The sequence below is a fragment of the Modestobacter sp. L9-4 genome, assembly GCF_019112525.1.
Classification (GTDB): domain Bacteria; phylum Actinomycetota; class Actinomycetes; order Mycobacteriales; family Geodermatophilaceae; genus Modestobacter.
In genome coordinates this window covers 739,441-794,974 of sequence record NZ_CP077800.1, presented here as the reverse complement: position 1 = coordinate 794,974, position 55,534 = coordinate 739,441, and the positions used below count along the sequence as shown (strand labels likewise).

Sequence of the window (55,534 nt, the reverse complement as noted above, 5' to 3'; positions counted from 1 at the left end):
CGGCGGCGGAGGCGTCGGCGACCGGGCCGCCGGCCAGTGCGCGGCGCAGCGCGCGGGCCAGCCGGGTGTCGCCGCCGACGGCCGCGGCCGCCCGCCGCAGCCAGCGCACCTCGGCGTCGACGAGGAAGCGCCCGGAGTCCAGGAACGGGTTCCAGCCGACCGGCACCTGCAGGCCGGGGATGCCGGCGGCGCGGGCAGCGAGCGCGTGCACGGCGCCCTGCACCTGGTGCAGCTCGGCGAGCAGGTCGGCGACGTCGGCGGGGCGCAGCGCGGCGCCGGGCTGCAGCACCGGGGCCAGCTGGTCGCGCACCGAGGCCAGCTTGCCGCGCCGGGCCAGCCAGCCGGTGTCGGCGGCGGCGCCGGCCTGCTCGCGCAGCTCGGCCAGCGGCAGCGCCAGCGCCTCGGGGGTGACCACCTCCCACGCCGGGTGCGGTGCGGCGACCAGGGCGGCGATCCGGGCGAGGACGTCGTCGGTGGCCGCTGCCCAGCGGGCCGAGCGCACCTCGTCCAGGACGTCGAGCCCGAGCCGGGGGCCGGTGAGCAGGTGGACCAGGGTGTCGAGGTCCTCCGCGGTGCCTGCCGCGCGCACCGCGCCGGCCGGCCCGCCCTCACCGGGCAGCTCGCGGACCGCGGCGTCGACGGCGGCGGCCGCCTGCTGGACGGCGGTGATGTCCAGCTCGATGGTGTCGATGAAGCCCCAGGCGTGCGTGGCGGACGGGCGGGCCAGCCCGGCGATGTCGGGCAGCAGCGCCAGCGCGCGGCGCACCGCGGTGACCACGTCGGCGTCGGCCCGGGCGGCGAAGGAGGCGGTGACCGGCAGCGGCGGGGTGGCGGCGTCGGCGGCGAGCGCGTCGGCGTGCGCCGAGTACAACGACGTCCCGGCGGGGTTGGGCGCGTGCAGCAGCTCGGCGTAGTGCTCCAGGGCGCGGGTGGCCGACCGCAGCTCCTCGGCGTCGCCGGCCAGCCCGGCCTCGTCGACGGAGACGGCGTGCTCCAGCGCGGTGCGCACCTGCGCGCGGACGACGGCCGGCCGGCTGCCCTTGTCGTGCAGGTCGAGGGCAAAGGGCCCCATGCCCACCGCGTCCAGCCGGCGGGCCACGACGTCCAGGGCGGCGCGCTTCTCGGCGACGAACAGCACCCGCTTGCCGTCGGCGACGGCCCGGGTGAGCAGGTTGGCGATGGTCTGGGACTTGCCGGTGCCGGGCGCGCCCTCGAGCACGAACGTGCGACCGGCCAGGCCCTCGGCCACCGCGCGCAGCTGCGAGGCGTCGGCCGGCAGCGGGCAGCGGGCGGCCAGCGCGTCGAGGTCGACCGCGCCGGCGGTGTCGGGCGCCGGGTCGGCGAAGGGGGTGTCGGGACGGTCGACCAGGTGCGCCACCACCGGGCCGGTGGCCAGTTGCGGCCAGTGCCGGTCCAGGTCGTGCCACATCCGGGACGTCGCGGACGGCAGGACGGCCAGGTCCGCGGTGGCCGCCACCCGCCAGGGCAGCCCGGCGTCCGTGAGCGCCTGCCGCATCGCCGCGAGCACGGTGGCCAGGTCCAGGCCGCGGCCGTCGCCGGGCGCCAGGCCCGGCACGGACAGCCCGTGCACCTGGGCGAGCTTCTCCAGCAGGCTCGGGTTGGCGGTCGCCGCACCGGACTCGTCCAGGGTGAGCCGGTGCGCTCCACCTGCCGTGGGGGTGCTCAGCTCGACCGGGACGAGCAGCAGCGGGGAGCGCAGCGGGCGGCCGTCGGCCTCCCAGTGCAGGCTGCCCAGCGCCAGGTGCAGGTGGTTGGCGCCGGTCTCCTCGAGCCCGGTGCGCGCGCGGTGGGCCAGGGCCCGCAGCCGCGGCAGGTAGGCCGCCCGCGGGACGTCGACGTGCACCGCCCGCTCGCGGGTGAGCAGCCGGGCCAGCGTCTCGGTGGGCAGCTCGGCGGCGGAGCGGAGGCCGCGCTCGCGGTCGTCGTCGGTGAGCTGGTCACCGGGCAGCAGGGTGAGGGTGGACCCGGTGGCCACCAGGTCCTCGAGCACGGGCAGGACGTCGCCGGGGACGGTGAGCGGGATGCCGGCCCGCTCGGTGTGGTTGATCAGCCGGTTGCGCACGCTGAGGTCCAGCAGCGCGGCCTTCCACTGCTGGACGCGGGGCGGCGGGGGCGGTGCGGCCGGGGCGACGGGGGGCTCGGGGACGACCTCGGCGGCCGGCTCGACCGGCTCGGGCGCGGGCTCGGGTGCCGGTGCGGGGTCCACCTCGGGCGTCCGGACCGGTGAGGGCAGCGGCAGCACGCCCTCCTCCCGGGCCCGGGTGACGTCGGTGACGCCGAGGACGCGGGCCCGGTCACCGGTCAGCCAGGCCCGGTAGGCCGGCCCGTGCAGGTCGGCACGGGTGTTGCCGCGGTCGGTGAGCAGCCGGGTCTCGACCAGGCCGACCGCCCCCGCGTCGACCTCGGCCACCAGCGCGGTGACGTCGTCGGTGGCCGCGTGCTCGGCGCTGCGGTCCTCGCGCCAGTAGCCGAGGAACGCGTGCCCCTCCACGACCCACAGCAGGGGCCGCAGGCCGGCCCGCTCGCAGGCGGCCGCCAGCGTCACGACCGTGTCCAGGCCGGTGCCCGCCTGGCCGTCGAGGACCTCGCCGGGGGTGCGCACGTGCTGACCGGCGTCGACCCGGCCCACCGGCGGCTCCTCGGCCCGGATGCTGCGGCGGCGCATCGCCCAGGTGATCGCCTCGACCACCTCGTCGACCCGCTCGGGGCCCTCGGCGTAGCCGGGCATGCTCGGGCTGTCGGTGCCCTCCTGCAGCAGCTGGGCGGCCTCGGCGAGCAGCGCGGTGACCGCCGGGTCCTCGGGCTGCACGTGCGCGGCCAGCAGCGACAGGGCCAGCGGCAGGGGAGTGGGCGCCCACTGCGCGGCGGGGAGCACGTGCACCGGGACGCGGCGCTCGGCCAGCAGCAGGCCGCCGGCCACCAGCTGGACGCGGACCCAGGCCAGCGAGGGGGCGGTGACCGCGAGCATCACCGCCGGGTCCAGGGTCAGCGCGACGTCCTCGACCACGGTGGTCACGCCGGCCAGCAGGTCGACCTGCTGTTCGGCGGGGCTGCCGATCGGACCCTCGGCGTCCTGCACGGCCAGCCGGAGGGTGGCGCCGAGGACGGTCGTGGCGCTGGTCAGCTCCAGCCGGGGAACCACCGGGGCGCCGCTGGCGGCGAGGGCGGCGGTGAGCGCGGGGGTGACCGTGAGCTCCAGGCCGACGGTCGCCGACGACGGGGGCACCTGGCCCTCGGTGCTCGGCTGACGGTCCGCGACGTTCCCCATGCGTTCTGTCTACCCGGTCGGACGGAACGTTCCCCTCTCGACCGGCGATCTGGTGGGACGGATGTGGCGGGCGTGTCGCGTGAGGTGGACGGATCCGGGCCGGAGCGGCGGGCGGTTGGTGGTCCGGGGAGGGGCGGTCGGCCCGGTCAGAGCCGCGCGAGGGTGCTGCAGTGATCGCAGAGGACGTCGCTCACGTCGGGCTGCGGCGGCCAGGCGACCTCCTCGTCGCGGGCGACGTAGGCGCCGCAGAGGGCACGGCGGCCGCGGGGGCCGCTGCCCAGCGTGGCGTGCGCGGGGCCGATGAGCCGGGCGGTCTGTCCGGCGGGATCACTCAGCGACCCGACCATGACCACGGCGCGGGCCGTGCGGTAGGTGAAGCCCATGCACCGACGGTGCGGGACGTGGCCCGCCGTCGTCGGCGCAACACGCTCGGGACGCCGGGCCCCTGACCTCAACGGCCCCACCGGACACGGCTGTCCCGCCCGTCCCGGAGGGAGCAAGCGGGACGGGGGCGCACACGGCTGCACCGCCGCCGTCGACCTTCCCCCTGGTCGACGACGACGGTGCAGGTCCGTGGGGTGATCAGGCGGCGAAGCCGGCCCGGTCGACCTTGCGGTGGAAGCGCTCGCCGAGCTTGCCGCCGAGGACGGCGCCGACCAGCGTGACGACCAGGACGGCGACCAGGGCGATGATCCCGGCGGTGGTCGCGGTGCCCTCGTCGACGGGGATGCGGGGGAGGTTCAGCTGCGAGAGGACGTTGTACTTGGCGCCGGCCACGGCACCGACGATCGCCAGGACGACGACCACGAGCAGGCCGATCAGCCACACCGCGACGCCCTGACGCAGGCCGTCGAAGCGGGACATCCGGCCGGCGACGTAGCCGCCGGCGAGGTAGGCGAGGAACAGCACGACCAGCAGCGCGATGCCGCCGCCGATGCCGATGCCGCTGGCGTTGGAGGTGGCCTCCTCGGCGGAGGGAACGCCGTTGGTGAGGCCGATGGCCACGCCGGCGGCGGAGATGATCGCGATCAGCAGGACGGCCAGGCCGTTGGCGGACAGCCAGCCGAAGAAGGCCGCGCCCCACTTGATGCCGCCGAACCGCTCGTGCTGGGCGTCGACGGCGTCGCGGGCGGCGCCCTTGCTTGCGCGGGCGCCGTTGCCGGCCTTGGCCGCCGCGTTGTTGCGGAAGCTCGTCGTCCGGTCGGTCGTCGAGGTGACGGCGTCGTTCGGGTCGTGCGAGGCGGTGCTCATGGTGTCCTCCAACGGGGTGGTCGTCACGATCGGCGGGCGAGCAGCCGCCCGCCGATCGCGACGAGTTCGGGGTGCGGTCGGACGGCGGGTGGGCCGGCCGGCGGCGGGATGGGCGGGAGTCGGTGGGGGCCCGGTGGCTGCGGGGTCGCGCGCGGGGCCCGGGCCTCGTTCGTGATGGTCACGAGGGCTCCTCGGGGAGGCGCAGCGGGTGCTGGCAGCGGGCGGGCCCGCAGGTGGTGCTGGGTGCGACGTGCTGGGGACGTGCTCGGTGGTGCGGACCGGCCGTGCCGGCGGGGGCCGGGTCAGCCGGCCGCCGGGCACGAGGCTCCGGCGGCCGGCTGAGCGGCGGGGTGGGTCACCGCAGGGGCGACCCGGGGAGATCAGCGGTGGTCGTTGCGACCCAGCGCGTCCTTGGCCTTGTCGGCCAGGCTGCGGTCACCGTCGGCGTCGGCGGTGCGGTTGCCGGCGGTGCGGTTGCCGGTGACGCCGTCACCCTCGACCTCGATCTGCTCCTTGCGGACCGTGTCGGTGACCTGCTGCTGCTCGGTCACGGTGTCGACGTCCAGGCGGACGCGCTCGACCGGCACGGCCTCCTTGGCGACCACGGCGCGCTCGGCGTGCAGGACGACCTCGTGCTCCTCCTCGGAGATCGCGGGACCGTCGAGGGCGTCGCCACGGTTGGCGTCGGTGATGGGCTCACGCTCGATCCGGACCTCCTCGTGGGAGACCGGGACGGTCGTGGAGACCTGCTCGGTGACGATGTACTTGCGCAGGCGGGCGCGGCCGGCCTCGACGGTCTGGGTGCCGACGCGGAGCTGCTCCTCGGAGCGGGTCATCGCGTCGTCGGTCGTCGGGCCGGAGGTGTCGTGGCCGACGGTGCCGTGGCGGTTCGTGTCGGTGCCGGCGGCGACGGTGGTGTCGGTGTCGTAGCCCGCGGTGCGCGTGGTGTCGGTGTCGTAGCCGGCGGTCTGCGTGCCGCCGACGCCCACGCCGTAGTAGCGGTAGAGCTCGGCCTCCTCCTCAGGGCTCAGGTGGCCCTGGTCGGCGTCCACGCGGGGGGCGTCCTTGACCTTGGCCTTCTGATAGGGGACGCGGAGCGTGCCGCCGGAGACGCTGGCGTCGGTCAGCGGGACGAAGGTCTCCGAGGTGCCGAAGAGGCCGGTGCTCACGGTGGCCCACTCCGGGCTGCCGGTCTGGTCGTCCAGGTAGACCTGGCCGACCTTGCCGAGCTTGTCGCCGTCGGCGTCGACCGCGTTGCTGCCGATGATGGTGTTGATGTCCTGCTGGGTGATCACAGTGCTCCTCCAGGGGGGATCTGGGTGGTCTGCGGACGGCGCCGATCACGCTCGCCGTCCTGCGGACAGCACTGTGCCCGGTCGTTTACGGCGTAAACGACTGGCACCGGGAATTCATGGTCAGACCAGGTCGGCGACGTCCCCGTCGGAGTTCTTGGCCTCGTGCAGCACGCGCTCCAGCCGGTCGAGCAGGTTCTCCAGCGCCTCCTCGAACTCCGCGGCCGACTTGTCCCGCGACAGGAGCGCCTCGGTGCGCAGCAGCGCGGGGAACTGGGTCAGGTCGGTGTTCGCCTGTGCCTCGGGGTCGCCCTCGGGCTGGTCGAGCAGGCTCACCTGGGCACCGATCTGGGTGACCTCGAGCAGCAGGTGGCCGAGCAGGAAGCTGGAGTAGGCCCGGTAGGCGGCGACCGCGGCCTGGTCGGAGAACCCGGCCCCGGTCAGCGTGCCGAGGAAGGACTCGACCATGCGCAGGCTGCGCAGCGGCGGGCGCACCCAGGGCGCGGCCGGCGGGCGGCTGGCGACCAGCGGGAAGACCGAGGGGTGGGCGAGGGCGATCCGGCGGACGCCGTGGGCCAGCCGCATCAGGTAGTCCTGCCAGCCGTTGTGGTCCTCGACGTAGATGTCGTCGCCGTCGTCCTTGTCGAAGAGGGTCTCCACCACGCGGTCGACGACGCCGTCGAGCAGGTCCTCCCGGCCGGGGACGTAGCGGTAGAGCGCCATCGCCTCGACGCCGAGCGCGGCGCCGAGCCGGCGCATCGTGAGGGCGGACAGGCCGTGCTCGTCGATGAACGCGATCGCGGCGGTGAGGATGCGGTCGCGGTCCAGCCCGGCGGGACGGGTCATCTCGCCGGCCGCCCCGGTGCCCTCCTGGACCGCGACCAGGTCCGGGTCGCGGTGGTCGTCGCTCGTCGTCTTGGCCACGGTGGCCCTCCTCTGCGTCGACACCACACTGTCCTCGCCCCACCGGGTCGAGGCCGACCTGCCCGCCCGTCCTACCCCGCTCGGGTGCCCCGCGCCCGTCGGGACGTGACGGCCCTCACTGCTAGCCATGTGCTTGCTCTTGTTAGCACGGCGGTCCGCCGGGGCATGGGACAGGTGCCCGGTCGCACCCCACCCTTGGAGTCCCCATGGCCGTCACCACCACCGTCCAGACCGCCGCGCTGATCACCCAGCTGCGCGCGCTGCTGCAGCTCACCCAGACCGAGCAGCAGATCGCCCGCATCCGGACGGGGCAGGCGCGCACCGACGCCGTCCGCCGCGAGCTCACCGAGAACGCCGAGCACGCCGGGGAGCGCAGCGCCGCCATCGCCGAGCAGTTGCGCGACCTCGGCGGGATGACCGACGTCGTCACCCCCGCGCTCGGCCGGCTCACCGCCCTGGTCAAGGGCACCCTGGAGCAGGCCGAGCCGATCGACGAGGCGCTGCTGCAGGACCTGCAGCTGGAGCACCAGCTGCTCGACCGGGCCACCTACCTCAAGGTGCTCGCCCAGGCCGCGGACCGGCCGCAGGTGCACGCGCTCGCCGAGCGGCTGATCGAGGCGCACTCGGCCACCGTCGAGTGGCTCACCGTCGTGCTGGCCGAGGAGGCCCTCGGGGGCCCGGCGGCGCTGCGGGCCACGCCGCTGCAGCGGGTCGCCGGTGGGGCGACCCGGCTGGCCAACCTGCCGGTGCGCTTCGCGGCCAACACGGTCAACCGGGCGCTGGACTCCGCCCAGCACGCCGGGGGCCAGGCGCAGGGCGCGGTCACCGGGGTCGTCGGCGACGTCACCGGCCGGGCCGGCGCGCTGGGCGACGCCGTCCGGGAGACCCTCACCGTCGGTCGGGTCGCCTCGCTGCGCCGAGCCGAGCGGATCGCCCGGCGGGAGGGCGACACCACCGTCGCCGACACCGTCGCCGCCACCCGCCGCGAGCTGGGCGACGTCAGCGCCGACGAGCTGCCGATCGCCGGCTACGACTCGATGACCACCGCGCAGATCGCCCGCGCGGTGCGCACCCTCACCGACCCGCAGCAGGTGCGCACGATCGTCCGCTACGAGGAGACGCACAAGGCCCGGGCGAGCGTCGTCAGCGCCGTGCAGACCCGGCTCGCGGCCCTGGCCAAGGAGGCCGTGGGCATCGAGGACTGACGCTCGCGGAGCCGGGTCGGAACACGCTGTCCCGGCCCGGCTCCGCAGCGCCAGCACCCCGCCCACCTTCGAGATGAAAGTCACGACCACGTCACACCCCGTGTGGTTGCGCGCAATACTGGCGTCATGACGACGATTCCAGAGGTCGCCACCACCCCTGAGGTGATGGAGCGCGAGTTCTCCCTCATGACGGCGGTGACCCGGTTGGACTTCCTCAGCCGGCGGGACAACGTGGTCGTGGACGCGCCGAACGACAGCGCGGACGACGACGACGACTGGGCCAGCTTCAAGGCCGGCACGCACAACACCCAGCTCGACGCCGAGGAGGCGCTGGAGCTGCTCGCCCTGGGCGAGGTCGTGGCCCGCAAGGCGCACGACAACCGCCAGCTCGGCATCGTCGCGGCCCTGCGCGGCGGCGCCGACTGGGCGCGGATCGGCCGTGCGCTGGCCGTCTCGCCGCGGGCGGCCTGGGAGAAGCACGTCTCCTGGCTGGACGCGCAGGCAGCGGCCCGCCGCAGCGGCGCCCCCGACGCGCTCACCCCCGACGAGGTCGCCGCGGCCCGCAGCCGCGCCGGGCGCCGCCCCGCCTGAACGAGGACCCCGCTGCCCCCCACCGCTCGCCGCGGGGCCGCGGGTGGCTCAGCGGTGGAGGACGGCGAAGGTCGCCACCGCGTGCACCAGGGTGCGGCCGTCCTGCTCGACGTCGGCCTCGCACACCGTCAGGTGCTCGCCCTGGGTGACCACCCGGCCGGTGACCTCCAGTCGGCCGGGGGAGCCCGGGTGGAGGTAGGTGACGGTCAGCTGGCTGGTCGCCGGGACGTCGTGCTCGCCGGTGCTGCTGCGCACCGCCGCACCCATGGCCGTGTCGACGAGGGTCGCCAGCACCCCGCCGTGCACGGTGCCCGCCGGGTTGAGGTGGGCCTCGGTCGCGTCCAGCTGCAGCCGCGCGGTCCCGTCCTCGGCCGTCGTCCCGTGCACGCCGAGGGAGTCCGCGAAGGTCATGCCCCGGCCGCTACCCGCCCCGGCCCGGTGCACACCGGCTGCGCGCGGTCAGGGGCGGGGGAGGAGCAGCGCCCGGTCGGGGTAGCACCAGGCCCAGTGCTCGCGGGGCTCGGCCGAGGCGACCACCGGGTGCTCGGTGGCGGTCGCGTGCGCGGTGGCGTGCCGGTGCGGTGAGGAGTCGCAGCAGCCCACGTGGCCACACGTCAGGCAGCGCCGCAGGTGCACCCACCGCCCGCCGGTGGCCAGGCAGTCCTCGCAGGCCTCCGCCGGCCCGGGCGCGGGCGGCAGCCGGTCCGCGTGCGTGCAGCGGGAGCCGGCCTCCACCTGCCAGCCGGTCACGTCACCGCGACCGGTACCGCGGCAGGCGCACGCAGAACGTCGTCCCCTCCGGTCCGGTCGTGTAGCTGAGCGAGCCGCCGTGCCGCCGCTCGACGATCCGCCGGGCGTTCTCCAGGCCCAGTCCGCTGCCCGCCCCCGCGGGCTTGGTGGTGACGAACGGGTCGAACAGCCGGCTGCGCACCTCCTCGGGCACCCCCGGACCGTCGTCGGAGACCTCGACGAACACCGCGTCGTCGTCGGCCCGGGTGCGCAGGGTCAGCACGCCGGAGGCCACACCGTCGTGGGTCATCGCGTCGGCGGCGTTGTCGATCAGGTTGGTCCAGACCTGGTTGAGCTCGGCGGGGTAGCCGGGCACCGCGGGCAGGGCGGCGGTGTACTCGCGCTGCACCCGGATGCCGGTCAGCTTGCGGGCCAGCATCACCAGCGTGCTCTCCAGCCCGGGCTTGACGTCGAGGTCCTGGTGCTGGGCCTGGTCCAGGTGCGAGTACTGCTTCACCGCGCCGACCAGCGAGGAGATCCGGGTCGCGGCCTCCTCGATCTCGCTCATCAGCGTCTCGGTCTCCAGCGTGTAGCGCAGCCAGCCGAACGCCGCCGCCCACTCCAGCCCCGAGTCGACCTGCTCGACGACGTCGTCGACCCAGTGCGCGTCCATCCCCGCGGCGGCGAACACCGGTGCCAGGTCGTAGGCCTGGGACTCCTCGACGCCGACCTCGGCGAGCCGCTCGGCGATCGCGTCCTCCAGGTCGCTCTCCTCCAGGGCGGTGAGGTCCGGGCGGGGCTTCAGCGAGCGCTCGACCGCGGCGTCCTGGGTGCGCACCAGCCGGGACACCAGCTCCGGGGACAGCCCGCTGTCGGCCAGCAGCGCGAGCTTGTGCCGCATGGCGCTGGTCCGGCCGCGCAGCTGCTCGGTGGCCCGCACCGCCGCGGCGGCCGGGTTGTTCAGCTCGTGCGCCAGGTTCGCCGACAGGTGGCCCAGCTGGACCAGGTGCTCCCGCTGGCGCAGCGCGGACTCCGTCGCCCGCACGCCCTCGTAGAGGCCGTCGAGCAGGTGCACCGCCATCGGGCACTGCTCCTTCACCAGGGTGGTGAAGTCCTCGGCGGCGAGCCGCAGGAACCGGCTGGGCCGGGTGGTGCGCATCGTCGTCGGGTACTCCTCCGGGGCCCCGGTGGCGTACGCCCGGGTCGCGCCGGAGTAGGCGCCGCGGTAGCTGGTGTCGTTGATGACGACGTCCTCGCCGTCGGCGTGCTTGGTCAGCAGCAGCCCGCCCTCGAGCAGCACGTAGAGCGCGTCGGCCGGCTGCCCCTCGGAGAAGACGACGACGTCGGCGTCGAAGACCCGGACGTCGGCGCGCTCGGCGGTCCACGCCAGCTCGGCCTCGCCGAGGGACTCGAAGAGGAACAGCGTGCGCAGCTCCGCGGTGCTGATCTGCGGGGTGGTCGCGGTCATCCGATGGCCTCCAGGTAGCGGTGCACGAGCGTGACGGCCATGGCGCCCTCGCCGACGGCGGAGGCGACGCGCTTCACCGACTCGGCGCGGACGTCGCCGGCGACGAAGACGCCGGGGACCGAGCACTCCAGGTGGTACGGCGCGCGGCTCAGCGGCCAGTCGCGCGGTGGGCGGCCCTCGGCGTCCAGCAGCGACGGGCCGGTCTGCAGGAAGCCGCGGGAGTCACGGACGAAGGCCTCACCGAGCCAGCCCGTGGGCGGCTGGGCGCCGATGAAGACGAACAGCCGGGACGCCGGCACGGTCGTGGTCTGCCCGTTCGCGCTGTTGGCCAGGACCAGCTGCTCGACGTGGTCGCTGCCCTCGACGGCCACGACCTGCGTGCAGGTGAGCACCTCGATGGCGGAGTTGGCCAGGATCCGGGCGACCAGGTACTCGGACATGCTGGCCCGGATGTCGGTGCCGCGGCACAGCAGCACGACCCGGCTGGCGAACTTGGCGAAGTGCAGCGCCGCCTGCCCGGCGGAGTTGGCCGCGCCGACGACGTAGACCTCCTCGCCCTGGCAGTCGGCGGCCTCGTGGGCGGCGGCGCCGTAGTAGACGCCGCGGCCGGCGAACTCCTCCGCGCCGCGGGCGGGCAGCCGGGTCCAGGAGACGCCGGTGGCCAGGACGACGGCGTGCGCGGTGACCTGGCTGCCGTCGGCGAAGCTCAGCGCCCGGCCGTCGCCGTTGGGGGTGATCGCGGTGACCTCGCTGGCGGTGAGCACCTCGACGCCGAAGCGCACCGCCTGGTCACGGGCGCGCTGGGCGAGCTCGGCGCCGGAGACGCCGTTGGGGAAGCCCAGGTAGTTCTCGATCCGGCTGGACTGCCCGGCCTGCCCACCGGTCGCGGTGCGCTCGACCAGCAGCGTGCGCAGCCCCTCGCTGGCCGCGTACACCGCGGACCCCAGCCCGGCCGGGCCGGCGCCGACGACCACGACGTCGTAGAACGGGCTGCCGGCGGTGGTGGACAGCCCGCACTGCACGGCCACCTCGCGCAGCGACGGGCGGCTGAGCACGGTGCCGTCGGACAGGACGGTGGCCGGCAGCGCGTCGTCGTCCAGGCCGGCGGCGGTGCGGATCGCCGCGGCGTCCTCGCCCTGCAAGTGCCGGTAGGGCACCTGGTTGCGGGCGAGGAACTCCTTGAGCTCCTGCGTCTCCGGCGACCACTGGTGCCCGAGCAGGGTCAGCCCCTCGAAGGGCGCGCGGGTGGTGCGCGACCAGTCCTCGAGCAGCTCGTCGAGGACCGGGTAGAGCAGCTCCTCCGGCGGGTCCCAGGGCTTGAGCAGGTAGTGGTCGAGGTCGACGTCGTTGATCGCCTTGATGGCGGCGTCGGTGTCGGCGTAGGCGGTCAGCAGCACCCGCTTGGCGCTGGGCGCGAGGTCCATCGCCTGCTCGAGGAACTCGACCCCGGTCATGCCGGGCATGCGGTGGTCGGCCAGGAGCAGGGCGGTGAGCTCGCCGCGGGCGGTGAGCTCGCGCAGCGCGGCCAGGGCGTCCGCGCCGCTCTCGGCGCGCACGACCCGGTACCGGTCGCCGTAGTGGCGGCGGAGGTCGCGGGCGACGGCGCGGCTGACCGTGCGGTCGTCGTCGACGGTGAGCAGGACGGGTCGAGCGGGCACGGCACCTCCGGTCTGGGCTCTGGGACGGGTCACCCGGTGGGGCCGTTCCAGGAGCACCTCCATCCAACCCCGTCCACCCCTCCACCGGAACCCGTCGGATGACTGCGGCTGGCCCACGGCGGTCCGAGGCGGCAGGGTGGGGGAGTCCCGCCCCGCTACCTGAGGAGACCCCATGACCGCGCCGACCGAGCAGCTGGACTGGTGGCGGCAAGGGGAGGAGCACCTCGGGACGGCGCTGGGCCGGCTCACCGACGAGGAGCTCGCCGGGCCCTCGCTGCTGCCGGGGTGGACCCGCGCGCACGTGCTCGCCCACCTGGTGCGCACCGCCGACGCGACGGCCGACCTGCTGACCGGGGCGCGCACCGGGGTCCGGACCCCGGTCCCCGGCTCGGACGAGGCGCGGGACGCCGAGGCCGCGACGGCCGCCCTCCCGCCGGGCGAGCTGCGCGCCGCCGTGCTCGCGGCGACCCAGCGGCTGGCCGCTGCGGTGCGCGAGCTGCCGGACCAGGCGTGGTCGGCGCAGGTGAGCACCCGGCCGGGCCACGACCTGCCGGCCGCCGACCTGCCGTGGCTGCGGGCCCGGGAGGTGTGGGTGCACTCGGTCGACCTGGACGCCGGCATCGGGTTCGCCGACGTCCCGGACGACGTGCTGGCCGCGGTGGTCGACGACGTCTTCCGGCGGTGGGACGCCCGCGACGTCGTCCCCGACGTGGCGCTGTTCGCCGGCGACCGCGAGTGGGGCACCGGCGCGCTGGCCGTGGCCGGCACCCTGCCGGCGGTCACCGCCTGGATCACCGGCCGCGGCGACGGCGCCGACCTGCAGGCCGACGGCCCGCTGCCCTCCCTGGCGCCCTGGGCCTGAGGCCGGGTCCGCCGGTCAGGCGGGGGTGATCCGGCGGGGCATGCTCAGCGCGGCGAGCACGCCCAGGCCGAGCACGCCCGCACTGACGGCGAACGCCACCTGGAACGAGAACGTGTCGGTGAGCCAGCCGGCGGCCAGTGGGCCGGCCACGGCTCCGAGGTCGGCGACCATCTGGAACACCGCGACCGTCTTCCCGCCCCGTCCCGGGCTGACGTCGCCGACGACCGCGGCCGGCACGCTGGCCAGCAGCGAGGCGCCCAGCCCGAACGTGGCCATGGCCAGCAGGAACGCCCCGGTCGCCGGCGGCAGCACCAGCACGGCCATCGACGCGGTCGCCAGCCCCGTGCCCAGCACCAGCGAGGGACGCCGTCCCCAGGAGTCCGACAGCCGGCCGGCGCGCAGCAGGCCGAGGGCCTGGGCGATCGAGCCGGCGAGCAGGCCCGCGCCGGCCCAGGCGACCGTCTTGCCCAGCTCCTCGGTCACGTACAGCGGCACCAGCGAGTTGCGCACCCCGAACAGCACCCAGCCCACGCCGAGGTTGGCCACCAGCGCGGCGAGGTAGGCCCGCGAGCGCAGTGCCGCGCGCAGGCCACCGCCGTCCGTGCCCGGCGGTGGCACCGCCGCGGTCGAGGGCTCGGCGCCGCCGCCCTGGTCGACGCCCGGGGTCACCGGCGGGTCGACCGGCGGCAGCGCGGCGGGCCGGAGCAGCACCAGCGCGACGCTGCCGGCGACGAGCAGGAACCCGGCGTAGACGAAGAACGGCACCCGTGGGGAGATCTCGGCGAGGAAGCCACCGGCGGCCGGTCCGGCGATGCCGCCGAGGATGAAACCGCCCTGGTAGGTCGCCGCGGCCCGCCCGCGCTGGCCCGACGGGGAGGTGCGCAGCAGCAGCGACAGCGCCGCCACGGTGAACATGGCGCTGCCGATGCCGCCCGCGGCCCGCAGGCTGACGAACAGCGGGAACGTGCCGGCCAGCCCCGCGAGCCCGGTGGTGACGGCGACGATCGCGAGCCCGGCGGCGAGCACCACCCGCTCGCCGATGCGCTCGACCAGCGCCCCACCGGCGAAGGCGGAGACGAACCGGAAGAACGCGAACGCGCTGATGGCGAACCCGACGGCCGTCGTCCCGACGCCGTAGTCGCGGACGAAGAGCGGGATGGCCGGGGCCACGACGCCGAAGCCGAGCGCGACGACGAAGGCCACGATCGCCAGCACGCCGACCTCGCGGGGGAGGGGATCGGCCTTGCTGCTGCGTCTGGCCACGGGGGCCGATCCTGGCACGGGCCCCCGACGGGTCAGGGGTGCAGCACCAGCCGCCCGGTCACCTCGCCTGCGCGCAGCCGGTCCAGGGCCTCGTTGACCTGGGACAACGGCATCGTCGCCGCGACCGGCGGGGTCAGCTGCCCGCTCGCGGCCAGGGAGACGGCGGCCTCCAGCTCGGCGAGGGTGTTGCCGACGCTGGCGATCACCCGCTGCTCGGCGACCACCATGCCCAGCGGGCTGACGGTGAGGGAGTCTGCGCTGTAGCCGACCAGCACGAGCCGCCCGCGGCGGCCGAGCACGCCGGTGGCCAGCTCCAGCGTCGCGGTCACGCCGGCCAGCTCGACGACGACGTCGGCGCCCTGCCCGCCTGACAGCCGGGTCACCGCCTCGGCGGCGTCGGCGGGGGAGACCGCGGCGGTGGCGCCGGAGCGCAGCGCGGCCTCGCGGCGGGCGGCGTCCCGGCTGACCGCGATCACCGTGGCCCCGCGCCGGCGTGCGTCCTGGACGACGGCCAGCCCGACGCCGCCGCTGCCGAGCACCACGACGACCTCGCCGGGTTCGACCGCGGCCTCGGTGAGCGCGTGCACCGCCGTCGTCCCGGCGCAGCACAGCGGTGCGGCCGCGTCGAAGGACACCTCGTCGGGCAGCCGCACCAGGCAGTGCGCCGGGACGACGAGCTGCTCAGCGAAGGCGCCGTCGGCGGCGAAGGCGAGGACGCCGCGCGGGGCGAGGCACAGGTTCTGCCGGCCGCGCAGGCACCAGCGGCAGCTGCCGCAGAACAGGTAGTAGTAGACGGCGACCCGGTCGCCGGGTGCCCAGCCGGTGACGTCGGCGCCGACCGCGTCGACCACGCCGGCGGCCTCGTGGCCCAGCGTCATCGGCGTCCGGGACGGCGCGTAGAGCCCGTCGGTGAAGTGCAGCTCGGTGCCGCAGACGCCGGCGGCGTGCACCCGGACGCGCACCTCGTCGGCGGCGGGCTCGGGCACCGGGACGTCGTCCAGGGCGAGTGGCTGGTGGGCTCCGTGAAAGTGCGCCGCGAGCATCGGGCAGCTCCCTCCGCCGGCATGGACCGGATCAGGTGTGGACGGTCGGCGGGGTTCGTCCGCTCTTCTCAGCCCGCGCCCGGGCTCCCGTGTGCACGGGGGAACCTACTCGGGCTGCTCCAGCGGGTCGACGCGGCGGAGGAAGCCGCGGATCGACAGGTGGTCGGAGAGGGAGTCGCGGTGCGCGGGGCAGGCCGCCCAGACCTTCTCGCGGTCGGGTGTGTGGATCTTCGGGTTGTTCCAGATCAGCCGGTAGGACGCCGGTTCCCGGCAGCCCTTCGCCGAGCAGATCACCGGGTCGGTCGTCACGTGGGCGATTGTGCCGGGCCCTTCCGGGAGCCCGTGGGCGGTCGGCAGGCCGGGCTGACGAGCCGGTGCGTCGGCGGGCTGGGTGCGAGTCCGGACGTCGCTGGGCGCCCGACGCGGTGGCCGCCGCTGCGTGCTGCCGGGTCGCGAGAAGTCGGTCGACGGTCTGCTGTCAAGACACGGCCCAGATCTGTGGACAAGCCGCTGAGCTGCGGTTTCGTCTTGAGTGACATCCCGATCTGCCGTACCATTCGTACACGTGTTCGAACGGCGGACGGGGGTGGTCGTGAGCGAGTTGCGGTCGGCTCTGGAGGCCCTGGGTGCCGAGGACCTGACGTCGTCGTTCGGCGGGCCCCTGCTGGATCGACTGGCCCCTCTGCTGCAGGCGCACAACCAGCTGTCCGCGGAGATCGCCCGCACGGTGCGTGAGTGCGAGCTGACCCAGGCGCCGGAGCGCGACGGCCTGAGGTCGATGCAGTCCTGGCTCATCGGCCACGGGCTGCTGTCCAAGGGCGATGCGGAGCGCTTCGTGCGGGCCGGCCGGGTGGGCGAGCGGATGCCGGCGGTGGCTGCTGCGGCCTCGGAGGGGTCGGTGACCGCAGCGAAGGTGGTGGAGATCGGCCGCAAGCTGACCCCAGCGCGACTGGCGGCTGCGGTGGAGCAGGGCCATGACATGGCCGAGGTCGACGGCGCGATGGCCCTGGTGGCGGCCACGCAGACGCACGAGAAGCTGGCCGAGTTCGTGGCCTCCTACGTCGCCGGGGTCGACCCGGACGGGCCGGAGCCCGACCCGACCGAGGGCCGCCGGTTCTGGATGTCCAGGGGCGAGCACGGCTGGGACTTCGGCGGCCACCTCGACCCGGTGGCGGGGGAGAAGGTCGCCACGGCGGTGGAGTCGATCGCGCAGGCCGACCGCCCGAAGGGCGATGACCGGACGCGGAGCCAGCAGAACGCCGACGCGCTCGTGCAGCTGGCCGAGAACCAGCTCGCCTCCGGCAACCTCCCGGTGCTGCGCACGGTCAAGCCGCACGTCGTCGTCACGATCGATGTGGAGGACCTCGTCGACCCGGCCACCGGCCCGGAGGCGGCCCGCACCGGCTTCGGCTCGACCTTGTCGGCGGCCCGAGCGCGCGGGGTGGCGTGCGACTCGACGGTCACCCGGATCGTGCTCGGCCCCGACGGGCTCCCACTGGACGTGGGTCGGACGCACCGGGTGGTGCCGCCGCACCTGCGCCGGGCGGTGGAGAACCGCGACGGGCACTGCGTGTTCGCCGGGTGTGGTGCACCGACGCACTGGTGCGACGTCCACCACCTGGTGGAGTGGATCAACGACGGCGAGACGTCACTGGACAACTCGGCGCTGCTCTGTGAACGGCACCACACCAAGGTCCACCACGGGTTCCGCGTCCAGCGTGACGACGGGGCGCCGCCCGGTCACCGGTGGCGGACCTGGCGACCTGACGGCACCGAGATCCTGATCGGCCCGCTCCTCACCTGACGGCTCGCTTGCCGACAGCTGTGCGCCGGCGTGCCCGCGCGGCTTCGTCGTGGCCGACGTCGCCGTGTCGTCGTGCGGCTCTGTCGTCGTGCCGCTGTGCCGTCATGTGGCTGTGCCGTCATGTGGCTGTGCCGTCATGTGGACGTGCCGACTGGCCGATGTGTCACCCGGTCGTTGCGTCGCCCGATGTCCCGGCGTCCCGCGGAGCCCGCAGTCGGCGGGGGGAGTGGCGTCCGGCCGGGTCAGAGCGAGCCGGGGAGGAGGAGTTGCTCAAGGAGATCGGGGGCGGAGACGAGCAGCCAACCGGCGGCGGCTGCGGGCAGGGTCCACAGTGCGATCTCGGCGAGCTGCCGTGGGGAGCGGACGGCGACCGCCAGCACCACGACCGCGGCCAGCGCAGCGAAGCCGACCACGACGGTGGCGTCCTCCGCGTAGTTGGTGCTGCGGCGGTAGGCGTCGGCGGCGAGGAGGCCGAGCGCAGCTGCGGCCGAAGCGGCGCCGGCGTGACCGGGACGGCCGATCCGGCAGAACGCCCAGCCGAGCAGTGACCCGGCCACGACCGCCAGGACCAGCCACTGGACCAGCTGATCGAGGTCCGCCGAGTACGGCATGCCGGGGTACTCGACCCCGTACATCACGTCCTTGCCGACGTAGAAGGCCACCACCGCGGCCGCCAGGGCCAGGACCGACCGCAGTACCGCCTCCCGCACCGGCCGCCGCGCGCTCAGCAGTGCCAGCAGTGCGATCCACATCCCGAAGGTGTGCGCCAGCGGACGGAACGCATCCCCGTAGTAGGCCCAGGCTGCGAACGCGCCGGTGACCAGGCCGCCGGCGGCCGCGGACACGGGCCCGGCTGCGGCCTGGGCGCGAGGGGGGACGGTCAGCTGTGCCACGGGTGCTCCTCGGCTCGGGTGCGGGCGAGCCTGGCAGAGCGGCACCCTCCTCGGGAGGTGGCACGCAGGGGAACCGGTACGGGATCGTCACTCCACCGCGCGGCGACGGCCCGAGCCGGGGGCTGCGCGTCCTCGTGCAGGACGGCGCAGCCACCGGCGCGCGGTCAGTGGTGCGCGGCGGTGCGGCGGACCCAGCCGAAGGCGGACGTCGCCACGAAGAGGACGGCGCCGACCACGAGCAGCCAGAACAGGCCGTGGACGACCGCCCCCACCACCATCAGCACCACCCAGGCGACGAGCAGCAACGCGATCAGACCCAACATCGGGATCTCCTCTCCAGTGCGCCCGGGCTGACGTGTCCGGGCGCTGAGGACAGGACTACTCGCGCACGCTGGGTGCCGCCTCGACGTCGGCGGCGAGGTCGCTGGACGTCCGCTGGGACGCCTCGGCCCGCCTTCGGCTGCCGCTCGGCGTCTCGGTCGGCGCCCGCGTGAGCCCGCCTGGCAGCTACCCGGCCACAACCTGGCCGCGGCTGACGACCAGCGCCAGCGTCTCCTCCGGCTTCGACAGGACGCGGACGTCGACCGACGGGTCGGTGCGGCAGAGCAGGACGTCGGCGGCCGCGCCCGGGGCAAGCACGCCCAGCCGACCTGGCTCACCGAGCAGCTCGGCGCCGACCAGCGTCGCGCTCTCCAGCACGTCCCACGAGGACTGCACCGCCGCCCGCAGGGTGAACTCGCGGTTCTGCTCGGCCGCCATCGGGCCCAGCAGGTCGGTGCCCAGCGCGATCCGCACCCCGGCGGCGGCCGCGGTGCGCACCGCCTCGGCGCCCCGGTCGGCGACGGCGGCCAGCTTCACCATGCTCTGCTCCGGCAGCCCGAACTCGCGCCCGCGCTCGGCGAGCACCGCGTAGGCGCTCAGCGTCGGCACCAGGAACGTGCCCGCGGCGGCCATCAGCTCGGCGTCGGCAGCCTCGATCAGGTTGCCGTGCTCGATGGTGCGCACCCCGAGCCGCACCGCCCGCTGCACCGCGGCCCCGGCGTAGGCGTGCCCGGCGCAGTACAAGCCGAGCCGGTCGGCCTCCTCCACCGCGGCCCGGATCTCGGCCTCGGAGAACTGCACGCCGTCCACCCGGTCGGCGGGGCTGGTGATCCCGCCCGACAGCATCAGCTTCACGAACGTCGCCCCGCGCCTGCCCTGCTCGCGCACCGCCCGCCCGACGTCGTCCGCGCCGTCGACGACCCGGCCGATGCCCGGGACGTCGGGGTGCGGGTCCCACAGCTCCCGTCCCCGCGGGCGCAGGTCGGCGTGCCCGCCGGTCTGGGACAGCGCCTTGCCGCAGGTGTGCAGCCGCGGGCCGGTGAGCACCCCCTCGTCCAGCGCACGGGCGAGCCCTGCGTCCGCGCCGCCGGCGTCCCTGGCGGTGGTGAAGCCGCGCCGCACCATCGCCGCCAGCGCCCGGGTGGCGTGCGCGGCGACGTAGCTGGCCGGGTGCCCGGAGTCGGCCCACTCGTCGGCCGACAGCGACGCCACGTGCACGTGGCAGTCGATCAGCCCGGGCAGTGCGAACAGCCCCCGTCCGTCGACGTCCCCGGCCACCAGCGGACTGCCGTCGTCCGGGCCCACGGCGGTGAGCACGTCGCCGTCCCACTCCACGCACTGGTCGGGGACGGTCCGGCGGGCGGTGACGTCGACGAGGGACACCGAGCGGATGCGCATGACCGGCACCCTCTCAGGCGCGGGCGAGGCCGAGCAGCAGCCCGTCGGCGTCGACCGCCGGGCTGGAGGTGAGGAACAGCGGGACGCCGTCGGCCGGCGCCACCACCCGGTGCAGCTCGGCGCCCCACGGGTCCAGCAGCACGCCGAGCTCGTCGCCGGTGCGCACGTCCGCGCCCACCGCGACCGACGCCTGCCAGAAGCCGCGGAGCGGCGTGCGCAGCCAGACCCACCCCTCGTGCTCGACGGGCGTCGCCGCCGGCACGGCGAACTCCTCCGGCAGCATCCCCAGCGCCACGAGCACGTTGTGCACCCCCTGCAGGTGGCCGGCGACCGATGCCGGGTCGCAGATGCCGTTGGCGCCGATCTCCGCGGTGATCGCGGGGATGCCGCGGTCCGCGGCCGCCGCGGACGTGCTGCCGCCGACCGTGCGCGCCGCCCGGGTCTGCCGGACGACGTGGCCGGTCCCGTAGACCAGCGCGAGGGCGCGGGCCTGCTCCTCCACCGGCGACTCCTCGTACAGACAGAACGGCTCGAGAGCCTCCGGCAGGTCGCCGGCGTGCAGGTCGAGGAGCACGTCGGTGGGCGCGATGAACGCCTCGAACAGCCCGTGCGCCAGCGCCTCGGTGTAGGAGCCGGCCGGGTCGCCGGGGAAGCTGCGGTTGAGGTTGGCCCCGTCGACGGGGACGACGAACGGCGTCCGGCTCCAGAACGCCGGCTGGTTGAGCACCGGCACGACGGTGAGCCGGCCCTGCAGCCGGTCGGTGGGCAGCGTGGCGATCAGCCGCATCAGCGCGGCCATGCCGGTGTACTCCGCGCCGTGCACCCCGGCGATCACGGTCAGGTGCGGACCGTCACCGGAGCCGGTGGCCGTCGCGTACGGCACCTCGACGGGCGCTCCGGGCAGGTCGTCCAACGTGCGGGTCAGCTGCTCCATGACCGCATGGTGCAGGTATCGATCCGGCAACGAAAGCGTGGGCCAGGTCACTTTCCAAACGTAACAGCGGGGTAATGTCCGCCTCCTACTGTAATGATCACTACAGCCGAGGGACGCCGCTCGCGACGGCTCCTCCGGCACCTCCCGCACCGGCCGAACGTCGGTGAACCGGTGCTCCGCTGTCCCGAAGTCCCCACCCCACCCCGCTGCGGCGGTCCGAACGATGAGGCAGTCGATGACACGAACAACCCGGATCAGGTCAGTCGGGATCGCGGCCGTTGCCGCGCTCGCGCTCTCCGCCTGTGGCGGCGGCAGCAGCAGTGACGCAGGTGCCGCCGGAGGGGCGCCGGCCGAGGGTGGTGACCTGACCATCGCCCGCCAGGCCGACATCCTCTCCATGGACAAGACCACCACGTTCGACAACAGCTCGATCTACGTGATGGAACAGATCATGGAGCCGCTGTTCATGGTCAGCCAGGACGGCACGAAGGTGGAGCCGTGGTTGGCGAAGGACTACAAGGTCTCCGACGACAAGCTCACGTACACGATCACGCTCCGCGACGACGTGAAGTTCTCCACCGGCGCCCCGATGACGGCCGCGGACGTCAAGTTCTCCATCGACGAGGCCACCAAGACCGGCGCTGACGGCTGGGGCTACATCAACGCCGCGATCAAGACGGTCGAGGCCACCGACCCCACCACGGTGACCATCACGCTCAACTACGCCTGGGCGCCGCTGCTGGCCGACCTGTCGCTGTTCAGCAACGGGATCATCCCGGCCGACTACGGCGGCAAGACGTCGGAGGAGTTCTACAAGGCACCCGTCGGCACCGGCCCGTTCGTCTGGGGCGAGTGGAAGCAGGGCCAGTACGTCAAGGTCAACAAGAACCCCGACTACTGGGGCGACAAGCCGCACCTGAACAGCGTCACCTGGACCGTCGTCCCCGACGCCAACACCCGCAAGCTGCAGCTGCAGGGTGGCCAGATCGACATCGACGAGTTCCCGGACTGGTCGGGCTTCGGGACGCTGAAGAGCACCCCCGGCATCGTCGCCACGGCGTTCCCCTCGACCCGGCTGGACTACCTGGCCTTCAACCAGAACAAGGCACCGTTCCAGGACGTCCACGTGCGCCGGGCGATCGCCTACGCCATCGACCGCGAGTCGATGGTGAAGAGCGTGCTCTTCGGCAACGGCACGGCCGCGGACTCGCTGCTCTCCCCGGGGACGCCGTTCTACGCGAAGAACCCCGACGCCCCCAGCTTCGACCTGGACAAGGCCAAGGCCGAGCTCGCGCAGTCCTCGATGCCCAACGGGTTCTCCACCAGCATCCTGATCAACGCCGGTGACCCGAACGAGGTGTCGGTCTCCCAGATCATGCAGTCCCAGCTCAAGGACCTCGGGATCGACCTGCAGATCAAGTCGCTGGACGCCACCGCGAAGCGCGCCGCCCGCAACGCCCAGGACTTCGACACGACCCTCCTCGGCTGGACCATGGACATCCCGGACCCCGACGAGTGGACGTCGTTCGCGGTGGACCCCGAGGGCGGCTCGCACTCGGCCTACACCAGCTACGACAACCCCGAGGTCATCGCCCTGAACAAGCAGGCGCAGGCCGAGGGTGACGAGACCAAGCGGGCCGACCTGTACGAGCAGCTGCAGCAGAAGGTCGCCGACGACGCCTTCGTGGCCTACCTCTACTACTCGCCGTACGCCTACGCGATGAGCGACAAGGTGTCCGGCTTCGAGGTCACGCCGCTCGGCAACTACCACCTGGAGGACGTCTCCAAGTCCGAGTGACCGTCGAGCGGGGTGGGTGGGCGCCGACGCCGGCGCCCACCCACCCACGCCCGGTCCGCGCTGTGCCGACGAGGAGGTGAGCTGCGTTGCTCGACCGTTTCCGCTTCATCCCGATCCGACTGCTGCAGTCGATCCCGGTGGTCATCGGGGTCACGATCGTGGTCTTCTTCATGGTCCACCTGCTGCCGGGAAACCCGGCGCTGACCATCCTGGGTCAGTCCGCGACGCCCGAGCGGGTGGCCGCGCTGAACACCCAGCTCGGGCTGGACGAGCCCCTGTGGGACCAGTACTTCATCTTCGTGGGGCGCCTGCTGCACGGCGACCTGGGCGACAGCCTCACCTACCAGCGGCCGGTGTTCGACCTGGTCTTCCAGGCGGTGCCGATCACCCTGTCGCTGCTGTTCTTCGCGCTCGTGATCTCGCTGGTCATCAGCATCCCGCTCGCCGCGCTCGCGGCGACCGCACCCGGCCGGGTGCGCGACCTGGCCGTGCGCGTCTTCACCCTGATCGGCCAGGGCATGCCGCAGTTCTGGGTGGGCATCATGCTGATCCTGCTGCTCGCGGTGAAGGCCCGCGCCTTCCCCGTCGGCGGGTACGGCCGCAGCGCCGCCGACCACCCGTACTACCTGTTCCTGCCGGCGCTGACCCTGGCGATCGCCATGTGCCCGACCACGATCCGCAGCCTGCGCGCCTCGACCATCAACGTGCTGGGTGCCGACTACGTGGGCACGGCGCGGTCCAAGGGCGCGGCCGGTGTCTCGCTGTTCCGCGGGCACGTGCTGCGCAACGCGGCCATCCCGACGGTCTCGATCATCGGCGTCAACCTCGGCTACCTCGTCGGTGGCTCGCTGGTGATCGAGAAGGTGTTCGCGATCCCCGGCCTTGGCTCGCTGATGATCAACGCGATCTTCTCCCGGGACTTCCCGACCATCCAGGCGGTCGCCCTCTTCGTGGCCCTGTTCGTCATCGTCGTCGGCATCCTCACCGACGTCGTCTACACGCTCATCGACCCGCGGGTCGACCTGTCGAGCAAGGAGCGCGCATGACCACGGCGGCGGTGGCCACGGCCACCCGCGCGATGCGCCGGCCGGCCCGGTCGCGATCGCTCAAGGCCTGGTACCGCAACGGCACCCTGGTGACCGGTCTGGTCATCGTCGGGCTGCTCGTCGCCGCGGCGGTGCTCGCCCCGGTGCTGACCCCCTACGACCCGATCAAGCAGGACCTGCAGAACTCGCTGCTCGGCCCGAGCGCCGACCACTGGCTGGGGACCGACAAGTACGGCCGCGACGTGCTCACCCGCCTGCTGTGGGGCGCCCGCGTCGACCTGCGGATCGGCTTCCTCGCCGTCCTCATCCCGTTCGTGGTCGGGTCGGTGCTCGGTGCGCTGGCCGGCTACTTCGGCGGCTGGTTCGACACGATCGTCATGCGCGTCGTCGACGTCTTCTTCGCCTTCCCGTTCTACGTGCTGGTCATCGTGCTGGTGTTCGTCTTCGGCAACGGGGAGAAGAGCATCTACCTGGCGATCGCCGCGGTCTCCTGGGTCGCCTACGCCAAGATCATGCGCGGCGAGCTGCTGGTGGCGAAGAAGCAGGACTACGTCGTCGCCGCCCGCCTCGGCGGCATGTCCCACGCCCGGATCCTGGTCAAGCACATCGCGCCGAACGTGCTGTCGCAGGCGCTGATCTACGCGATGAGCGACATCGTCATGGACATCCTGGCGATCGTCACCCTCGGCTACCTGGGCCTGGGCATCGCCCCGCCGACCGCCGAGTGGGGCTCGATGATCCTCGACGGCCAGGAGTTCATCACCACCCAGTGGCTGCAGGCCACCATCCCCGGCCTCGCCGTCGTCGTCACCAGCCTGGGGCTGTCCCTGCTCGGCGACGGCATGTCCGACCAGCTGTCCCCGGAACGGAGGAAGTGAGCATGTCGATCGACCAGGCACCCCCGGCCGGCGCCACGGCCAGCGGGCACCAGCAGCTCACCCCCGGCGTCCCGCTGCTGCGCGTGCACGACCTGTCCGTCGGCGTCCGCAGCGGCGCCCGCGCGGTGAAGATCGTCGAGGACGTGTCCTTCGACGTCGCCCCCGGTCAGCGGATGGGCATCGTGGGGGAGTCCGGGTCGGGCAAGTCGCTGACCCTGCGCTCCATCGCCGGCCTGCTCCCCAAGCCGGTCGAGGTGCTGTCCGGCGGGATCGAGTACAACGGCGCGGACCTGCTCGGGATGCCGGCGAAGAAGCGCCGGGCGCTGATGGGCCCGGAGATCGCGATGATCTTCCAGGAGCCGATGACGGCGCTGAACCCGGTCATGCGGGTCGGTGACCAGATCGCCGAGGGGCCGCGCCGGCACCTCGGGCTGTCGGCGAAGGCCGCCGGTGAGCTGGCCGTGGCGATGATGGCCCGCACCGGCATCCCCGACCCGGCCCGCCGGGCCCGGGCCTACCCGCACGAGCTCTCCGGCGGGCTGCGCCAGCGGATCATGATCGCGATGGCCGTGTCCTGCGGCCCGCGGCTGCTGCTGTGCGACGAGCCCACCACCGCCCTGGACGTCACCGTCCAGCTGCAGGTGCTCCGGCTGCTGGAGAAGCTGTGCGAGGACACCGGCACGTCGCTGGTCTTCGTCACCCACGACCTGGCCGTGGTGAACCAGACCTGCTCGGAGCTGGCGGTCATGTACGCCGGGCACATCGTGGAGGCCGGCCGGGTCAAGGACACCTTCCGCCAGCCGCGGCACCCCTACACCCGGGGCCTGCTGGAGTCCGCCCCCGACTTCGACCGGCCCGACCGGGCCCTGGTGCCGATCCCCGGCTTCCCGCCGAACGTCTCCGACCGGCCGCACGGCTGCCCGTTCGCCCCGCGCTGCGGCTACGTCCGCGACCACTGCACCGAGGCCGTACCCCCGCTGGCCGAGGTGGCCCCCGGGCGGCTGGCCGCCTGCTACGAGAGCGACCGGCTGGACGAGGTGCTGGCATGACCACGACCGTGCCGGACCCCACCGCTGAGCCGTCGGTGCTGCGGGTCAGCGGGCTCACCAAGCGCTACGGCGGCTCCGAGTCCTGGCTGACCCGGCTGACGTCGGGGAAGAGCGTGGCCCTCAAGGCGCTGGACGGCATCGACCTGCACCTGCGGCCCGGGGAGATCCTCGCGCTGGTGGGGGAGTCCGGGTCGGGCAAGTCCACGCTGGCCAAGATCCTGGTCGGCAGCACCACCGCGACCAGCGGGGACGTCTCCGTCGCCGGCCAGCCGGCCCCGGCCCGCCGGGACAAGGAGTCCTCCCGGCGGGTGCAGATGGTCTTCCAGGACCCGTACTCCTCGCTGAACCCGCGGATCACCGTGGGCAAGATGCTCAGCGAGCTGCTGCTGCTGCTGCACGAGATCGTGCCCAAGGGCGAGGTGCGGGCGGAGAGCGTGCGGCTGCTGAACCTGGTCGGCCTGGAGGAGGACGTGCTCGGGGCCTACCCCAGCCAGTTCTCCGGCGGGCAGCGGCAGCGGCTGGCCATCGCCCGGGCGCTCGCCGTGCGGCCCGACGTCCTCATCGCCGACGAACCGGTGTCGGCACTGGACGTCAGCGTGCAGGCCACGATCCTCGAGCTGTTCGCCACGCTGCGCACCGAGCTCGGCCTGAGCATCCTGTTCATCGCCCACAACCTGGCCGTCGTGCAGCACCTGGCCGACCGGGTCGCGGTGATGTACCTGGGCCGGATCGTCGAGGTGGCACCGACCGCGCAGCTGTTCACCGAGCCCCGGCACCCCTACACCCGGGCGCTGATCGACTCGATCCCGCGGATGACCGAGACCAGCGTCAACGACGGCTTCGAGCTCGACGGCGAGCCGCCGAGCCCCTACGACGTCCCGGCCGGCTGCCGGTTCCACCCGCGCTGCCCCCTGGCCAGCGAGATCTGCATCGAGAACGACCCGCCGCTGCTCGTCGTCGGCCGCGCCCACGAGAGCGCCTGCCTCAAGGCCGACGAGCTGGCGGCCATCCCCGTCCCCAACGCCCCGCAGGAGCACGCATGAAGATCTGGATCAGCTTCGACATGGAGGGCGTCGCCGGCATCGTCGACTGGGAGCAGTGCCGGCCCAGCGGGGGAGCGCGCTACGACCTCGGCTGCCAGCTGATGCTCGCCGAGGTCAACGCCGCCATCGAGGGCGCCCTCGCCGGGGGCGCGACCGAGATCGTGCTCAACGACTCGCACGGCACCATGGCCAACCTGGACCCGCGGGCGGTGGCCGGCAACGCCAGCTACATCGCCGGCCGCCACAAGCCGCTCTACATGATGCAGGGGCTGGACGAGACGGTGGACGCGGCGTTCTTCGTCGGCTACCACGGCTCGATCTCCGGGCAGCCCTCCACGCTCAGCCACACCTACAACCCCGAGGTCTTCGCCGCCGCGCGGGTCAACGGCGTCGAGGTCGGGGAGAGCGGCATCAACGCGCTCGTCGCCGAGCACTTCGGCGTCCCGATCGCGTTCCTCTCCGGCGACGCCGTCACCTGGGACCAGACCGCCGCCTTCGCCCCGGGCGGCGTGCACGTGGTCACCAAGGAGTCGCTGACCCGGTTCAGCTCGGCCAACCTGCACCCGACCGAGTCCTGCCGGCTGATCCGGGAGGGCGCCGAGGAGGCCGCCCGCCGGGTGGCCGGGGGAGCGGTGGGCACCCCGGGCATCACCCGGCCGGCGACCCTGGAGCTGGACGTGCAGACCGGTGACATGGCCGAGGTGGCCACCTGGGCGCGCGGCGTCGAGCGGGTCGCCGAGCGGACCGTGGCGATCTCCGGTGAGGACCTGCTCGCGGTCTTCCGCTCCTTCGTCGCGGTCAACTACATCACCCGTCAGGCCGGCGGCCGGTGAGCGGCGTGCAGCTGTTCCAGGTCGCCCCGGCGCCGGTCGGCTGGGCCCTGGTCCTGCACGGCGGGGCCGGTGGGCGCGTCGAGGAGCTCTCCCTGGAGGAGGCCGGCACCTACACCGAGGGCCTCACCGCCGCCTACCAGGCCGGTGCCGCCGTGCTCGCCGCCGGCGGCAGCGCGCTGGACGCCGTCTGCGCGACCGTCGAGAAGCTCGAGGACGACCCGCTGTTCAACGCCGGCCGGGGCGCCGCGCTCACCTCCGAGGGCACCGCCGAGCTCGACGCCTGCGTCATGACCGGTGAGGGCCGGGCCGGGGCGGTCGCTGCCTCGCAGTTCGCCCGCAACCCCGTGCACGCCGCCCGCAAGGTGCTCGAGGAGACCCCGGCGGTGCTGCTGATCGCCCCCACCGCCGAGCGGATCGCCGGCTGGGACCTGCAGACGGTGACCCCGGACCACTTCACCACCCCCGCCCGCCAGCAGCAGCTGCGCCGGGTGCAGGACGGGCTGCTCGCCGGCAGCCGGCACGGCACCGTCGGGGCGGTCGCCGTCGACGTGCACGGCCGCGTCGCGGCCGCCACCTCCACCGGCGGCATGGTCAACCAGAGCGAGGGCCGGGTCGGCGACACCCCGATCGTGGGTGCGGGCACCTACGCCCGGGACGGCGTGGGCGCCATCTCCTGCACCGGCGAGGGCGAGGCGTTCATCCAGGGCGTGGTCGCCCACGACGTCGCCGCCCGGGTGCGCTACCTCGGCGTCGACCTCGCCCAGGCGATCACCGACACCGTGACCGCCGAGCTCGCCCCCCGCGGGGCGATGGGCGGGCTGATCGCGGTGGGCGCCGACGGCTCGATCGTGGTCGCCCACAACTCCCCGGCCATGTTCGCCGCCTACTCCGACGGAGACCGCCTCGTCACCCACACCTGAGCGGCCGCGGGCAGGGGGACACGGGGACGGACAGGACACGGGGGAGGGCGCATGACACCCATCAGCGACGAGGTGTTCGTCCGGATGGACGAGCTGACGCCGGCGGAGAAGAAGGTGGCCCGCTCGCTGCTGGCCAACTACCCGAGCGCCGGGCTGGCCAGTGCGGCGACGCTGGCCCGGACGGCGGGCACCAGCACGCCCACGGTGCTGCGGCTGGTGGCCCGGATCGGCATCGGCAGCTACCCGGAGTTCCAGGAGCGGCTGCGCGAGGAGGTCACCCAGCGGCTGAACTCCCCGGTCAGCCGGGCCGCCGACCGGCTCACCGGCGAGGGCGACGGGACGCTGTTCCAGCGTTCGGTCACCCAGCGGCTGGGCCTGGTGGAGCGGCTGGCCGCGACCGTCCCCCCGAGCGAGTTCGAGGCGGCGGTCGCGCTGCTGGCCACCCCGGCCCGCAGCATCGTGGTCAGCGGCGGCTACTTCTCCCGCTTCGTCGGGCAGATCCTGGCCCTGCAGCTGGACCAGCTGGTGCCCGGCGTCCAGTTCGTCGGCGAACCCCTGGGCCGCGACATCGGCCGCTACCTGTCGATGGGCCGGGACTCCGTGGCCGTCATCTTCGACCTGCGCCGGCACGAGCTGCCGGCCAAGCGGCTGGCCGCACTGGCCCGGCAGCAGGGCGCCGCGGTCCTGGTGATCACCGACGAGGAGCTGTCCCCGGCCGCCGACGACGCCGACGTCGTGCTGCCGATCGCGGTGGACGGCGTGCCGTTCGACTCCTTCGCCGGGCTGATCGTGCTGGTCGAGGCGCTGGTCGAGGGCGTGTTCCAGCGGGTCGGCACCGCGGGGCTGGACCGCATGCGGCAGTGGGAGGAGTCGGTGGTCATCCACCGCGCCTTCCGCGCCGGACCCGAACCCGACGACGAGGACGACGACACCGAGGAGGACCAGGATGGGTGAGCTCGAGGGCAGGGTCGCGGTGGTCACCGGGACCGCGCAGGGCATCGGGCAGGCCATCGCCCGCACGCTGCGCGAGGCCGGGGCCACGGTGCACGAGGTCGACCGCGACACCGTGGACCTGTCGGTCACCGCCGAGGTCGAGGAGTTCTTCGCCGGTGTCGGCGACGTCGACGTGCTGGTCAACAACGCCGGCGGGGTGACCGGCCAGACGCACGTGCCGATCGACGAGCTCACCGACGCCGCGTGGGACGCCGTCGTCGACGCCAACCTGCGGACGACGATGAACTGCACCCGCGCCGCGGCCCGCACCATGAAGCGCCGCGGGTACGGCCGGATCGTCGTCATCTCCTCCGGCGCCGGTCGCAGCGTGAGCCTCACCGGGATCCAGGCCTACGCCTCGGCCAAGGCCGCGCAGATCGGCTTCACCCGGCAGATGGCCCACGAGCTGGGCCCGCACGGCATCACCGTCAACTGCATCGCGCCGGGCTTCGTGCTCTCCAACCCCACCACCCAGGCGCAGTGGGAGAGCTACGGCCCCGACGGTCAGCAGGCGCTGCTGGAGCGGATCGCCGTCCGGGCCACCGGGACGCCGGAGGACATCGCCCGCGGCGTCCTGTTCTTCGCCGTCCCCGCGGCCGGGTGGGTCAGCGGCCAGACGCTGTCCATCGACGGCGGCCACTCACTCTTCTAGACCGATCGGGACAGGGACCTTGACGCAGGCAGCAGCGAGGCTCGCCGAGCTCGGCGAGCGGTACTTCCGCACCCAGCACACCTACGACCCCTACAACGCCACGCTGCTCGGGATCACCGACTTCGACGGCCTGGCCGGTGACCCCAGCCGGGCGGCGAGCGAGGCCGCGGCGGCGGCGTTCGCCGCCCTCGACGCGGAGATCGCGGCGATCGACGCGGGCGAGCTCGACGACGCCGGCCGGGTCGACCTCGGTGTGCTCACCGTGCTGTCCCGTGGCGCCGGCCGGGACGCCCACCACGCGCTGTGGGCGGCCAACGCCTCGGCCAAGGGCTACGTCAGCCGGCAGGGGCTGGTCTTCCAGGCGGTGCCGGCCATGACGATCACCGACGCGGACTCCGCCGCCCGGTACGAGTCGCGGCTGGGCGGGCTCGGCGCCTTCTTCACCGCCCTCGCGCAGCGGTACGCCGAGGAGGCCGCTGCCGGGCGGGTCTCCACCCAGCTGGGCCTCCAGCACGCGATCGGCCAGCTCACCGGCCACCTCGAGCGGGACCTGGACGACGACGCGCTGCTCGCCCCCACGGCCGGTGCGGACCCCGCGCTGCGCGAGCGTGCGAAGGAGACGGTGCGAGCAGAGGTGCGCCCGGCGATGACGGTGCTGGTCGACCAGCTGCGCGCGCTGCTGCCCGGCGCCCGGCCCGACGACGCCGTCGGCATCAGCAACGTCCCCGGCGGAGCTGCGGCCTACGTCGACGCGGTCGCCCGGCACACCACCACCGACCTCACCCCCGAGCAGGTGCACCAGATCGGCCTGGACACCCTGGCCGAGCTGCGCCCGCGCTGGCTGGGGATCGGCGCCCGGGCGCTGGGCGTCGACACGTTCCCCGAGATCGCCGCGCGGCTGCGCGCCGACCCGGCGCTCCGGTTCGAGACCAGCGCGCAGATCGTCGAGGTCGCCGAGCAGGCGCTGCATCGTGCCCAGGCCGTGCAGGACGACTGGTTCCCCCACTTCGACATCCCGGCGTGCGTGATCGAGGAGATCGACCCGGTCGACGCCGCGGGTGCGGCGATGGCCTACTACCGGCCGCCCGCCGTCGACGGCAGCCGGCCCGGCGCGCACGTGCTGCAGGCCACCCACCCCACCGAGCGCTTCCGGTTCGAGTACGAGGCGCTGGCCTTCCACGAGTCGGTGCCCGGCCACCACCTGCAGCTGGCCACCGCGCAGACCCTCGACCTGCCCCGCTACCGCCAGCACCTCGACGTGGAGGCGTGCAGCTTCAACGAGGGCTGGGGGCTGTACGCGGAGTCCCTGGCCGAGGAGATGGGGCTCTACAGCGGCGACGTCGCGCTGCTGGGCATGCTGTCCTTCGCCTCGCTGCGGGCCTGCCGGCTGGTCGTCGACACCGGGCTGCACGCCTTCGGCTGGTCCCGCGAGCGGGCCGTGCAGTTCATGCTCGACAACACCGCGACCACCCGAGACAACGCGGCCAGCGAGGTCGACCGCTACATCTGCTGGCCGGGCCAGGCGCTGGCCTACGTGATCGGCAAGCGCGAGATCGTCCGGCTCCGCGAGCGCGCCACCGCGGCGCTGGGCGACCGCTTCGACCTCGTCGGCTTCCACGGCGCCGTGCTCGGCAGCGGTGCGCTGCCGCTGCCGGTGCTCGACGACGTCATCACCCGCTGGACCACCGGTCTGGCCACTGCAGAGGAGCACGCATGGACCTGACCATCAACGGCTGCCGGCTCACCGTCGAGGTGTCCGGCCCCGAGGACGGGCCGGTGCTCATCGCCCACCACGGCGGCGGCGGCATCGGCTCGCTGGCCGAGCCCCGCTCCACCTTCGGCCCGCTGGCCGACCGCTTCCGGGTCGTCGTCTTCGACGCCCGCGGCTGCGGCACGAGCGAGGGCATCGCGCCCTACTCCCACGAGCAGTGGGCCGCCGACGTCGAGGGCCTGCGCGAGTGGACCGGTGCCGAGCAGATCGTGGTCACGGGCGGCTCCTACGGCGGCTTCATCGCCCTCGAGTACGCCGTCCGGTACCCCGGCCGGGTGCAGGCGATGGTCCTGCGGGACACCTCCGCCGACGGGTCCAACCTGGAGCTGGCGTTCGAGAACGCCCGCAACCAGGACCGGGTGGAGATCGACTGGGAGCGGTTCAACCGGTACTGGCACGGCGAGACCCGGGACGACGCCGACCTCAAGCAGCTCTGGTCCGAGCTGATCCCGCTCTACGACAAGCACTACGACCCGGTGAAGAGCGCGGCCGCCGTGGAGGCCGGGCACTACCGGCACGAGGCGCACAACTGGTGCTTCCAGCACAACTGGGGCAGCTACGACCTCAAGGCCGACCTCCCCGCGGTGACGGCGCCGACGCTGGTCACCGTCGGCCGGTACGACTGGGTCACCCCGGTGAGCTCCTCGGAGACCATCGCCTCGCTGCTGCCGAACGCCGAGCTGGTGGTGTTCGAGGAGTCCGGGCACTCGCCGCAGAACGAGGAGCGCGAGCTCTTCCAGTCGACGATGCGCGGCTTCCTCGACCGGGTCGTGCCGGCGTGAGCTCACCGCTGGTCTTCATCGGGGCCGGCGCCATCGGCGGGACGCTGGCCGCACACGTGGCCCGGGCCGGCGGCGACGTCCTGCTCTGCGACGTCGACACCGAGCACGTGGCCGCGATCAACGCCGGCGGCCTGTCGATCGAGGGCCCGGTCGCGGAGTTCACGGTGCAGGTGCCTGCCGTGACGCCGGACGGGCTGCCCGACGTGATCGACCGGGCGGTCGTTGCCGTCAAGAGCCACCACACCCCGGCCGCCGCCGAGCTGCTGCGCGACCGGCTGGCACCGGGCGGCCACGTCCTCACCGTGCAGAACGGGCTGACCGCCGACGTCCTGGTCGACGTGCTGGGTGCCGACCGGGTCATCTCCAGCTTCATCAACGTGGGCGCCGACTACCTGGGCCCGGGGCGGATCGTGCAGGGCAACGTCGCGGCCTTCCACATCGGGGAGCTGGCCGGCGGGGAGATCACCCCGCGGGTGCGCGAGCTCGCCGAGCTGCTGCCCTACGCCCAGCCGACGGCCAACGTGCTCGGCTACCTGTGGGGCAAGGAGGCCTACGGCGCGATGCTGTGGGCCGGCGCGGTCTCCGACCTGACCATCGCCGAGAGCCTCGAGCGGCCTGAGTACCAGCCGCTGATGATCGCCCTGGCCCGTGAGGTGCTGGCCCAGGCGCCGGTGCCGGTGGAGAGCTTCGACGGCTTCGACCCCGCCGACCTGGAGGGCTCGCTCGACCGGCTGGCCGCCTTCAACCGGCGCAGCGCCAAGCAGTACAGCGGCATCCACCGCGACCTCGTCGTCCGGAAGCGGAAGACCGAGATCGACAGCATGCTGCGCGACCTGGACGGTCCGATCTTCGCCAAGATCGGCGAGATCGTGCACGACATCGAGCAGGGCCGCCGCGTCAACGAGGTGGCCAACCTCGACGAGCTGGCCGCGTTCGCCGCCGCCCTCCCCACCCACGCAGCCGCGTCCCGGCCCACCCACCCCTAGGAGATCTCCCCATGCGCGCTGCCCTCTACCAGGCCGCCGGCGTCGTCACCGTCGAGGACGTCCCCGACGCCGCGGTCGCCGAGCCCACCGACGCCGTCGTCCAGGTCCTGCGGTCCTGCATCTGCGGCTCGGACCTGTGGTCCTACCGCGGCATCGTCACCCGCGCCGCCGGCGGCCGGCAGGGCCACGAGTTCCTCGGCGTGGTCACCGACGTCGGCGCCGAGGTCACCTCGGTGCGCCCCGGTGACCTGGTCGTCGCCCCGTTCACCTGGTCGGACAACACCTGCCCGGCGTGCGCCGAGGGCCTGCAGAGCAAGTGCGACAACGGCGGCACCTTCGGCGCACCCGGCACCGACGGCGGTCAGGGCGAGGCGGTGCGGGTGCCGCAGGCCGACGGCACGCTGGTCGTCGTCCCCGGCGGGGTGGACGGCGTGGACGACGCCCGGCTGACCGCGCTGCTCGCGCTGACCGACGTGATGGCCACCGGGCTGCACGGTGCCGTGCTCGCCGGGGTGACCGAGGGCTCGACCGTCGCGGTCATCGGCGACGGCGCCGTCGGGCTGTGCGCGGTGCTCGGCGCGACGCAGGTGCTGGGTGCGGAGCGGGTGATCCTGATGAGCCGGCACGCCGACCGGACCGCGCTCGGGCGCACGTTCGGGGCCACCGACGTCGTCGCCGAGCGCGGCGCGGAGGGGATCGCGGCGGTCCGCGAGCTCACCGGCGGTCGCGGAGTCCCGTTCGTGGTCGAGGCCGTGGGCACCCCGGAGTCGTGGGAGATGGCGCTGGGCATGGCCCGGGCCGGTGGCCACGTCGGCGCCGTCGGCATCCCGCACCAGATGCCGGAGCTGCCGCTGTTCCCGATCGTGCGCTCGCACCTCACCGTGGGTGCGGGCATCGCGCCGGTGCGCCGCTACCTGCCCGACCTGATCGACCGGGTGACCAGCGGCCGGCTCGACCCGAGCCCGGTGTTCGACCTGACCCTGCCGCTGGAGCGGGTCGCCGAGGGCTACGCCGCGATGGACGAGCGCCGCTCCATCAAGACCATGCTGGCCGGCTGATGGTCCCGCCGCGGATCGCCGACGTCCTCGCCGTCCCGGTCCGCGGCGGGTTCTTCGCCGACGACCAGGCCGCCATCCGGGCCGGCGCCGAGCACGACGGGTTCGGCTACACCGGGCCGCCCCGCACCCCGGGGTTCACCGCCGTCCGGCAGGCGGGTGAGGCGCTGTCGGTGCTGCTGGTGCTCGACGACGGCTCGGTCGAGTTCGGTGACTGCGCCGCCGTGCAGTACAGCGGTGCCGGCGGGCGCGACCCGGTGTTCTCGGCCGAGGTGGCCGCCGTCGAGGTCGCCGGGTCCGTCGCGCCCTGGCTGGTGGGCCGGGAGGTGACCGGCTTCCGGGCGCTCGCGGAGGAGCTGGACGGCGGGCTGCACACCGCGATCCGGTACGGCGTCAGCCAGGCGCTGCTCGGGGCCGCAGCCCGGGCGGCCCGGGTCACGATGGCCGAGGTGGTGCGGGACGAGTACGCCACCGGTGCGCCGCTGGTGCCCGTGCCGCTGTACGCCCAGACCGGCGACGACCGGTACCTCAACGCGGACAAGATGATCCTCAAGGGCGTCGACGTCCTGCCGCACGGGCTGTTCAACTCCCCGGCCGCCTTCGGGCCCGAGGGCTGGGGGCTGACGGAGTACCTGCGCTGGCTCGTCGCCCGGATCGGCAAGCTGCGTCCCGACGGCGGCTACCGGCCGCGGCTGCACGTGGACACCTACGGCACGCCGGGCCTCGCCTTCGGCGGCGACGTGCGCGCGGTCGCCGCCTACCTGGCCGTGCTGGGGGAGATGTGCGCGCCGTTCGAGCTCGCCGTCGAGCACCCGATCGACGCCGGCAGCACCGCCGCCCAGCTGGACACCTACGTGCTGCTGCGCGCCGAGCTCGCCCGGCTCGGCAGCACCGTGCGGATCGTGGTCGACGAGTGGTGCAACACCCTGGACGACGTCCGGGCCTTCGTCGACGCCCGGGCCGCCGACGTCGTGCACGTGAAGACGCCGGACCTGGGCTCGCTCACCGACACCGTCGAGGCGCTGCTGCTGGTGCGCGCCGCCGGGCTGGAGGCCTACTGCGGCGGCACCTGCAACGAGACCGACCGCTCCGCGCAGGTCAGCGCGCACGTGGCGATGGCGTGCCAGGCGAGCCAGGTGCTGGCCAAGCCCGGGATGGGCGTGGACGAGGGCCTGATGGTGGTCGGCAACGAGATGGCCCGGACCGCGGCGCTCGTCGCGGCCCGCCGCACGCGTGAGGAGATCCTGCGATGACCGCACCGGTCGACACCCTGCCGCCGGGCTTCCTGGCCGCGCTCACCGAGTACGTGGCGATCCCCAGCGACAGCCGCAGCGCGCTGCCTGCGACCATGCGCGCGGCCGCCGACTGGCTGGCCGCCCGGCTGTCCTGGGCCGCTGGCCGGGTCGAGGAGACCGACGGCTTCCCGGTGGTGCGCGGCGAGTGGCTCGGTGCCCCCGGCGCCCCGACCGTGCTGGTCTACGGGCACTACGACGTCCAGCCCACCGGCGACCTCGCCGAGTGGCACACGCAGCCGTTCGAGCTGGTGGTCGACGGGGACGTGCTGCGCGGGCGTGGGGTCACCGACGACAAGGGACCGGTGCTGCTTGTGCTGGCCATGGCCGAGGCGCTGCTGGCCGAGCGCGGGGCGTTGCCGCTCAACGTGCGCTTCCTGCTGGAGGGGGAGGAGGAGATCGGCAGCCCGCACCTGCCCGGCTACGTGCGCGCGCACGCCGCGGAGCTGGCCTGCGACCTGGTCATCTCCGCCGACGGCGCGATGTGGCGGCCGACCGAGCCCTCGATCTCCATCGCGTCCAAGGGCCTGGTCGCCCTGGACGTCGAGGTCACCGGAGCCACCGAGGACCTGCACTCCGGCCGGTACGGCGGCACCGTGGCCAACCCGGTGCACGCGCTGGCCACGGTGCTGGCCTCGCTGCACGCCGCCGACGGCTCCGTCGCCGTCGACGGGTTCCTCGACGGGGTCGACGAGCTGTCGGCGCAGCGTCGGGCGGAGATCGACGCCGTCGCCTTCGACGAGGAGGAGTACCGCGCGGGCCTCGGCGTCCCGGAGCTGGTCGGCGAGGCCGGGTACTCCACGCTGGCCCGGCTGTGGGAGCGGCCCACGCTGGAGGTCAACGGCATCACCGCCGGCGGCAAGTACACCGTCATCCCGCACCGGGCCACCGGCCACGTGTCCTGCCGGCTGGTCGGGCAGCAGGACCCCGAGCGGGTCGTCGCCGCGATCACCGCGCACGTCGCCGGGCTCGACGTCCCCGGCGTCCGGGTGGAGGTGCGCGCCGACCCCGGCCGGGTGCCGGCCTACCGGATCGAGCCCGACCACCCCGCGGTGCTCGCCGCCCGGGCTGCGCTGGCCGAGGTCTACCCGGGCCAGGAGGTGCTGCTCGCGGTCATCGCCGGCACCCTGCCGGCCACCACGCTGTTCGAGGAGGTGCTGGGGGCCAAGACGCTGTTCTTCTCCTTCGCCACCGCCGACGAGAAGCACCACGCGCCCAACGAGTTCATGCGCATCGCGCGGATCGCCGAGGGCATGCGCGCCTGGGCCGCACTGTGGGACGGCCTCGCCGCTGGAGGGACCCGATGACCTACTCGTCCTACGACCACCAGTCGGGGTACCGCTCGTTCGACTATCTAGCCGGCGACCTCGGCCTGCCCGTCGTCCCGCTCACCCCGGAGTCCGGCCGGGTGCCCGCCTACGACGGCGGGTTCACCGCCGACCAGGTCGCCCGGGCCGAGCGGCTGCTGGCGGAGAACGTCACGATCAGCCTGCACGACCACCCGGTGCTCTTCCCCGCCGACATGGCCGACACCCCGCGCTACAACCGCACCGGCCGGCAGCACACCGCCTTCACCGGGCTGCGGGAGTCCGGGCTGACCGTCGTGTTCGACAACATGATGGACGGCACCGCCTGCGTCACCGGCAACGCGCCGTGGCAGTGGGACGACGTCGTGCTCGACCTCGGGATGCGGCTGGCCGACCTCGCCCACCAGGACGGCGTGGGCGTGATCCGCACCGTCGCCGACATCGAGGCCACGCACGCCGCCGGTGGGGTCGGGCTGGTGTTCGGGCTGGAGGCGGCGACCCCGATCGGCAACGACCTGGACAAGCTCGACGTCCTGTTCGGCCTGGGCATCCGGCAGATCGGCATCGCCTACTCCGACTCCAACGCCCTCGGCACCGGGCTCAACGAGATCGTCGACGGTGGGCTCACCGCGCTCGGCCGCCGCGCCGTCCGCCGGATGAACCAGCTCGGGCTGGCCGTCGACGTCTCGCACTCCTCCGACCGGACCGGCATCGACGCCTGTGCGGCCTCCGACGCACCCGTCTTCATCACCCATGCCGGTGCGCGGGCGGTCTGGGACATCCCGCGGCTCAAGGGGGACGACGTGCTGCGCGCCGTCGCCGACACCGGCGGGGTGATCGGGATGTCGGCCGCGCCGCACACCACCGTGTCGCACGAGCACCCGCGGCACTCGATCGCCTCGGTGATGGACCACTTCCGGTACTGCCTGGACCTGGTCGGCATCGACGCGGTCGGGTTCGGCCCGGACACCCTGTACGGCGACCACGTCGGGCTGCACACCACCTTCGCCGGGCTGCTGTCGACCGAGCCCCGGCCCGGCGCTCCGGTGCCTGACCGGGTGCCCTACGTCGACGGGCTGGAGAACCCGACCGAGTCCTTCCACAACATCGCCGCCTGGCTGGTGCGCGACGGGTTCACCGACGAGGAGATCACCAAGGTGCTGGGCGGGAACGTCCTCCGGGCGCTGCGGCTGATCTGGCCCTGAGGGGTGTCTCCCCGGTCGGCTGGGGTACCGCGCCGGTCATGACCGAGAACATCACCGAGATCCAGGTCCGGCCCCTCGCGCTCGTCACCGGTGCCTCCAGCGGCATCGGCTTCGAGCTGGCCAAGCAGTTCGCCGAGCACGGGTACGACGTCGTGGTGAACGCCGAGGACGCCGGCATCCAGAAGGCAGCGATGCTGATCCAGGCCTCCGGCGCCCGCGTCGTCCCGGTCCAGGCCGACCTGCGCACCGAGCAGGGCGTGGCGCAGCTGTGGTCGGAGGTTCAGGCGCTCGGCCGGCCGCTGGAGGCCGCCGCGCTCAACGCCGGGGTCGGGGAGAGCGGCGCCTTCGTCGACACCGACTGGGCCGACGACCTGTCGATCATGCAGCTCAACGTGGTCTCCACCGCCGCGCTGCTGAAGCTCGCGCTGGTCGAGATGACCGCCCGCGACTCCGGCCGAATCCTGGTCACCTCCTCGATCGCCTCGACGATGCCCGGCGCCTACCAGCCGGTCTACAACGCCTCGAAGTCCTTCGTCCAGTCGCTGACCGAGGCCGTGCAGGCCGAGCTCAAGGACAAGGACTCCGCCGTCACCGTCACCTCGCTGATGCCCGGCCCGGTGGACACGGAGTTCTTCTCCCGCGCCGGCCTCGAGGACACCGCCATGGGCCAGGGCCCGAAGGACGGCGCCGACGAGGTCGCCGCGCAGGGCTTCGAGGCGCTGATGGCCGGCGAGCGCAAGGTCGTCGCGGCCTCGAAGGCCACCAAGGCGCAGGCGGCGATGAACAAGGTGCTGCCCGACGCGGTGAAGGCCGCCGCGCACAAGGTCATGGCCAAGCCGCAGGACTGACCTGGACCGGCGGAGGACGGCGGTGGCCCGCGCCGCCGCCGTCCTCGCCGCGGTCCTGGCCCTAGCCTCCGCGGTGACGACGGCGTACTGGACGCTCGGTGGGACGGCGCTGCTGGACACCGTCGGCGGGCAGCTGGAGTCCCTCGCCCGGGAGGGCGGCGGTGCGGCGGTCCTGCTCGGCGGCGCGGTCGTGGTCGCCAAGCTGGTGGCCGCCGTCCTGGCACTGGCGCTGCTGCGCCGCCCGGGACGCGCGGTGCGGGTGCTCGGCGGTCTCGCCGGCGTCCTGCTCACGCTGTGGGGCGGGGCCAACGTGCTGCTCGGTGGAGCGGTGCTCACCGGCGTGCTGGACCTGGGGCCGGTAGCCGACGAGCGGGCCCTGCGCTGGCACGTGCTCTGCTGGGACGCCTGGTTCCTGCTGTGGGGTCTCGCGCTGCTGACCGCGGTCGCCGCGAACCGGCGGGGTCAGCGCGGCGGGGCGGTGGAGCCGCGCAGCACCAGCTCGGGGTCGACCAGCTCCGCGCGCTGGACCGGGTAGTCGCCGGCCATCCCGGCGAGCTGCTCGAGCAGCAGCTCCGCCGCGCGCCGGGCCAGCAGCTCCGCCCGGTTGTCGACCGTGGTCAGCGGCGGGGACCACCAGGCGTAGAACGGCTCGTCCTCGGTGCAGATCACCGACAGGTGCTCCGGCACCGGCAGCCCGCTCCCGCCGATCACCGGCAGTGCGCCGAACGACGCCTCGTGGTTGCTGATCAGCAGCGCCGTCGGCGGCTCCGGCAGCGCCAGCAGCTCGGTGGCCGCCTGCCGGCCGAAGTCGGGGGTGAAGGGGCCGCGCAGCACCAGGTCCTCGAGCACCGGCACACCGGCGTCGGCCATCGCGCCGACGAAGCCGGCGTGGTGCAGCCGGCCGGAGGTGATGTGCGACGGGCCCTCGATCGCGGCGATCCGCACGTGCCCGAGCTCCAGCAGGTGGCCGGTGGCCACCCGGGCGGCGGTCTCGTAGGCCGACATGACCGACGGCGCCAGCGAACCGGGCACCTCGCGGTTCATCGTGACGACCGCCTGGCCCTCCTGCACGAGGGTGTTGACCAGCTCGGTGTTGGCACCCGTGCCCGCCACGACCACCCCGTCGAAGCGGTGCTGGCGCATGGTCTGCAGGAACGCCGCCTCACGCGCCGGGTCACCGCCGGTGGTGCAGACCAGCACCTCGTACTGCTCCTCGGCCGCCCAGGCCTGCAGCGTCTCGGCGATGGTGTGGAACGTCGCGGTGCGCAGGTTGTTCACCACCAGCCCGATCAGCCCGCTGCGCCGCGTGCGCAGCGCGCTGGCCATCCGGTTGGGCTGGTACCGCAGCGCCACCGCGGCGGCCTCGACCCGGGCGCGGGTCGAGGGCAGCACCGCGGGATGGCCGGACAGTGCCCGGCTGGCGGTGCTCGTGCTCACCCCGGCAGCGGCGGCCACGGAGTTCAGGGTCGCCGTCACAGGTGCTTCCTACCGGTGTCGGGGCGGCGCCGCACGGTCACCCCCCTGTCCGGGGCGAGGGTGTAGGTGTGCCGTCGGCGAGGACACATCGCCGGATGGGCCGAAAGACACATCGGTGGGTGTCTGTGCAGGTTAAGTGGGTGTTACGTCAGCCGCGCCCACCCGGCCGGGGCCGCGTCCGACCGCGGAGAAGCGTCGTACCCCCGTCGTACGGTCACCCGAGTTCCTCCACCGGGGGGTCGGCGAGAGGGGGAGACGTGTACGAGGTCGAGGGCGGGCTGGTGGTCAGCGCGAGCGACCTGACCGGTTTCCTGGAGTGCGAGCACCTCACCCGGCTGTCGGTGGAGGTCGCCCGGGGTCAGCGCGGCCGGCCGCCGGCGGTCGACCCGATGACCGCGCTGGTCGCCGAGCACGGCATCGCGCACGAGGCCCGGCACGTCCAGCGGCTGCGCGACCGCGGCCTGGACGTCGTCGAGATCGCCGGCGTCGCCGGCAAGGACGCCGCGGGGCTGCTCCGCGCGCAGGCCGAGACGCTCGCCGCCATGCGCGCCGGCGCCGACGTCGTCTACCAGGCCACCTTCTTCGACGGCACCTGGCGCGGGCACGCCGACTTCCTGCTCAAGCGCACCGACCGGGCCAGCGACCTGGGCCCGTGGGCCTACGACGTCGCCGACACCAAGCTCGCCCGGCGGATCAAGGTCCCCGCGCTGCTGCAGATGGCCCTCTACGGCGACCTGCTCGCCGGCCTGCAGGGCGTGCCGCCGGAGCTGCTCACCGTGGTCACCGGCGACCAGCAGGAGCTGGTCTTCCGCTACGCCGACGCGGCGGCCTACACCCGCGCGGCCCGCGCCCGCTTCCTGTCCCGGCTGGCCGACGGGGAGCTCGCGCCGCCGTACCCGAACGCGCACTGCGGGGTCTGCCCGTGGCGGGAGACCTGCACCGAGCGGTGGCGCGCCGAGGACTCGCTGTCGCTGGTCGCGACCATGCGCCGCGACCACGCCAACACCCTCGTCGAGGCCGGCATCCCCACCGTGGCCGCGCTCGGCGTCCGCCGGCCCGAGGAGCTCCCCGAGTCGATCGGCCGCACGTCGGCGCAGCGGCTGACCCAGCAGGCCCGGCTCCAGCTCGACGAGCGCACCACCGGGCTGCCCTCCTACGAGTTCCTCCCGCGCGAGGCCGGCCGCGGGTTCCAGCTGCTGCCCCCGCCCAGCTCCGGTGACCTCTTCTTCGACATCGAGGGCGACCCGTTCGCCGGTGACGCGGGCCTGGAGTACCTGTGGGGCGTCCTGGACACCGCGGGGCACTTCACCGCCCACTGGGGCTGCGACCCCGCCGCCGACGACCAGTCCGCCGCCGAGCGGGCCGCCTTCGAGGCCGTCGTCGACCAGCTGACCGCCGCGTACGCCGCCGACCCGACCATGCACGTCTACCACTACGCGCCCTACGAGCCGACCCGGCTGAAGACCCTGTCGGCGCGGCTGCGCACCCGGGAGGCCGAGGTCGACCGGCTGCTGCGCGCCGACGTGCTCGTCGACCTCTACGCCGTGGTCCGGCAGGGGCTGCGGCTGAGCAAGGAGTCCTACTCGATCAAGCAGGTCGAGGACTACTACCGCGGCCACACCCGGGCGCACGGCGCGCAGGTCTCCGACGCCGGCGAGAGCATCGTGGCCTTCGAGCGCTGGCTGGCCACCCGCGACCAGCAGCTGTTGGAGGAGATCGAGGCCTACAACCGCGACGACTGCGTCTCCACCCTCGAGCTGCGCGACTGGCTGGAGGAGCGGCGCACCGAGCTGCTCGCCGGTGGGGCCGGCCTGGCCCGGCCGCAGGACGGCGACCCCGACGGCTCGGCGGAGAACGCCGCGGCCCAGGTGCTGCGCGAGGCGCTGGAGGACCGGCTGCTCGCCGGGCTGCCCGAGACCGGTCGCACGCCCGAGCAGGAGGCCACCTGGCTGCTGGCCCAGCAGCTGGGCTGGGACGCCCGGGAGGCCCGCTCGGCGTGGTGGGAGTACTTCCGGCTGCGCGACCTCACCGCCGAGGACCTGGAACGGGAGAACCCGGCGCTGGGTCCGCTGGAGGGGGCGGAGCTGCTCGGGGTGAGCGGGCGGTCGGAGCACTGGCGCTACCGCTTCCCGCCGCAGGAGACCAAGGTGTCGGCCGGCAACCGCTACGAGCACCTGCTCGCCGCGGCCGACGGCACCCGCGCGACCAGCTCGGTGGTGGAGATCGACCCGACCGCCGGCTGGGTGGTGGTGGCCCGCCGTGCCGGTCTGGGAGCCGAGCACCCGACCGGTCTGCTGCCCACCTCCCCGCCCAGCGACAAGCTGTTCCGGGCCGCGCTGCACGACCTGGGCGAGCAGGTCGCCGGCAGCGGCATCGACGGGCCCGGCCCGTCCCGCGGGGCGCGCGACCTGCTGCTGCGCCGGCCGCCGCGGCTGCTGCCCGGGGCGCCGCAGCGCGAGCCGGGGGAGGGGTCGGCGGCCGCGGTGCAGCGGCTGGCCGGGCTGCTCGACGGCGGGGTGCTCGCCGTGCAGGGCCCGCCCGGTGCGGGCAAGACGTACACCGGTGCGCGGGCCGTGGTCGAGCTGGTCCGGGCCGGCCGCCGGGTCGGGCTCACCGCCTCCAGCCACAAGGTGATCGGCAACCTGCTCGACGCGGTGATGGTCGCCGCGCGGGAGGCGGGCGTGGCCGTGCGGGCGCTGCAGAAGGCCGACGACGCGCAGCGCTGCGGTGATGCGGACGTGCGCTGTGTCGGGTCGAACAACCAGGTGGTCGACGCCCTCGACGCCGGCGACGTCGACCTGGTCGCCGGTACCTCGTGGCTGTTCGTCCGGCCCGAGCTCGCAGGCCGGCTCGACGTGCTGGTGGTCGACGAGGCCGGGCAGCTGTCGCTGGCGCGCACGCTGGCCGTCAGCCGGGCGGCGGCCAACCTGGTCCTGCTCGGCGACCCGCAACAGCTGCGCCAGCCCGGCGCCGGCATCCACCCCGAGGGCGCCGACGTCTCCGCGCTCCAGCACGTGCTCGGCAGCGACGCGGTGCTCCCCGCCGACCGGGGCGTCTTCCTCGACCGCAGCTGGCGGATGGCGCCGGCGCTGTGCCGGGTCGTGTCCGACCTGTCCTACAGCGGGGAGCTGCAGCCGGCACCGGTCACCGCCGGCAACGCCCTCGACGTCCCCGCGCGGTGGGCGGCACCGGCGGGCATCGGCTGGGTCCCGGTGGTGCACGAGGGCAACGGGGCGGCCTCGCGCGAGGAGGCCGAGGTCGTCGCCGCGCTGGTCACGGACCTGATGGGCCGCCGGTGGCGCAGCGGCGGGGTCGACCGGGTCATGGGCCCCGCCGACGTCCTGGTGGTCACGCCCTACAACGCCCAGGTCAACCAGGTGCGCAGTGCGCTGGCCGCGGTCGGGCTGGCCGGGGTCGAGGTCGGCACGGTCGACAAGTTCCAGGGCCGGGAGGCGGCGGTCGCGGTGTTCTCCCTCGCCGCCTCCAGTGGTGCGCACGTGCCGCGGCGGCTGGACTTCCTGCTCGACCGGCACCGGCTCAACGTGGCGCTGTCCCGCGCCAAGACCGTCGCCTACCTGGTCGGCAGCCCGGCGCTGCTCACCTCGCCGGTGCAGACCCCGGACCAGCTGCGGCTGGTCAACGGCCTGTGCCGGCTGGTGGAGATCGCCACCGGCCGATGACCTCGCCCCCGGTCGACCTCCGGCACGCCCTGCGGCCGGCCCCGCCACCGGTCGACCTGCGCCGCGCACCGCCGCCGACGTCGGCGGCGGTGCGGGACAGGTTCCGCCGGCAGGGCCGCCGCGACACCGTGCCCGAGCTGGCCGTCCGCCGGCGGCTGCACGCCCGCGGTGTGCGGTTCCGGGTCGACGTCCGGCCCTGCCGGGACACCCGGGCCCGCGGCGACCTCGTGTGGAAGGGCCGGAAGCTGGTCGTCTTCGTCGACGGCTGCTTCTGGCACGCCTGCCCCACCTGCGGTCACCAGCCGAGCGCCAACAGTGCGTGGTGGGCGGAGAAGCTGGCCGCCAACACCGCGCGCGACCGGCGCACCGACGCCGTCCTCACCGGGCTGGGCTGGCGGGTGCTGCGGTTCTGGGAGCACGAGGACCCCGACGCGGTCGTCGACCGGATCTGTACCGAACTGGGTCGAAACCGGACCTCGACCACCGTTGGTCGGTTAGGCTAACCTCACCATCATCCGGTGGCGCCGTTGCCGGGACGACGACGTTCGGGAGACAGCGATGACCACCGCGTTGCGCGCGGCCGGAGCGACCGGCACGGCGGTCGCCGAGCGCGGTCTGCGCGTCGTGCAGGAGCCCATCGCCCCAGCGCCGGTCGCCGCTCCCGGCTACCGCTTCTTCCCGGTCACCGTCGCCCGCGTGCAGCGGCTGAGCCCGAGCTTCCTGCGGCTCACCCTCACCGGCCCCGAGCTCGCCCGCTTCGGCGCCGGCCGCGACGACCAGCGGATCAAGCTGGTGGTCTCCCGCGACGGCTCCTCGGTCGTCGACCTGCTCACCGACGGTCCCGGCTGGTACGCCGAGTACTGCGCCCTGCCCGACGAGGTCCGCCCGCACCTGCGCACCTACACCGTGCGCGCCGCCCGGCCCGACCGCGCCGAGCTCGACGTCGACGTCGTCCTGCACGGCGTCGACGGCGGCAACGCCGGCCCGGCCGCCAGCTGGGCCGCCGCAGCCCGGCCCGGCGACGCCGTCGTCGTCCTGGGGCCCGACCGGCCCCGTCCCCGCGGTGCCGGCAGCGGCCGCGCGTGGGGCGTCGAGTGGGCCCCGCCGGCCGACGGCACCCTGTTCCTCGCCGGCGACGAGACCGCCGTCCCGGCCATCAGCGCCATCCTCGAGGCGCTGCCGGGCGGTCGGCGCACCGTCGCGGTGCTCGAGGTCCCCGAGGCCGGCGACGTGCTGAGCCTGGACCTCGCCCCGGGCATCGAGGTGCACTGGCTGGTCCGCGGTCGCCGCGAGCACGGGGCCGCCCTCGGCCCGGCCGTGCACGCCGCGCTGTGCAGCCTGGGCCTGGCCCGGGCCGGTGCCGGGCAGGAGCCCGAGGACGTCGACCTCGACGGCGGCATCCTCTGGGAGGTCCCCGACGTGCGGCCCACCGGCTGCTACGCCTGGCTGGCCGGGGAGGCCGGCATGGTCAAGGCGCTGCGCCGCCGGTTGGTGCGCGACCTGGGCATCCCGCGCACCTCGGTGGCCTTCATGGGCTACTGGCGCCGGGGTGCGGCCGAGGGCGCCTGAGCCGCCCGCCGTTCGACCGCCCCGCCGCCGGGACCGCCCCGCCGGCGGGACCGCCTACCGTCGTCGTCGTGCGTCCCTTCCTGTTCGTCCTGCTGGTCCTGTTCGCGGTCTGGGTCGCCCTCACCGTGATCGGCATCATCGTCAAGGGCCTGTTCTGGCTGGCCGTGATCGGCGTCGTCTGCCTGGTCGTCACCGCCTACGCCGGGGGAGCCCGCCGCCGGTGACGGTGCTGCTCGTCGACGTCGCCAACACCGTCGGCGCCCGGCCCGACGGCTGGTGGCGGGACCGCGCCGGCGCGACGTTCCGGCTGCTCGGCCGCCTCGCACTGCTGCCCGGCCGCACCCCGGCCGGCCCCGACGGGACGCCGCTGCCGGTCACCGCGCTGGTGGCCGTGGTCGAGGGCCGTGCGCGCGACATCGCCGCCCCGGCCGGCCTGCGGCTGGTCCGTGCCGCCGGCAGCGGGGACGACGCCCTGGTCCAGGTGGCCGCCGAGCTGGCCGGAGCGGACCTGCTGGTGGTCACCGCCGACCGCGGTCTGCGCGCCCGGCTGCCCGCCGGTGCCCGCACCGCCGGCCCGGGCTGGCTGCTCACGGTCACCGACCAGGCGGCCGGTGCCGATCAGGAGCAGGATCGGCGTCCGTGAGCGTCAAGAAGTTCCTTAACGACCCTGACGACCTGGTGGTCGAGGCGCTGGAGGGCCTGGTCACCGCCTCGGCCGGCCGCCTCCGCCTGCACCGCGACCCGCTGTGGCTGCAGTCCGCGGCCGGGGACGACGCCCGCCGCGTCGCGCTGGTCTCCGGCGGCGGCTCCGGGCACGAGCCGCTGCACAGCGGCTTCGTCGGCCCCGGGATGCTCGACGCCGCCGTCCCCGGCGCGGTCTTCGCCAGCCCCACCGCGCTCCAGGTGGTCGCCGCCGTCCGTGGCGTCGACCGCGGGGCCGGGGTGCTGCTGATCGTGAAGAACTACACCGGCGACGTGCTCAACTTCCGCATCGCCGCCGAGATCGCCGCCGAGGAGGGCATCGAGGTCGAGACCGTGCTGGTCGACGACGACCTGGCCAGCGAGTCCGACGACGGCCCGGGCCGGCGCGGCACCGCGGCGACCGTGGTCGTGGAGAAGGTGTGCGGCGCCGCCGCCGCGCGGGGGCTGCCGCTGGCCGAGGTGGCTGCGCTCGGCCGCCGGGTCGTGGCCGGCGCCCGCAGCATGGCCGTCGCGCTGGAGGGCGCGGTGCACCCGGGGGAGGACGTGCGCTCCTTCGACCTGGCCGCCGACGAGGTCGAGCACGGTGTCGGCATCCACGGCGAGCGCGGCATCGACCGCCGGCCGATGGCCTCGGCGCACGAGCTGGTCGGCGCGCTCACCACGCCGCTGGTCGACGCGATCGGGCTGGCCGAGGGCGACCGGGCCGTCGTCGTGGTCAACGGCCTGGGCTCCACCCACCTGCTCGAGCTCTACGTCGTCTTCCGCGAGGTCGCCGCGCTGCTGGAGGCCCGCGGGATCGCCGTGGCCCGCAGCCTGGTCGGCCCCTACGTGACCGCCCTGGACATGGCCGGCGCCTCGGTCACCCTCGTCCGCGCCGACGACGAGCTGCTCGGGCTCTGGGACGACGCCGTCACCACCACCGCGCTGACCTGGGAGACCCGATGACCGCCACGCTGGACCGCGCCGCCGCCCGCCGCTGGGTGGACGCCTTCGCCGCCGACTTCGAGACCCAGCGCGAGCGGCTCACCGAGCTCGACCGGGCCGCCGGCGACGGTGACTTCGGCGCCAACCTCCGCTCGGCGCTGCGCAAGGTGGAGACCCGGCTGGCCGCGGACCCGCAGACCGCCCGCGCGGTGTTCGGCGCGGTCTCCGACGCCTTCCTCGACACCGGCGGCACCAGCGGGCCGCTGTTCGGCATGTGGTTCCGGGCGCTGTCCCGAGCACTGCCGGAGAGCGACCCGGCCGACCTCACCCAGCTGGCCGAGGGCGTGCGGGAGGGCACGGCCACCGTGCAGCGGCTGGGTGGCGCCGAGGTGGGCGACAAGACGATGGTCGACGCGATGGTCCCGGCGGCAGCCGCGCTCACCGACGCCGCGGGCGCCGGGCACGGGCTGACCGCGGCGGCCGAGGCCGCGGAGTCCGGCGCCGCCTCGACCGAGGAGCTCATCGCCCGGCGGGGGCGGGCCAGCTACGTCGGGGAGGTCGCCCGCGGGGTGCTCGACCCCGGTGCGCTCGCCGTCGCGCTGTTCTTCCGGGCCGGCGCCCGCGCGCTCGACGGCTGACGTCGTCGGGCGCCCGCGCGGTCGAGGGCTGACGTCGCCGGGCGCCCGCGCGCTCGACGGCCGAGGCCGTCGGGCAGGGTGGCGGCATGACCGGGATCCCGCCGTCCGCGGTGCGTGCCGCCGCCGACCTCGCCTCCACCGCGCTGGCCGCGGTCACCCCCGACCGGCTGACCGCACCGACGCCCTGCCGCGACCTCGACGTCCGTGCGCTGCTGGACCACCTGGCCTGGGCCGCGGTGCTGTCCCAGCTCGCCGCGGTGCGCACGCCGCTGCAGCACGACTGGAGCAGCCTGACCCCGGCGCCGTTCCTCGACGGTCTGCCGGTGGAGCAGTGGGCGGCCGCCATTCCGGTCGAGCTGGACACCGCCGCCGACGCGTGGGCCGACCGCGCGGCCTGGGAGGGCGAGACGCTGATGGGCGCGGCTCCGATGCCGGCGTCGGTCGTCGGCGCCATGATGCTCGCCGAGTTCGTGCTGCACGGCTGGGACCTCGCCCGCGCGATCGGGGCGCCCTACGACGTCCCGGCCGCGCTGGGCGAGGCCACCCTGGCCGCGGTCGTCCCGATCGCGCAGCTGGGCCGCGACGGCGGCTGGTTCGGCCCCGAGGTGCCGGTGGACCCGAGCGCGCCGGCCGTCGACCGCGCGCTGGGGCTCACCGGCCGCGACCCGGCCTGGACGCCCTGACGGTCAGGCCGGCGGCTTGACCAGGGTGAGCCGGGTCGAGCGGCGCCGGCCGGGCAGGCAGGCCACCGCGGCCAGGGTCAGCGCGACGCCGTCCTCGATCAGCCCGGCCCGCAGCGCGGGCATCCGGGTGCCGGCCCACTGCCGCCATGCCAGGCCACCGAAGGACCCGGCGGCCGAGCCGACCATGCCCGCGACCACGGGCCAGGCGGCGTTGGCGCCCTGCCGCCGGGCCAGCAGCCCGGCGCCCGTCGCACCACTGGCCAGCCGGGGCGGCAGCCCGGCACCGCTGGTGCGGTCGGGGGTGTTCGGCTGCTTGTCGGCGTACAGCTCGCCGCCGAGGGAGGCCAGCGACGCGATCTTCTTCAGCGAGCCGGTGTCCCGGGCGGTGAGCGTGGGCGCGGCCAGGCCCAGCGAGCTGCGGCTGCCGGTCGCGATGCCCAGCAGCAGCGACCGGCGCACCAGGTCGGCCGAGGCCCCCTGCCGGGGCAGCACCCGCTCCTCCGGCGTCGGCAGCCCCTGCACGACGGCCTGCACCGCGGCGCCGTAGGCCAGGTGCGGCAGGGCGTCGGCGATCCAGTCCTCGCGCGACCAGGTGCGCGGGTCGCTCACCCCGAGGAGCGCGACCGGGACGTCGGTGGTGGCCATCGACGCGGCGCCCTTGACCATGGTGCCGACGGGGAAGGGCATCCGCACCCCTGCGGCGCGGACGGCGCTGGACACCACGCCGACGGTCAGCCCGTTGGCGATGCCCAGCAGCGCACCGAGCCCGGTGGCCCGGCTCTCCCGCTCACCGCCCGAGCCGGTCAGCCGCTGCCCGGTGGCGGCGAGCAGCGCCTGGACGGTCTGCTGCGGGACGGTGCTCGCCGGGCGGCCGCGCAGGGTCATGTCGAGGTAGGTGGCGGCGGTGAGGGCGGTGGTGCCGGCGGCGCCCGCCAGCAGCCCCCGCGTCAGGGTCCCGGTCATCGTCCGAGCCTGCGTGCCCCGGGCCTGCTCGGCAACCGCAGCGGCCCGGGGTTGGCACCGGGTGGCCCACGGGCCAGGCTTGCTCCCCGTGACCACCGCTCCCGTGCACCTGTCGACCTGGCCGACGCCGCTGGACCCCGCGCCCCGGCTGGCCGCCGCCCTCGGCTTGGAACCCGGTGACCTGTGGGTCAAGCGCGACGACCTGACCTCCTTCGCCGGCGGCAACAAGGTGCGCAAGCTGGAGCACCTGGTGGGCGAGGCCGAGGCCGCCGGCGCCACCGTGCTGGTCACCACCGGCGGCGTGCAGAGCAACCACGCCCGGATGACCGCCGCCGCCGCGGCGGTGCGCGGTCTGTCGGCGGTGCTGGTGCTCACCGGGGACGCCGACGCCGCCCGCCCGGGCAACCTGGCGCTGGAGGAGCTGTTCGGCGCCCGGGTGGTGCTCGTCGGCCCGGACGAGGACGCCGGGGCGCGGATCGCCGTGATCGCCGCCGAGCTGCGGGAGGCCGGCGAGGTGCCCGCCGTGCTGCCGCTGGGCGGCTCCACGCCGACCGGTGCCCGCGGGTACCTCGCCTGCGCCGGAGAGCTGGCCGAGCAGGCCCCCGACCTCGACACCGTGGTGGTCGCCGTCGGCTCCGGCGGCACCATGGCCGGGCTGGTCGCCGGGCTGGGCGCGGAGCGGGTGCTGGGCGTCGACACCGGTGCCGTGCCCGACCCGGTGGAGCGCGTCACCGACCTGGCCACCGCGCTGGGTGCGACGGTCGGGGAGCTCCGGCTGCGGCGGGACCAGGTGGGGGAGGGCTACGGCGCGCTCACCGAGGCCGGCGCCACCGCGATGCGCACCGCCGCGCGCACCGAGGGCCTGGTGCTCGAGCCGGTCTACACCGGCAAGGCGATGGCCGGGCTGATGGCCGCGGTCGCCGACGGCAGCGTGCGGCCGGGCCGGCGCACGGTCTTCCTGCACAGCGGCGGGCTGCCGGGCCTGTTCGGTCACCCGTACGCCGCCGAGCTGGCCGCCTGGGCGCTGGGGAGTGCGTGAACGTCGTGTTCCGTTCCGTCGCACCCCGTTGACGGGGCCCGCACCCGGGCGGTGAGGTGGCCCGGTGACCACCCGCCGGACGACGCTGGCCGGGCACACGTACGAGTTCGCCTCGCTGTCGGACCTGCTGGCCAAGGCCTCCCCGGCCCGCTCCGGTGACGTGCTGGCCGGCGTGGCCGCGGAGTCGCAGGCCCAGCGCGTCGCCGCGCAGCTGGTGCTCGCCGACGTGCCGCTGGCGGCCTTCCTCACCGAGCAGGTGGTCGGCTACGACGAGGACGACGTCACCCGGCTGATCGTCGACACGCACGACCCGGTCGCGTTCGCCCCGGTCGCGGGCCTCACGGTGGGGGAGTTCCGCGACTGGCTCCTGGCCCGGGCCGCCGAGCGCGACGAGACCGCGATCAGCTCGCTGGCCCGCGGGCTCACCCCGGAGATGGTCGCCGCGGTGTCCAAGCTGATGCGCACCGCCGACCTGGTCGCCGTGGCCCGCCGCACCCGTGTCGTCACCGGGCTGCGCAGCACCCTCGGCCTGCCCGGGCGGCTGGCGTCCCGGCTGCAGCCCAACCACCCCACCGACGACCCGCTCGGGGTGACCGCCTCGATCCTGGACGGGCTGCTGCACGGCAGCGGCGACGCCGTCATCGGCATCAACCCGGCCACCGACTCCCCGGCGCAGACGATCGCGCTGCTGGAGCTGGTCGACGCGGTGATCGCCCGCTACGAGATCCCCACCCAGTCCTGCGTGCTCGCCCACGTGACCACCACGCTGCGGGCCCTGGACGCCGGCGCCCCGGTCGACCTGGTGTTCGCCTCGATCTCCGGCACCCAGGCGGGCAACCGGGGCTTCGGCATCACGCTGGACCAGCTGGCCGAGGCCCGCGCCGGGGCGCTGGAGCTGCGCCGCGGGACGGTGGGGCAGCAGGTCACCTACTTCGAGACCGGGCAGGGCTCGGCGCTGTCGGCCGACGCGCACCGCGGCGTCGACGGGCGTGCGGTCGACCAGCAGACCCTGGAGTGCCGCGCCTACGCCGTCGCCCGCCATTTCGACCCGCTGCTGGTCAACACCGTCGTCGGCTTCATCGGCCCGGAGTACCTCTACGACGGCAAGCAGGTCGTGCGGGCCGGGCTGGAGGACCACTTCTGCGGCAAGCTGCTCGGCCTGCCGATGGGCGTCGACGTCTGCTACACCAACCACACCGACGTCGACGGCGACGACACCGACGCCCTGCTGCTCCTGCTGGGGGCGGCCGGCTGCGCGTTCGTCATCGCCGTCCCGGGCTCGGACGACGTGATGCTGCACTACCAGTCGCTGTCGTTCACCGACGTGCTCACCGCCCGCTCGGTGTTCGACCTGCGGCCCGCGCCGGAGTTCGAGGCGTGGCTGGCGCGGATGGACCTGCTCGACGACGCCGGCCGGGTGCGCGACCTGGCGCCCGACGCCCCCGCGGCCCGCGCCCTCCTCGCCGCCGCCCGCCCGTGACCGACGCGCAGCGGAGTGGACCCGTCGACGTGAGCGCGACCGGTCCGCTCCGCTCAGACGCCGGGGACTCGTGGTCGGTGCTGCGGGGGGCGACCCGGGCGCGGGTGGCGCTGGGCCGGGCCGGGGACGGGCTGCCCACCGCTCGGGAGCTGGAGTTCCGGGCCGCGCACGCCGCCGCGCGGGACGCGGTGCACACCGCCCTGGACGCCGGCCGGGTGCGCGCCGCGCTGGCCGCGGCCGGCGTCGGGCTGGACGTGGTCGAGGTGCACAGCGCGGCGCCGGACCGCACCACCTACCTGCAGCGGCCGGACCTCGGACGCCGGCTGGCCGAGGGCACCGCGCTGCCCGCCGGGGAGCACGACCTGGCGCTGGTGGTCGCCGACGGGCTCTCGCCGCGGGCGGTGCACGAGCACGCCGCGGGCACGGTCGCGGCGGTGCTCGAGCGGCTGCCGGGCTGGTCGGTGGCCCCGGTCGTCGTGGCGCACCAGGCGCGGGTGGCCCTCGGCGACCCGGTCGGACAGGCGCTGGGTGCCGCGATCGTCGTCGTCGCGGTGGGGGAGCGGCCGGGGCTGAGCTCGGCGGACAGCCTGGGGCTCTACCTGACGCACGGGCCGCGACCGGGGCGGGCGGACTCCGAGCGGAACTGCATCTCCAACGTCCGGCCACCGCACGGGCTGGGCTACGCGCAGGCCGCGGACACGCTGGTCGGGCTGCTCCAGGCCGCCCGGGCGCTGGGCGCCTCCGGCGTGGTGCTCAAGGACGAGGGGCCGGCGCTGTCGGCGGGATGAGCCACCCCGCGGACGCTCGTGCTCTGCTCACCCGGGGTGAGCAGAGCACGAGCACCCGGAGCGAGGTCCCGGGGAGCTCGTGCTCTGCTGTCAGGGTGGCAGCAGAGCACGAGCTCCTGGAAGAGGTGCCCGGGAGCTGCTGCCGTCCTGCCGTGGTGGCAGCGGAGCACCAGCCGCGCCGGGGCCGCGGGGGTCAGCCGGCGTAGGAGCCGGAGCTGAGGTCCTCCAGCAGCGACGGGCCGGTGGGGGCCCAGCCGAGCTCGGCGCGGGCCCGGGCGCCGGTGGCCTGCTGGGAGATGTCCAGCGCGCCGGCCAGCACCCCGAGGCGGGCCTCGGTGTCGGCCTCGGTGGAGGCCACGGTGCGCTCGTCGAGCCCGGCGCCGCGGCTGGCCGCCGCACCGATCTCGGCCACCGTCGGGTTCTGGCCGTTGACGCCCAGGTAGTAGGCGCCGGGAGCAGCCTCGGTCAGCGCGGCGACGTAGAGCCGGGCGAGGTCCTCGGTGTGCACCGTCGTCCAGGTCTGCTCGCCGCTGCCGGGGAGCACGAGGGCGCCGTCGTCGGTGCGCGGGCCGTCCTTGACCACGTTCGGCAGGCCGAGGCCCCGGCCGTAGACGATGCCGGGGGCGATGACGACCGAGCGCACGCCGTCGTCGGCCGCGGCGCGCACGCGGGCGTCCAGCGGCAGCCGCCAGGACGTGAGCGCCGGCGGGGCGAAGGGGGTGTCCTCGTCGATCGTGCCGGCGCCGTGCACCCACACGCCGCTGGTGTGCACGTAGGGCTTGTTGCTGCCGGCCAGCGCGGGCAGCACGGCGTCGAGAAGGGCGGCGTCGCGGTCGGCGTCCTTGCCGTCGGCGGTGGCCGCGGTGTGGACGAAGCCGTCGGCGGTGCGGGCGGCCTCGGCCAGCAGGCCGGCGTCCTCGACGGAGCCGCGGACGACGGTCGCGCCGGCGGCCTCGAGGGCCCGGGCGGAGCTGTCGCTGCGGGCGAGTGCGTGCACGGTGTGGCCGTCGGCCAGGAGAGCGGAGAGGAGAGCAGAACCCACGAGCCCGGTGCCACCGGTGAGGAAGACGTCCATGCCCGCTCCAAGCGTTGCGCGGGCCAACGGATTCCCGTCAGAACCGGCGCAGCGGGCCGATCCTCATCACGGCGCTGAGCAGCGCCTCCGTCGGGTGCCGGCGCGGCGGTTCGACCTCGGCCGGCCAGTCCGGCGCCAGGTCGGGGTCGAGGGAGAGGTCCGCGGTCGCGGCCACCCGGCCCTGCAGCCGGGCCCGCACCTCCTCGGCCGAGTAGGCCCGCCGGGACCGCTCGTGGCGGGCGAGCACCGCACCGGTCGCGGCGACGCCGACGATCCCGGCGACTCCGAGCAGCTTCGACATCCGCATGAGGCGGTAGCGTAGTGACGTGGCTCACTCTCGTGTGGTCTCGCGTCCCTCCGTCCCGGCCCTGTCGCTCGCCCAGGCCGTCGAGCTGACCCGCACCGGCGACGTCTGGGTGTTCCGTGGCGGGTCGCTGGCCGACCGGGCCATCCAGACGGTCACCAACGCCCCGGTCAACCACGTGGGCATGGCCGTCGTGCTGGAGGACCTGCCCCCGCTGCTGTGGCACGCCGAGCTCGGGCACTCCCTCGTCGACGTGTGGTCCGGCCGGCACCAGCGCGGGGTCCAGCTGCACGACCTGTCCGACGCCGTCTGCGTGTGGTCCAAGCGGTACGGCCAGCAGGGGTGGCTGCGTCAGCTGGTCGGGCCGGCCGACGACGGCGGGGTGACCCGGGAGATGGAGGACGCCGTCCTGCGCACCGTCGCCCGCCTCGACGGCAAGCCGTTCCCGACCACGCGCCACCTGGCCCGCGGCTGGGTCAACGGCCGGCTGCGGCGGCACCAGACCAACGACACGGTCTTCTGCGCCGAGCTGGTCGCGGCCACCTACACCGCGATGGGGCTGCTGGCCGCCGACCGGCCGCTGAACGCCTACGACCCGGGGAGCTTCTGGTCCGGCGACGACCTGCCGCTCCTCGGCGCGCAGCTGGGGGAGGAGATCCGGGTCGACGTCCCGGCCGGGCCGGTCTGCGGCTGAGCGGTCAGACCCGCACCCAGCGCTCCACCAGCGACACGATGGCCGCCACCCTGGCCGCGACGTCGGCGCTGTCGCCGAGGGTGAGCACGGCCCGGTCGGTGTCGGCCCAGCGCAGCAGCCCGGTGTCGTCGCCGAA

The 55,534-nt window shown here is 74.7% G+C and carries 56 protein-coding genes and 1 riboswitch (2 of these 57 running past the window's edge); of the genes, 34 read left to right on the top strand and 22 right to left on the bottom strand.

From position 1 onward, the window contains the following. The 5 genes from KUM42_RS03750 to KUM42_RS03730 form a co-directional block, all read right to left on the bottom strand. Positions 1-3,289, bottom strand: the 5' portion of a protein-coding gene (locus KUM42_RS03750) for a DUF4011 domain-containing protein (RefSeq protein WP_237495055.1). It extends 3,038 nt beyond the left edge of the window; 3,289 of the gene's 6,327 nt are visible here — the first part of the coding sequence; the start codon lies at positions 3,287-3,289; its stop codon lies off the left edge, out of view. 146 nt (positions 3,290-3,435) lie between these two features. Beyond that, positions 3,436-3,672, bottom strand: a complete 237-nt coding sequence (locus KUM42_RS03745; protein WP_237495054.1) for a hypothetical protein — start codon at positions 3,670-3,672, stop codon at positions 3,436-3,438. A gap of 199 nt (positions 3,673-3,871) precedes the next feature. Beyond that, positions 3,872-4,540: a hypothetical protein gene (locus KUM42_RS03740; RefSeq protein WP_237495051.1), complete on the bottom strand. Its 669-nt coding sequence runs from the start codon at positions 4,538-4,540 to the stop codon at positions 3,872-3,874. A gap of 380 nt (positions 4,541-4,920) precedes the next feature. Then, positions 4,921-5,835 (bottom strand): DUF2382 domain-containing protein, encoded by a 915-nt coding sequence (locus tag KUM42_RS03735; RefSeq protein WP_237495049.1) that lies wholly within the window; start codon positions 5,833-5,835, stop codon positions 4,921-4,923. A gap of 120 nt (positions 5,836-5,955) precedes the next feature. Continuing rightward, positions 5,956-6,756 carry a TetR/AcrR family transcriptional regulator C-terminal domain-containing protein gene (locus KUM42_RS03730; protein WP_237495048.1) on the bottom strand — a complete coding sequence of 267 codons (801 nt, stop codon included), beginning with the start codon at positions 6,754-6,756 and terminating at the stop codon, positions 5,956-5,958. Between the two features lie 206 nt (positions 6,757-6,962). Between KUM42_RS03730 and KUM42_RS03725 the strand changes: the two genes are divergently transcribed. Together KUM42_RS03725 and KUM42_RS03720 are read left to right on the top strand one after the other, a co-directional pair. Beyond that, positions 6,963-7,961: a ferritin-like domain-containing protein gene (locus KUM42_RS03725; RefSeq protein WP_237495045.1), complete on the top strand. Its 999-nt coding sequence runs from the start codon at positions 6,963-6,965 to the stop codon at positions 7,959-7,961. A 126-nt stretch (positions 7,962-8,087) separates the two neighbouring features. Continuing rightward, the gene (locus KUM42_RS03720; RefSeq protein WP_237495043.1) at positions 8,088-8,552 is read left to right on the top strand and encodes a hypothetical protein; all 465 of its coding nucleotides are present in this window, start codon (positions 8,088-8,090) and stop codon (positions 8,550-8,552) included. 48 nt (positions 8,553-8,600) lie between these two features. Here the strand turns inward: KUM42_RS03720 and KUM42_RS03715 are convergent, their stop codons facing one another. The 4 genes from KUM42_RS03715 to KUM42_RS03700 are packed head-to-tail and all read right to left on the bottom strand — an operon-like array spanning position 8,601 to position 12,407. Next, positions 8,601-8,963, bottom strand: a complete 363-nt coding sequence (locus KUM42_RS03715) for a PaaI family thioesterase (RefSeq protein WP_237495041.1) — start codon at positions 8,961-8,963, stop codon at positions 8,601-8,603. A gap of 48 nt (positions 8,964-9,011) precedes the next feature. Then, positions 9,012-9,302, bottom strand: coding sequence for a UBP-type zinc finger domain-containing protein (locus tag KUM42_RS03710; RefSeq protein ID WP_237495040.1), 291 nt, complete (start codon positions 9,300-9,302; stop codon positions 9,012-9,014). A 1-nt stretch (position 9,303) separates the two neighbouring features. Further along, positions 9,304-10,749 (bottom strand): sensor histidine kinase, encoded by a 1,446-nt coding sequence (locus tag KUM42_RS03705; protein WP_237495038.1) that lies wholly within the window; start codon positions 10,747-10,749, stop codon positions 9,304-9,306. After that, on the bottom strand, positions 10,746-12,407 hold the full coding sequence (locus KUM42_RS03700; protein WP_237495036.1) for an FAD-dependent oxidoreductase: 1,662 nt from the start codon (positions 12,405-12,407) through the stop codon (positions 10,746-10,748). The genes KUM42_RS03705 and KUM42_RS03700 overlap by 4 nt, the downstream gene beginning before the upstream one ends. Before the next feature lie 172 nt (positions 12,408-12,579). Here KUM42_RS03700 and KUM42_RS03695 point away from each other — a divergent pair, with 172 nt between their 5' ends. Then, a complete protein-coding gene (locus tag KUM42_RS03695; protein ID WP_237495034.1) occupies positions 12,580-13,269 on the top strand; it encodes a maleylpyruvate isomerase family mycothiol-dependent enzyme in 690 nt (229 codons plus the stop codon). A 15-nt stretch (positions 13,270-13,284) separates the two neighbouring features. On the opposite strand, the gene KUM42_RS03690 is transcribed toward KUM42_RS03695, so the two are convergent. The 3 genes from KUM42_RS03690 to KUM42_RS03680 form a co-directional block, all read right to left on the bottom strand. Continuing rightward, on the bottom strand, positions 13,285-14,532 hold the full coding sequence (locus tag KUM42_RS03690; RefSeq protein WP_237495032.1) for an MFS transporter: 1,248 nt from the start codon (positions 14,530-14,532) through the stop codon (positions 13,285-13,287). 32 nt (positions 14,533-14,564) lie between these two features. After that, complete coding sequence (locus KUM42_RS03685; protein ID WP_237495030.1) at positions 14,565-15,575, bottom strand: alcohol dehydrogenase catalytic domain-containing protein; 1,011 nt, start codon at positions 15,573-15,575, stop codon at positions 14,565-14,567. After that, a riboswitch (TPP riboswitch) is annotated at positions 15,566-15,676 on the bottom strand. (Overlaps the previous gene by 10 nt.) A gap of 4 nt (positions 15,677-15,680) precedes the next feature. Next, positions 15,681-15,884, bottom strand: a complete 204-nt coding sequence (locus tag KUM42_RS03680) for a hypothetical protein (RefSeq protein ID WP_237495029.1) — start codon at positions 15,882-15,884, stop codon at positions 15,681-15,683. Positions 15,885-16,167: 283 nt separating this feature from the next. Between KUM42_RS03680 and KUM42_RS03675 the strand changes: the two genes are divergently transcribed. Beyond that, positions 16,168-17,379: an HNH endonuclease signature motif containing protein gene (locus tag KUM42_RS03675; protein ID WP_237495027.1), complete on the top strand. Its 1,212-nt coding sequence runs from the start codon at positions 16,168-16,170 to the stop codon at positions 17,377-17,379. A gap of 242 nt (positions 17,380-17,621) precedes the next feature. On the opposite strand, the gene KUM42_RS03670 is transcribed toward KUM42_RS03675, so the two are convergent. From KUM42_RS03670 to KUM42_RS03655, 4 genes are all read right to left on the bottom strand, one after another. Continuing rightward, positions 17,622-18,272, bottom strand: coding sequence for a DUF6518 family protein (locus tag KUM42_RS03670; RefSeq protein ID WP_237495025.1), 651 nt, complete (start codon positions 18,270-18,272; stop codon positions 17,622-17,624). A gap of 164 nt (positions 18,273-18,436) precedes the next feature. After that, complete coding sequence (locus KUM42_RS03665; protein WP_237495024.1) at positions 18,437-18,595, bottom strand: hypothetical protein; 159 nt, start codon at positions 18,593-18,595, stop codon at positions 18,437-18,439. 184 nt (positions 18,596-18,779) lie between these two features. Then, positions 18,780-19,991 carry an amidohydrolase family protein gene (locus KUM42_RS03660; RefSeq protein WP_237495023.1) on the bottom strand — a complete coding sequence of 404 codons (1,212 nt, stop codon included), beginning with the start codon at positions 19,989-19,991 and terminating at the stop codon, positions 18,780-18,782. A gap of 13 nt (positions 19,992-20,004) precedes the next feature. Then, positions 20,005-20,925, bottom strand: coding sequence for a succinylglutamate desuccinylase/aspartoacylase family protein (locus KUM42_RS03655; RefSeq protein WP_237495021.1), 921 nt, complete (start codon positions 20,923-20,925; stop codon positions 20,005-20,007). 235 nt (positions 20,926-21,160) lie between these two features. Between KUM42_RS03655 and KUM42_RS03650 the strand changes: the two genes are divergently transcribed. From KUM42_RS03650 to KUM42_RS03565, 18 genes are all read left to right on the top strand, one after another. Further along, a complete protein-coding gene (locus tag KUM42_RS03650; RefSeq protein WP_237495019.1) occupies positions 21,161-22,723 on the top strand; it encodes an ABC transporter substrate-binding protein in 1,563 nt (520 codons plus the stop codon). Positions 22,724-22,809: 86 nt separating this feature from the next. After that, the gene (locus tag KUM42_RS03645) at positions 22,810-23,769 is read left to right on the top strand and encodes an ABC transporter permease (RefSeq protein ID WP_237495017.1); all 960 of its coding nucleotides are present in this window, start codon (positions 22,810-22,812) and stop codon (positions 23,767-23,769) included. Further along, positions 23,766-24,647 (top strand): ABC transporter permease, encoded by an 882-nt coding sequence (locus KUM42_RS03640; RefSeq protein WP_237495016.1) that lies wholly within the window; start codon positions 23,766-23,768, stop codon positions 24,645-24,647. The genes KUM42_RS03645 and KUM42_RS03640 overlap by 4 nt, the downstream gene beginning before the upstream one ends. Before the next feature lie 2 nt (positions 24,648-24,649). After that, positions 24,650-25,696 (top strand): ABC transporter ATP-binding protein, encoded by a 1,047-nt coding sequence (locus KUM42_RS03635; RefSeq protein WP_237495014.1) that lies wholly within the window; start codon positions 24,650-24,652, stop codon positions 25,694-25,696. Further along, positions 25,693-26,739: an ABC transporter ATP-binding protein gene (locus tag KUM42_RS03630; protein WP_237495013.1), complete on the top strand. Its 1,047-nt coding sequence runs from the start codon at positions 25,693-25,695 to the stop codon at positions 26,737-26,739. The genes KUM42_RS03635 and KUM42_RS03630 overlap by 4 nt, the downstream gene beginning before the upstream one ends. Further along, a complete protein-coding gene (locus KUM42_RS03625) occupies positions 26,736-27,572 on the top strand; it encodes a M55 family metallopeptidase (protein WP_237495012.1) in 837 nt (278 codons plus the stop codon). The genes KUM42_RS03630 and KUM42_RS03625 overlap by 4 nt, the downstream gene beginning before the upstream one ends. Before the next feature lie 5 nt (positions 27,573-27,577). Continuing rightward, positions 27,578-28,492, top strand: coding sequence for an isoaspartyl peptidase/L-asparaginase family protein (locus KUM42_RS03620; RefSeq protein ID WP_237495010.1), 915 nt, complete (start codon positions 27,578-27,580; stop codon positions 28,490-28,492). Between the two features lie 51 nt (positions 28,493-28,543). Next, complete coding sequence (locus KUM42_RS03615) at positions 28,544-29,446, top strand: MurR/RpiR family transcriptional regulator (RefSeq protein WP_237495009.1); 903 nt, start codon at positions 28,544-28,546, stop codon at positions 29,444-29,446. Continuing rightward, positions 29,439-30,137 carry an SDR family NAD(P)-dependent oxidoreductase gene (locus KUM42_RS03610; protein ID WP_237495007.1) on the top strand — a complete coding sequence of 233 codons (699 nt, stop codon included), beginning with the start codon at positions 29,439-29,441 and terminating at the stop codon, positions 30,135-30,137. Before KUM42_RS03615 ends, KUM42_RS03610 begins: the two co-directional genes overlap by 8 nt. A 19-nt stretch (positions 30,138-30,156) precedes the next feature. Next, positions 30,157-31,860 carry a DUF885 family protein gene (locus KUM42_RS03605; RefSeq protein WP_237495005.1) on the top strand — a complete coding sequence of 568 codons (1,704 nt, stop codon included), beginning with the start codon at positions 30,157-30,159 and terminating at the stop codon, positions 31,858-31,860. Continuing rightward, positions 31,851-32,690 (top strand): alpha/beta fold hydrolase, encoded by an 840-nt coding sequence (locus KUM42_RS03600; RefSeq protein WP_237495003.1) that lies wholly within the window; start codon positions 31,851-31,853, stop codon positions 32,688-32,690. The genes KUM42_RS03605 and KUM42_RS03600 overlap by 10 nt, the downstream gene beginning before the upstream one ends. After that, complete coding sequence (locus KUM42_RS03595) at positions 32,687-33,676, top strand: ketopantoate reductase family protein (RefSeq protein WP_237495001.1); 990 nt, start codon at positions 32,687-32,689, stop codon at positions 33,674-33,676. The genes KUM42_RS03600 and KUM42_RS03595 overlap by 4 nt, the downstream gene beginning before the upstream one ends. 11 nt (positions 33,677-33,687) lie before the next feature. Beyond that, complete coding sequence (locus tag KUM42_RS03590; RefSeq protein ID WP_237495000.1) at positions 33,688-34,734, top strand: alcohol dehydrogenase catalytic domain-containing protein; 1,047 nt, start codon at positions 33,688-33,690, stop codon at positions 34,732-34,734. Then, the gene (locus KUM42_RS03585; RefSeq protein ID WP_237494998.1) at positions 34,734-35,984 is read left to right on the top strand and encodes a methylaspartate ammonia-lyase; all 1,251 of its coding nucleotides are present in this window, start codon (positions 34,734-34,736) and stop codon (positions 35,982-35,984) included. The genes KUM42_RS03590 and KUM42_RS03585 overlap by 1 nt, the downstream gene beginning before the upstream one ends. After that, positions 35,981-37,330 (top strand): M20/M25/M40 family metallo-hydrolase, encoded by a 1,350-nt coding sequence (locus tag KUM42_RS03580; RefSeq protein ID WP_237494997.1) that lies wholly within the window; start codon positions 35,981-35,983, stop codon positions 37,328-37,330. The genes KUM42_RS03585 and KUM42_RS03580 overlap by 4 nt, the downstream gene beginning before the upstream one ends. After that, positions 37,327-38,535 (top strand): dipeptidase, encoded by a 1,209-nt coding sequence (locus tag KUM42_RS03575; RefSeq protein WP_237494995.1) that lies wholly within the window; start codon positions 37,327-37,329, stop codon positions 38,533-38,535. The genes KUM42_RS03580 and KUM42_RS03575 overlap by 4 nt, the downstream gene beginning before the upstream one ends. Before the next feature lie 38 nt (positions 38,536-38,573). Further along, on the top strand, positions 38,574-39,383 hold the full coding sequence (locus KUM42_RS03570; RefSeq protein WP_237494993.1) for an SDR family oxidoreductase: 810 nt from the start codon (positions 38,574-38,576) through the stop codon (positions 39,381-39,383). A 22-nt stretch (positions 39,384-39,405) separates the two neighbouring features. Further along, the gene (locus KUM42_RS03565) at positions 39,406-39,918 is read left to right on the top strand and encodes a DUF3995 domain-containing protein (protein WP_237494991.1); all 513 of its coding nucleotides are present in this window, start codon (positions 39,406-39,408) and stop codon (positions 39,916-39,918) included. Here the strand turns inward: KUM42_RS03565 and KUM42_RS03560 are convergent. Continuing rightward, positions 39,846-40,859, bottom strand: coding sequence for a LacI family DNA-binding transcriptional regulator (locus tag KUM42_RS03560; protein ID WP_237494989.1), 1,014 nt, complete (start codon positions 40,857-40,859; stop codon positions 39,846-39,848). The genes KUM42_RS03565 and KUM42_RS03560 overlap by 73 nt on opposite strands. A 257-nt stretch (positions 40,860-41,116) precedes the next feature. Here KUM42_RS03560 and KUM42_RS03555 point away from each other — a divergent pair, with 257 nt between their 5' ends. From KUM42_RS03555 to KUM42_RS03520, 8 genes are all read left to right on the top strand, one after another. Further along, the gene (locus KUM42_RS03555; protein ID WP_237494987.1) at positions 41,117-44,539 is read left to right on the top strand and encodes a TM0106 family RecB-like putative nuclease; all 3,423 of its coding nucleotides are present in this window, start codon (positions 41,117-41,119) and stop codon (positions 44,537-44,539) included. Then, the gene (locus tag KUM42_RS03550) at positions 44,536-45,042 is read left to right on the top strand and encodes a very short patch repair endonuclease (RefSeq protein WP_237494985.1); all 507 of its coding nucleotides are present in this window, start codon (positions 44,536-44,538) and stop codon (positions 45,040-45,042) included. The genes KUM42_RS03555 and KUM42_RS03550 overlap by 4 nt, the downstream gene beginning before the upstream one ends. A 55-nt stretch (positions 45,043-45,097) precedes the next feature. Continuing rightward, positions 45,098-46,108: a siderophore-interacting protein gene (locus tag KUM42_RS03545; protein ID WP_237494983.1), complete on the top strand. Its 1,011-nt coding sequence runs from the start codon at positions 45,098-45,100 to the stop codon at positions 46,106-46,108. Positions 46,109-46,176: 68 nt separating this feature from the next. Then, positions 46,177-46,332: a hypothetical protein gene (locus KUM42_RS03540; protein ID WP_237494982.1), complete on the top strand. Its 156-nt coding sequence runs from the start codon at positions 46,177-46,179 to the stop codon at positions 46,330-46,332. Further along, on the top strand, positions 46,329-46,751 hold the full coding sequence (locus KUM42_RS03535; RefSeq protein WP_237494980.1) for a hypothetical protein: 423 nt from the start codon (positions 46,329-46,331) through the stop codon (positions 46,749-46,751). Before KUM42_RS03540 ends, KUM42_RS03535 begins: the two co-directional genes overlap by 4 nt. After that, complete coding sequence (locus tag KUM42_RS03530) at positions 46,748-47,755, top strand: dihydroxyacetone kinase subunit DhaK (RefSeq protein ID WP_237494978.1); 1,008 nt, start codon at positions 46,748-46,750, stop codon at positions 47,753-47,755. The genes KUM42_RS03535 and KUM42_RS03530 overlap by 4 nt, the downstream gene beginning before the upstream one ends. Continuing rightward, positions 47,752-48,372 carry a dihydroxyacetone kinase subunit DhaL gene (gene dhaL / locus KUM42_RS03525; protein WP_237494977.1) on the top strand — a complete coding sequence of 207 codons (621 nt, stop codon included), beginning with the start codon at positions 47,752-47,754 and terminating at the stop codon, positions 48,370-48,372. The genes KUM42_RS03530 and dhaL overlap by 4 nt, the downstream gene beginning before the upstream one ends. An 86-nt stretch (positions 48,373-48,458) precedes the next feature. Then, positions 48,459-49,055 carry a TIGR03086 family metal-binding protein gene (locus KUM42_RS03520; protein ID WP_237494974.1) on the top strand — a complete coding sequence of 199 codons (597 nt, stop codon included), beginning with the start codon at positions 48,459-48,461 and terminating at the stop codon, positions 49,053-49,055. Positions 49,056-49,058: 3 nt separating this feature from the next. Here KUM42_RS03520 and KUM42_RS03515 read toward each other — a convergent pair whose 3' ends face one another. Further along, on the bottom strand, positions 49,059-50,018 hold the full coding sequence (locus tag KUM42_RS03515; protein ID WP_237494972.1) for a hypothetical protein: 960 nt from the start codon (positions 50,016-50,018) through the stop codon (positions 49,059-49,061). 88 nt (positions 50,019-50,106) lie between these two features. On the opposite strand from KUM42_RS03515, the gene KUM42_RS03510 reads away from it, so the two are divergent. From KUM42_RS03510 to eutC, 3 genes are all read left to right on the top strand, one after another. Then, the gene (locus KUM42_RS03510) at positions 50,107-51,057 is read left to right on the top strand and encodes a D-cysteine desulfhydrase family protein (RefSeq protein ID WP_237494971.1); all 951 of its coding nucleotides are present in this window, start codon (positions 50,107-50,109) and stop codon (positions 51,055-51,057) included. Positions 51,058-51,121: 64 nt separating this feature from the next. Continuing rightward, positions 51,122-52,537, top strand: coding sequence for an ethanolamine ammonia-lyase subunit EutB (locus KUM42_RS03505; RefSeq protein WP_237494969.1), 1,416 nt, complete (start codon positions 51,122-51,124; stop codon positions 52,535-52,537). A 29-nt stretch (positions 52,538-52,566) separates the two neighbouring features. Further along, positions 52,567-53,325 (top strand): ethanolamine ammonia-lyase subunit EutC, encoded by a 759-nt coding sequence (gene eutC / locus KUM42_RS03500; RefSeq protein ID WP_237494967.1) that lies wholly within the window; start codon positions 52,567-52,569, stop codon positions 53,323-53,325. A gap of 193 nt (positions 53,326-53,518) precedes the next feature. Here the strand turns inward: eutC and KUM42_RS03495 are convergent, their stop codons facing one another. Genes KUM42_RS03495 through KUM42_RS20390 form a run of 3 tightly spaced genes read right to left on the bottom strand, consistent with a single transcriptional unit; the run spans position 53,519 to position 55,028 of the window. Next, the gene (locus KUM42_RS03495; RefSeq protein ID WP_237494966.1) at positions 53,519-54,400 is read right to left on the bottom strand and encodes an NAD-dependent epimerase/dehydratase family protein; all 882 of its coding nucleotides are present in this window, start codon (positions 54,398-54,400) and stop codon (positions 53,519-53,521) included. A 37-nt stretch (positions 54,401-54,437) separates the two neighbouring features. Continuing rightward, entirely contained in the window at positions 54,438-54,707 is a 270-nt protein-coding gene (locus tag KUM42_RS03490) for a hypothetical protein (RefSeq protein WP_237494964.1), read from the bottom strand. Between the two features lie 24 nt (positions 54,708-54,731). Further along, positions 54,732-55,028 carry a CxxxxCH/CxxCH domain-containing protein gene (locus tag KUM42_RS20390; protein WP_370629336.1) on the bottom strand — a complete coding sequence of 99 codons (297 nt, stop codon included), beginning with the start codon at positions 55,026-55,028 and terminating at the stop codon, positions 54,732-54,734. Here KUM42_RS20390 and KUM42_RS20385 point away from each other — a divergent pair. Next, positions 55,018-55,398: a hypothetical protein gene (locus KUM42_RS20385; protein WP_370629335.1), complete on the top strand. Its 381-nt coding sequence runs from the start codon at positions 55,018-55,020 to the stop codon at positions 55,396-55,398. The two genes, KUM42_RS20390 and KUM42_RS20385, sit on opposite strands and share 11 nt — an antisense overlap. Before the next feature lie 4 nt (positions 55,399-55,402). On the opposite strand, the gene KUM42_RS03480 is transcribed toward KUM42_RS20385, so the two are convergent. Next, a protein-coding gene (locus KUM42_RS03480; protein ID WP_237494960.1) for a DUF1801 domain-containing protein crosses the window boundary here: on the bottom strand, positions 55,403-55,534 show its 3' portion. Its footprint extends 243 nt past the window's final position; the window shows 132 of its 375 coding nt (coding positions 244-375); the start codon falls outside the window, past its right edge — the gene reads right to left on this strand; it ends in the stop codon at positions 55,403-55,405.

What these genes read in the sequence shown, in the direction of transcription:
- KUM42_RS03745 (WP_237495054.1), bottom strand. Translation starts at nt 3,672, where the DNA reads ATGGGCTTCACCTACCGCACGGCCCGCGCCGTGGTCATGGTCGGGTCG.
- KUM42_RS03740 (WP_237495051.1), bottom strand. Translation starts at nt 4,540, where the DNA reads ATGAGCACCGCCTCGCACGACCCGAACGACGCCGTCACCTCGACGACC.
- KUM42_RS03725 (WP_237495045.1), top strand. Translation starts at nt 6,963, where the DNA reads ATGGCCGTCACCACCACCGTCCAGACCGCCGCGCTGATCACCCAGCTG.
- KUM42_RS03720 (WP_237495043.1), top strand. Translation starts at nt 8,088, where the DNA reads ATGACGACGATTCCAGAGGTCGCCACCACCCCTGAGGTGATGGAGCGC.
- KUM42_RS03715 (WP_237495041.1), bottom strand. Translation starts at nt 8,963, where the DNA reads ATGACCTTCGCGGACTCCCTCGGCGTGCACGGGACGACGGCCGAGGAC.
- KUM42_RS03705 (WP_237495038.1), bottom strand. Translation starts at nt 10,749, where the DNA reads ATGACCGCGACCACCCCGCAGATCAGCACCGCGGAGCTGCGCACGCTG.
- KUM42_RS03695 (WP_237495034.1), top strand. Translation starts at nt 12,580, where the DNA reads ATGACCGCGCCGACCGAGCAGCTGGACTGGTGGCGGCAAGGGGAGGAG.
- KUM42_RS03685 (WP_237495030.1), bottom strand. Translation starts at nt 15,575, where the DNA reads ATGCTCGCGGCGCACTTTCACGGAGCCCACCAGCCACTCGCCCTGGAC.
- KUM42_RS03665 (WP_237495024.1), bottom strand. Translation starts at nt 18,595, where the DNA reads ATGTTGGGTCTGATCGCGTTGCTGCTCGTCGCCTGGGTGGTGCTGATG.
- KUM42_RS03660 (WP_237495023.1), bottom strand. Translation starts at nt 19,991, where the DNA reads ATGCGCATCCGCTCGGTGTCCCTCGTCGACGTCACCGCCCGCCGGACC.
- KUM42_RS03655 (WP_237495021.1), bottom strand. Translation starts at nt 20,925, where the DNA reads ATGGAGCAGCTGACCCGCACGTTGGACGACCTGCCCGGAGCGCCCGTC.
- KUM42_RS03650 (WP_237495019.1), top strand. Translation starts at nt 21,161, where the DNA reads ATGACACGAACAACCCGGATCAGGTCAGTCGGGATCGCGGCCGTTGCC.
- KUM42_RS03640 (WP_237495016.1), top strand. Translation starts at nt 23,766, where the DNA reads ATGACCACGGCGGCGGTGGCCACGGCCACCCGCGCGATGCGCCGGCCG.
- KUM42_RS03635 (WP_237495014.1), top strand. Translation starts at nt 24,650, where the DNA reads ATGTCGATCGACCAGGCACCCCCGGCCGGCGCCACGGCCAGCGGGCAC.
- KUM42_RS03630 (WP_237495013.1), top strand. Translation starts at nt 25,693, where the DNA reads ATGACCACGACCGTGCCGGACCCCACCGCTGAGCCGTCGGTGCTGCGG.
- KUM42_RS03625 (WP_237495012.1), top strand. Translation starts at nt 26,736, where the DNA reads ATGAAGATCTGGATCAGCTTCGACATGGAGGGCGTCGCCGGCATCGTC.
- KUM42_RS03615 (WP_237495009.1), top strand. Translation starts at nt 28,544, where the DNA reads ATGACACCCATCAGCGACGAGGTGTTCGTCCGGATGGACGAGCTGACG.
- KUM42_RS03610 (WP_237495007.1), top strand. Translation starts at nt 29,439, where the DNA reads ATGGGTGAGCTCGAGGGCAGGGTCGCGGTGGTCACCGGGACCGCGCAG.
- KUM42_RS03600 (WP_237495003.1), top strand. Translation starts at nt 31,851, where the DNA reads ATGGACCTGACCATCAACGGCTGCCGGCTCACCGTCGAGGTGTCCGGC.
- KUM42_RS03590 (WP_237495000.1), top strand. Translation starts at nt 33,688, where the DNA reads ATGCGCGCTGCCCTCTACCAGGCCGCCGGCGTCGTCACCGTCGAGGAC.
- KUM42_RS03585 (WP_237494998.1), top strand. Translation starts at nt 34,734, where the DNA reads ATGGTCCCGCCGCGGATCGCCGACGTCCTCGCCGTCCCGGTCCGCGGC.
- KUM42_RS03580 (WP_237494997.1), top strand. Translation starts at nt 35,981, where the DNA reads ATGACCGCACCGGTCGACACCCTGCCGCCGGGCTTCCTGGCCGCGCTC.
- KUM42_RS03575 (WP_237494995.1), top strand. Translation starts at nt 37,327, where the DNA reads ATGACCTACTCGTCCTACGACCACCAGTCGGGGTACCGCTCGTTCGAC.
- KUM42_RS03570 (WP_237494993.1), top strand. Translation starts at nt 38,574, where the DNA reads ATGACCGAGAACATCACCGAGATCCAGGTCCGGCCCCTCGCGCTCGTC.
- KUM42_RS03550 (WP_237494985.1), top strand. Translation starts at nt 44,536, where the DNA reads ATGACCTCGCCCCCGGTCGACCTCCGGCACGCCCTGCGGCCGGCCCCG.
- KUM42_RS03545 (WP_237494983.1), top strand. Translation starts at nt 45,098, where the DNA reads ATGACCACCGCGTTGCGCGCGGCCGGAGCGACCGGCACGGCGGTCGCC.
- dhaL (WP_237494977.1), top strand. Translation starts at nt 47,752, where the DNA reads ATGACCGCCACGCTGGACCGCGCCGCCGCCCGCCGCTGGGTGGACGCC.
- KUM42_RS03520 (WP_237494974.1), top strand. Translation starts at nt 48,459, where the DNA reads ATGACCGGGATCCCGCCGTCCGCGGTGCGTGCCGCCGCCGACCTCGCC.
- KUM42_RS03515 (WP_237494972.1), bottom strand. Translation starts at nt 50,018, where the DNA reads ATGACCGGGACCCTGACGCGGGGGCTGCTGGCGGGCGCCGCCGGCACC.
- KUM42_RS03495 (WP_237494966.1), bottom strand. Translation starts at nt 54,400, where the DNA reads ATGGACGTCTTCCTCACCGGTGGCACCGGGCTCGTGGGTTCTGCTCTC.
- KUM42_RS03490 (WP_237494964.1), bottom strand. Translation starts at nt 54,707, where the DNA reads ATGCGGATGTCGAAGCTGCTCGGAGTCGCCGGGATCGTCGGCGTCGCC.